This is a genomic window from Pseudomonas sp. ACN8 (assembly GCF_002303925.1).
Lineage (GTDB): Bacteria > Pseudomonadota > Gammaproteobacteria > Pseudomonadales > Pseudomonadaceae > Aquipseudomonas.
Genome location: NZ_MRCS01000002.1, coordinates 57,672 through 114,302, shown reverse-complemented (window position 1 = coordinate 114,302; position 56,631 = coordinate 57,672). Strand labels below are relative to the sequence as shown.

The window sequence follows — 56,631 nt, the reverse complement described above, 5'->3', positions numbered from 1 at the left end:
CTGCGCAGTTGCTCCAGGCCATGGACGATGAATTGATCGACGTAGCGGTGATAGTTGGTCAGCAGGATCCACGGCTGCACGTGCCGCCAGTCGCTGCCGGTGTAATGCACCAGCCGGCGCAGGGAAAAATCCACCCGGGCGGCATCGAACAGGGCCAGCGGCAATGGATCGGTGTTTTCCCAATCGTACAGACCGTCGGCAATGCCATCGGTCGCCGCCGACAGGTCGGTACTCGGGAACACCCGCGCCAGCACGGCGGCGGTGACACCGGAACCGGCCAGCTCATCGCCCTGCTCGACCACATACGGATACGGGATGTTCTGCTGGCTGACACCGACTTCCACGGTCACGGTGAAGTCGTGCATCAACGGAACGAGCTGTTCCAGCAGGTATTTACGGAAAGCCGACGGATGGGTGACGGTGACGCTGTAGGTGCCCGGTAACTGAACCTTGGCGTATGCGCGAGTGGTCTGCGGGACTTCGCCCTGGCAGTGGTAGGTCAGGCGCAATTCGGGATAGCGGAACATCGAGCGCTGTTCGGCATCGGGCTCGACACGATCCTTGAGGTAACGCTTGAGCGCCTGGCTCAGCGCGGTGGTTGCACGATTGTGCAAGTGAGCAAGCCGGTCCACGGCTTGCTCGGCGGTTTGAACGACAATAAAAGCTTCGGTCACGATCAGCATCCTGTGTTCTGACTTGCAGACCTTCATCTTGCCTGCATCGACGCTTCACGGGAACAGTAGCGTGCTGGCAATGCATCATTGAGGTATACACAGAACAACTGTAGGAGCGAGCCTGCTCGCGATAGCGGTGTATCAGCCAACACAAATGTTGAATGTCACTCCGTCATCGCGAGCAGGCTCGCTCCTACAGGTTCTTTACAGTGCTTGCGGAGTCGAGCGGGCGACAATGGCTTCCACGTCCAGGCCGCGCGGCAATGCGCCGTACACCCGGCCGCCGCCATCCAGACGACTGGTAATAAACGCATCACTGACCACCGCATTCCCGGCTTCCAGCAACAGCTTGGCCTGCAACCCCAGCGCAATGTCCTCGGTCAACTGCCGGGCACGGTACTGAATGTCGCTGGTGTCCTTGAAGGCCGCCTGCAACTGATTGATGTGCGCAGCCAGACGCTTGTCGCCATGGCCATCGCCCAACTCGCTGAACAGTGCATCGAGCACACCCGGTTCTTTCGACAGGGCACGCAGCACATCCAGGCATTGCACGTTGCCGGAGCCTTCCCAGGTCGAATTCACCGGCGCTTCACGGTAGAGGCGCGGCAGGATGCTGTCTTCGACATAACCGGCACCGCCCATGCATTCGGCCGCTTCGTTGATCATGGCCGGCGCCCGCTTGCAGATCCAGTATTTGCCCACCGCCGTCACCAGCCGAGCGAATTTGGCTTCCTGCGAATCGTCCAGATGATCAAGCGCCCAGCCCATGCGCAGGCTCAAGGCCAAGGCGGCTTCGCTTTCCAGCGCCAGATCCGCCAGCACGTTCTGCATCAACGGCTGTTCGCTGAGCAGTTTGCCGCCCACCGAACGGTGAGCGCAGTGATGGCTGGCCTGGGTCAGCGCCTGACGCATCAGCGAACTGGAGCCGACCATGCAATCGAAGCGGGTCATGGCGACCATCTCGATGATCGTCGGAACGCCACGGCCCTCTTCACCGACCATCCATGCCAGTGCGCCACGGAACTCCACTTCACTGGAGGCGTTGGAGCAATTGCCGAGCTTGTTCTTCAGGCGCTGGATGTAGAACTGATTGCGCGTATCGTCCGGACGATGGCGCGGCAGCAGGAAACAGGTCAGGCCCTTGTCGGTCTGCGCCAGGGTCAGGAAGGCGTCGCACATCGGCGCCGAGCAAAACCATTTGTGCCCCACCAGTTCATAAGCCTGGCCCGGACCGCTGGCACCGACCGGATACGCCTTGGTGGTATTGGCCCGCACATCGGTACCGCCCTGCTTCTCGGTCATGGCCATGCCGATGGTGACCCCGGCCTTGTGGGCCATGCCGACATTGCGCGGGTCGTATTCGGTGGCGAGGATTTTCGGCAGCCACTTTTCCGCCAGGTCTGGTTGCAGGCGCATGGCCGGAACGCTGGCGAAGGTCATGGTCAGCGGGCAGCCGCTGCCGGCTTCGGCCTGGCTGTGCAAGTACGTCATGGAAGCGCGGGCCACGTGGGCGCCGGACTGCGGATGAGCCCAGGGCAATGAGGTCAAGCCGTGCTCAACCGCCGTGCGCATCAGCTCGTGATAGGCCGGATGAAATTCCACCAGGTCGATGCGATGACCAAACCGGTCATGGCTGTTGAACACCGGCTTGTTCTGATTGGCCAGGAACCCGGCCTCCATCAACGGGCCACCGGCCAGCGCGCCATAGGCGTCGATCCGCGATTCGGCCCAACCGGCCCCGAACCGCCGCGACCACTCCTGCAACGGCAAGTCGATGCGGTACAGGTTGGCGCCGTCCAGTGACGGAGGCTGGTTGGTGACTTCGTGGGTTTCGGCGAACTGATGCAGGTTCATGACAGGGCTCCTTTGGTCGGCCAAGGGACTTCAGTTAAGCACCGCCCCTCGGCCGATCAAAGTGTCATATCCGCCTAACTGTCGGCGCTTTCGCCCTGTTGTGAGCAGAGCACGCGGCGGTAGAGGGCGGCCTGCAAGTCTTCGAATTTCACCGGTTTGTTCAAGTGATCTATCACCGCGCCGGTCGGGCAGCGCTCACGGTCACCGCCCAGGGCGATCAGGAACAACGGCAGTTCGGCATAACCGGGTAACGCGCGGATCCGGCAGCACACCGACTCACCGTCCTGCTGTGGCAACTGACAATCGACCAGCACCGCGTCAAACACTTCGCGCCGCAAGAGACCGAGCGCGGCATCGACGCTGTCGGCCGTACGTACGCGAAAGCCCAGCTTGAGCAACATGCCGCGCATCACCAACTGGCTGATGCCGTTGTCATCCACCAACAGCACGGCACAATCCTGAGGCAAGCGCAGGCGCGGAAAATCCCTGGTCATCAACGGCGTCACCGGACGCTCGGCCAGCGACAGCCCGACTTCCACATCCAGCTGAAACCGGCTGCCGCGTCCTGGCTCGGAGCGATGAGTCAGGCGTCCACCGAGCAATTCGACCAACTGTCGGCAGATCGCCAGGCCAACCCCCAGGCCACCGTATTCACGGGTCATCGAGCCGTCGAGCTGGAAGAAGCGTTGATACATCGTGGCCTCCCCCAAATCGGTGAAGCCAATGCCCGTGTCGATCACTGCAAAGGTCAAGGCCAGACGGTCGGGCTCAATGGCCTTGCCGCTCACCCGCAGGGCCAGGCCGCCGACCCTGGTGAACTTGATGGCGTTATCCAGCAGGCATTCCAGGCACTGCGCAATCTTGACGTTATCGCCGTGCAAGCGATCCGGCACACCTGGCGCGACATCGACCTTGAAGTCCAGCGACTTGCTCGACGCGTTGCCCTCGAACTGCGTGCGCAGAGCCTCGACCACGCCACGCAAGCTGAAGGTGTCGGCCGAGGCCTTGAGTTTGCCGGCCTGCAATTCGGTGAGGGTGAGGATGCCGTTGACCATGCGCATCATGTCCCGGGCCGATCCAGACGCCGTCTGCTGATACTGCTCAAGCTCCGGGTCCATCTCGACCGTCTGCATCAGTTCCAGCGAACCGATCACACCGTTCATGGGCGTGCGCAATTCGTGGGTCAGGGTGGCAAGGAACTCGTCCTTGAGCTTGTTACTGCGGGCCAGTTGCTGGTTGAGGACTTCAAGCTTCTGGCTGGCGTCGAACAGGGTTTGAGCCTGCTGCTCGCGCATGGCGTTGATGCGGTCGGCCAGCGCCAGGGACAGCAGCGCCACTTCGATGGCCGAGCCGATCTGGCTGGAATACATGGTCAGGAACACGTTCGGCAAGTACCCCAGCACCATCAGCGTATTGATGATGCCGCCGAGCAAAAACGCCGACCAGGCAATGATGAAATACCGCGCCACCCGCAGCCCTCGCAGCCAGGCAAAGATCCCGGCGGCAAAAATCACCACGGTGAACGTCAGCGCCAGGGCCGTGGCCAGGCGCAGGGCCAGGGCGTAGCTGGTCATCAATGACAGGCCGACCACCAGCGCACTGAAGGCAACCAGCGCCAGCAACAGGCGGTCAAGCCAGCGACTGTGGGTAGCCATTTGCAGGAAACTGCGGGCGAACTGACTGCCGAACAGCCCCGCACAGCCGATGAAAAACGGCGTAGCGGCGTTGGCCCACCATGGATTGTCCGGCCAGAAATACTGCACCGCCGCACCGTTTACCGACAGCTGATACAAGCCGAACGAGGCGATATAGAAGATGTAGTAGAGGTAACTGGTGTCGCGCACGCTGAGGTAGATGAACAGGTTGTAGACCAGCATTCCCAACAGCACCCCGTAGATCAGCCCCAGTACGTAGAGGCGCACGGGCTGCTCTTCGAGGTAGGCGGTGCTCGACCACAAGGTGACGGGCGCCTGGATCGAGCCTTCGCTTTGCAAGCGCATGAAAACGGTTTCGGCCTGGTCCGGCTTGAACGTCAGGTCGAACAGATAGTTATTCTGACGAATCTCGCGGCTGGCGAAGGGCAAGGCATCGCCGGTCTGACTGACCAACTGATAGTTGCCCGCCGCATCCGGCAAATAGAGATCGAGACGATCGAGGGGCGGATAGGCCAGTTCCAGCAGCCAGGTCCTTTGCGCCGCCGGATTGGCCGGACGGTAATGCAGGTCGATTTTCAGCCAGAACACCGAACGTGAGTACCCGGCGTTGAGCGTGTCCTTGTGGTGCGGTTTGAAGTTGCCGGCCGCCGCATGCGCACGGATATCCGCGATGGTCGCCTGACCACCTGCATCCTCATAGACCTGCAGGGTTCGGCCCAAGGGGAGGCTTTGAGTGAACTCGTCGAACTCGACGGCGTTTGCCAGGAGGGGCAAACACAACAGCAACATCAGCAAATAGCGCATTGAAGCCCCAGCGTGGCCTGTCCGGTTCTGTCAGGAAGCCCCCCATTCCTTTTGAGCAGACGTAAAACCGGCATCACCTGTTATTGGTTTGGATCCACTCTAGCATAGCCGCTGATGGCCATTGAATACCATTGAAATTTTTCATGAAAAGGCTCTAGGACGGGCATTTCAGCGACACCACTGAACGATTATCAATGGCAAAAAAATCACCATGGCGAGGGGGCAAGTCCCCCCACCACAATGTATCGACCAAACACACCGCCACAACACCCGAAAAACAGGTTTGGTGGTAAGCTCGCGCACCATGAATATCTACAGTTCTCGCCCCGTTGTCCTCTGTCTCTCCGGCCACGACCCAAGTGGTGGCGCCGGCTTGCAGGCAGATATCGAAGCCCTGCTCGCTCAGGGTTGCCATGCGGCTCCGGCCGTCACCGCCCTGACCGTGCAAGACACCGTCAATGTCACGGACTTCCGCGTCCTGGACCGTGAGTGGGTACTGGCCCAGGCCAATGCCGTGCTCAACGATTCCGAAGTCGCGGCGGTCAAGCTGGGCATGCTCGGTTCTCTGGAAATGGTCGACACCGTGGTCGAACTGCTTTCGGCGCACCCGCACTTGCCGGTGGTCTGCGACCCGGTGCTGCGCGCCGGCGGCGGCGGACGCCTGGGCAAGGATGAAGTCGGCTACGCCATGCGCGAACGCCTGCTGCCCCTGTCGATCATAGCGACCCCCAACCTTCCCGAAGCCCGTATCCTCGCCGAACTGCCCGACGGCACCGCGGACGAGTGCGCTGAAAAACTCCTGCCGTTCGTCAAACACCTGCTGATCACCGGCGGCCATGGCGACGAAACTGAAATCCACAATCGCCTGTACAGCCGCGATGGCCTGCGCGAAACCTATACCTGCCAGCGTTTGCCGGGCAGTTATCACGGTTCCGGATGCACCCTGGCCAGTGCCCTGGCCGGTCGTCTGGCCCAGGGCGAAAACCTCGCCAGTGCCGTGCAGACCGCGCTTAACTACACATGGCGCACCCTGCGTGATGCCGAGCAACTGGGCAAAGGCCAGTTCGTGCCGCGCCGCTTGCCACTGGATTTCTGTTCGTAACTTCTCTTTGTAATGCGGTGAGGCTTGTCCGATGAAACTACGTGGCCTGTACGCCATTACCGACAGCCATTTGCTGGACGGTAAGTTGCTCAAGTACGTGGAGGCGGCGCTCGAAGGCGGCGTCACCTTGCTGCAATACCGCGACAAGAGCAGCGACGACGCCCGTCGCCTGCGTGAGGCCGAAGCCTTGCGCGGGTTGTGCGAACGCTACAAGACGCAGTTGATCATCAACGACGACGCCGAGTTGGCGGCACGCCTGAACGTGGGCGTGCACCTGGGCCAGACCGACGGCCCGCTGACTCCGGCCCGCGCACTGCTCGGGCGCCAGGCGATCATCGGTTCAACCTGTCATGCGCAGCTCGAACTGGCCGAGCAGGCCGCCAAGGAAGGTGCCAGCTATGTCGCCTTTGGCCGCTTCTTCAACTCCAACACCAAGCCCGGCGCCCCGACCTGCAGCCTCGACCTGCTCGACCAGGCCCGCAAGCAGTTGCACTTGCCGATCTGCGCGATCGGCGGCATCACCCTGGATAACGCCGCCCCGCTGGTGGCCCATGGCGTCGATCTGTTGGCGGTGGTGCATGGCCTGTTTGGCGCCGAGAGCACGGCTGAGGTCACCCGCCGCGCCCGCGCCTTCAACGAATTGTTTTCTATTTAAGCTTTAAATCTGATTTGAGAGCCCGATCATGTCTCGTTCCGAAACCCTGTTTGCCAATGCCCAGAAACACATTCCCGGTGGCGTGAACTCGCCGGTTCGCGCGTTCAAAAGTGTCGGCGGCACTCCGCTGTTCTTCAAACACGCCGAAGGCGCCTACGTCACCGACGAAGACGACAAGCGCTATGTGGATTACGTCGGTTCCTGGGGTCCGATGATTCTCGGCCACAGCCACCCGGACGTACTGGACGCCGTGCGCAAGCAGCTTGAGCACGGCCTGTCCTACGGCGCCCCGACCGAGATGGAAACCCAGATGGCCGACCTGGTCTGCTCTCTGGTGCCGTCGATGGAAATGGTGCGCATGGTCAGCTCCGGCACTGAAGCGACCATGAGCGCCATTCGCCTGGCCCGTGGCTTCACAGGCCGCGACAGCATCATCAAATTCGAAGGCTGCTACCACGGTCACTCCGACAGCCTGCTGGTCAAGGCCGGTTCCGGCGCACTGACCCAGGGCGTACCGAGCTCGGCCGGTGTACCGGCGGCATTCGCCAAACACACCCTGACCCTGCCGTTCAACGACATCGACGCGGTAGAAACCATGCTCGCCGAAGTCGGCCAGGACGTGGCCTGCATCATCGTCGAGCCAGTAGCCGGCAACATGAACTGCGTGCCGCCGGCACCGGGTTTCCTCGAAGGCCTGCGGACCCTGTGCGACAAGCACGGCGTGGTGCTGATTTTCGACGAAGTGATGACCGGTTTCCGTGTCGCCCTCGGCGGCGCCCAGGCGTACTACGGCGTGACGCCGGACCTGACCACCTTCGGCAAGATCATCGGTGGCGGCATGCCGGTCGGCTGCTTCGGCGGCAAGCGTGAAATCATGCAGCGCATCGCCCCACTGGGCCCGGTCTACCAGGCAGGCACGCTGTCCGGCAACCCGCTGGCGATGGCCGCCGGCCTGACCACACTGCGCCTGATCAGCCGCCCGGGCTTCCACGCCGAGCTGACCGACTACACCACTCGCCTGCTCGACGGCCTGCAACAGCGCGCCGATGCGGCCGGCATTCCGTTCGTGACCACCCAGGCCGGCGGCATGTTCGGCCTGTACTTCAGCGGTGCCGACGATATCGTCACCTTCGATGACGTCATGGCCAGCGACGCAGCCCTGTTCGGTCGTTTCTTCCACCTGATGCTCGAAGGTGGCGTGTACCTGGCACCGAGTGCATTCGAAGCCGGTTTCACTTCGATCGCCCACGGCGAAGCTGAACTGAAGCTGACCCTGGACGCCGCCGAGCGCGCCTTCGCGGCCTTGAAGTAACGCTCAAATGCTGACGTTGGCCCTTGCCAGCGTCAGCTTTCGCCTGCATTCCCACGTTTTTTCCTGCTCCTCTGCTGATAATCCCCCGCAAAGTGGGTGATAAATTTCCCGCGCAGCAGAAAAACGAGTAAAGACTTTGTAAGGTTGGCCCTGCTTATTTCATAATGCGCGCTTATTGGATCCCCTCGATGGGTCCGCGCGCCCTTCAGAGGTAAGTCGATTCCCATGAACCGCACCGGCCGCACCCTTGCACTGGGCTGCCTGTTGCTTCTTCAGCCCCTGCTCGCGCACGCACAAGCAGGCGGCAACTCGTTGTTAATCCCAGCGATGGGTCGCTGCACCCTCAATACCCAGCCGCAAGACCTGGAACAGGCGCTCACCGCCTGCCAGAAAGCGTCGGAAGAAGGGGATGCGCAAGCGCAATACGAGTTGGGTGAGTTCTACTACGAAGGCAAAAACACGCCGCGCGACCTCAATCAAGCCCTGAGCTATTTCGAAAAAGCCTCGCTGCAAGGCCACGCCCAGGCACAATTCAAACTCGGCACCATGTTCTTCCACGGCGAAGGCGTGCCGGCCAATAACGTTCAGGCGTACATCCTGCTGAAGATGGCGGCGGTCAATGGCGCCGAAGAGGCCCTGGACACCGCCGACGAAGTCACCGAAAAGATGCCCCGCGAAGAGCTGGAGCTTGCTACCCAGGTGCTCGGGCAAATCTTCCGTAAATACTTGATGGAACTGCAGAGCGCTGACGGGCGTACGCCGTTCGCGCCACTGCCCTGATTCTTGGCTTGATCTGACTGGCCCCCAATCGCGAGCAGGCTCGCTCCTACACTGGAACCTCCAAACACTGAAGACCAACTGTAGGAGCGAGCCTGAACTGGTCAAGTAATCCCGGACACCGGTTACGGTGTTTATGCCGCTTTCTGCTCCATGGCTATTGGCGACAGATAGTTGTTGTAGCTGTGGAGCCTGGTGCGGTTGTAGTACAGGAAGAAGCGCACCATATCGGTTTTTGCTTCCTCGATCTTGCTGTAGCCACTGCGAGGCACCCATTCTGATTTCAGCGTGCCGAAAAATCGCTCTGTTGGAGCGTTGTCCCAGCACTGCCCGCGATGACTCATGCTTTGCAAAATGCCATGACGCTTCAGTTCCTCTTGAAACTTGCGACTGGTGTACTGACAGCCCTGATCCGAATGGAACATCAGTCCAGGAGGACACGTTCGAACCTCTGTTGCCATGCGTAGCGCCTTGCTGACCAAGTTGGCGTCATTGACCAGCGAAAACGCCCAACCAATGACCCGACGAGCAAACAAGTCGATCACGATGGCCAAATGAACCCAGCGTTTGCCCACCATCAAACTGGTAACGTCGCCGCACCAGACCTGATCGACTGCGGTCGGTTTGAAATCGCGCTTGAGCCGATTGGGCGCGACAAATGCTTCAACGCCTTTGGATCTGAATGGGTGAGGCTGACGTTGTTTACTGACAATGTTGGCCTCCCTCATCAGCACTCTGACAAGGCCTCTTCCGATCGCGATGTTTTGGGACTTCAGGTTCTTGCTGATCATTCTGGAACCCATAGCTTCCCGGCTTTCGCTGTGCAGTTCAACCACTTTCAGCTTGAGTTCTTCACGTCTGATCCGCGGTTTGGCTCGCCGTTGAATCCATTCATAAAAGCTGCTGCGCTTCACATCGAAAACACGGCACACAATGGCAGTCGGGAATGACTCTCTTAGTTCCGCAATCATCGAAAACGATCGGGATCCGACATCAAGAGAGCGGTAGCCTTTTTTAAGATCTCGGCTTCCATCTCCATGCGCTTGATCTTGGCCTTTAGTTCCTGGATCTGCCGTTGATCTTCGGTAATCGCCTTGGTGCCCTTGACTGGCTGTCCCTCGCGTTCCTTGCGAACCTGATCGACCCAGCGCCGTAAAGCGGTAGGCCCGATGTCCAGCGATGCACACACGTCTGGAACCGGACAGTTATCATCAAGCACCATGCTGGCAGCATGCAGCTTGAATTCACGGGTATAGACCTTTCTTTCGTTCATGGAACCTCCAAGTTGGCGAAATCATATCGCCCTTAAGAGGTGTCCGGAATTATTAGGCCAGTTCAGCCTGCTCGCGATTGGGGGTGACTAGGTCTCGCGACTTACTTCTCAGGCATCGGCATCGGAAACGGCATGACATTGCCGACCGCGCCACGGGCTTCGCTGATTTTCGGTGTTCCCATACGCTCGACTTCGTCGATACGCACGATCGAATGCATCGGCACAAAACTGCGCACCACGCCTTCGAACTGAGCCTTGAGTTTTTCTTCGCTCGGATCGACGACCACTTGCGTGCGCTCGCCAAAGACGAACTCTTCCACTTCCAGAAAGCCCCACAGATCACTTTGATAGATCTGCTTGGCGTACATTTCGAACACCTGGCCCTGGTTGAGGAAAATCACCTTGTAGATTGGAGCTTCACGTTTGGTCATGGCGGGCGAGCAACACATCGGGGGATAAAAATGAGGGCGCGAACTATAGCATAGCCATTGGACGCGCAGCGGTAGGAACCTGGGTACATGTTCCCTATAATGCGCGGTTCTTTGAATCACGTGATGACTCTATTCCATGGCCAAGAAGCTTTACATCGAAACCCACGGTTGCCAGATGAACGAGTACGACAGCTCGCGCATGGTCGATCTGCTGGGCGAACATCAGGCCCTGGAAGTCACCGCCCGCGCTGAAGACGCCGATGTGATCCTGCTCAACACCTGCTCGATCCGCGAACGTGCACAGGACCGTGTCTATTCCCAGCTCGGCCGCTGGCGCGAACTGAAGCTGGCCAACCCTGACATGGTGATCGCCGTCGGCGGTTGCGTGGCCAGCCAGGAAGGCGCCGCCATCCGCGATCGCGCGCCGTACGTCGACGTGGTCTTCGGCCCGCAGACTCTGCACCGCCTGCCGGAAATGATCGACGCCGCGCGCATCACCAAGCTGCCGCAAGTCGACGTCTCGTTCCCGGAAATCGAAAAATTCGACCATTTGCCCGAACCCCGCATCGACGGCCCGAGCGCTTACGTGTCGGTGATGGAAGGCTGCAGCAAATACTGCACCTTCTGCGTGGTGCCCTACACCCGTGGCGAGGAGGTCAGCCGGCCGTTCGACGATGTGCTTGCCGAGATCATTCACCTGGCCGAAAACGGCGTGCGGGAAGTGACGCTACTGGGGCAAAACGTCAACGGCTATCGCGGGACTACTCACGATGGGCGCCTGGCCGACCTGGCCGAGCTGATCCGCGTGGTCGCTGCGGTCGAGGGCATCGACCGCATCCGTTACACCACGTCGCACCCGCTGGAATTCTCCGACAGCCTGATCCAGGCCCACGCCGACGTGCCGGAACTGGTCAAGCACCTGCACTTGCCGGTGCAATCGGGCTCGGACCGCATCCTCGCCGCGATGAAGCGCAACCACACCGCGCTGGAATACAAATCCAAGCTGCGCAAGCTGCGCGCCGCCGTGCCGGGAATCTGTATCAGCTCGGACTTCATCGTCGGCTTCCCCGGCGAGACCGAGAAAGATTTCGAACAAACCATGAAGCTGATTGCCGACGTCGGCTTCGACTTCTCCTACTCGTTCGTCTACAGCCAGCGCCCGGGCACTCCGGCCGCCGACCTGGCGGACGACACCCCGGAAGAGCTGAAGAAAGAACGCCTGAACGCACTGCAACATCGCTTGAACCAGCAAGGTTTCGAGATCAGCCGACAAATGGTCGGTTCGATCCAGCGGATCCTGGTGACCGATTACTCGAAAAAAGACCCGGGCGAGCTGCAAGGCCGGACCGAGAATAATCGTATCGTCAATTTCCGCTGCGACAATCCGACCCTGATCGGCCAGTTCGCGGATGTGCACATCGATGCCGCGCAGCCGCACTCGTTACGGGGTTCGCTGATCCAATAACACCGAAGATCCCTGTGGGAGCGAGCTTGCTCGCGATAGCGTCAGGCCAGACAACTCATTTATTGAATGTCAGGCCGTCATCGCGAGCAAGCTCGCTCCCACAGGGGCCGCGCCAGACGCAAGGATCGGATTGCAATATTTAAGAGCTTTCGCACCCACGCCACTGGCGCTATCCTTGATTCATCACTATTGCCCCAGGGCGGCTAAATACGACCTTGAACGCACCCATAGAACCACATCGTTTCATCCTCGAGCCTTTTGAAGCTCGTCGCTTCGCCAATCTGTGCGGGCAATTCGACGAGCACCTGCGCTTGATCGAACAGCGCCTGACCATTGAGATCCGCAATCGCGGAAACCAGTTCGAGCTGATCGGCGAACCCAAACACACCACCTCCGCGGAAAACCTCCTGCGCCGCCTGTACCGGGAAACCAAGGGTACCGAGCTGTCGCCGGACATGGTGCACCTGTTCCTGCAGGAATCGGCCGTCGAGCAGCTGGACAACCACTCCCCCGCCGAACCGTCCGTGGCCTTGCGCACCAAGAAAGGCATGATTCGCCCACGCGGCTTGAATCAAGTGCGCTACGTGAAGGAAATCCTCGGTAACGATATCAACTTCGGCATCGGCCCGGCCGGTACCGGCAAGACCTACCTGGCCGTGGCCTGCGCGGTGGATGCACTGGAGCGCGAGCAGATTCGCCGCATCCTGCTGGTTCGTCCGGCGGTCGAAGCGGGTGAAAAACTCGGCTTCCTGCCCGGCGACCTGTCGCAAAAAATCGACCCGTACCTGCGCCCGCTCTACGACGCGCTTTACGAAATGCTCGGCTTCGAATACGTCGCCAAGCTGATCGAGCGCCAGGTGATCGAAGTCGCGCCGCTGGCCTACATGCGCGGCCGTACGCTGAACAACAGCTTCATCATTCTCGACGAAAGCCAGAACACCACGGTCGAACAAATGAAGATGTTCCTGACCCGGATCGGCTTCGGTTCCACGGCCGTCATCACCGGGGACATCACCCAGGTCGACCTGCCACGCGGCACCAAGTCCGGCCTGCATCACGTGATTGAAGTGCTCAAGGATGTACCGGGGATCAGCTTCACCCATTTCCAGCCCAAGGACGTCGTGCGCCATCCACTGGTGCAGCGCATCGTCGAAGCCTATGAGCGCTTCGAAACCAAAGCGGCCGAAGATGCCGCCGCCAAGGATAGCCGCCGCGATGCTTGAGCTTGACCTGCAAATCGCTACCGAAGCCTGCGCCCCCGGCGAAGCGGAGTTCCGCCAGTGGTGCGAACTGGCCCTGCGCCAGCGCACCGCCGACTCGGAGATGACCATTCGTCTGGTCGACGAAGCCGAAGGGCGCGAGCTGAATCACACCTGGCGGCAAAAGGACTACGCAACCAACGTCTTGTCATTCCCGGCCGACGTGCCGGATGAGTTCCTCGACATCCCGCTGCTGGGCGATCTGGTGATCTGCGTAGCCGTGGTCGAGCGCGAAGCCGCTGAACAGGGCAAGGCACTCAAGGCCCATTGGGCGCATCTGGTGATTCACGGCTGCTTGCATCTGCTTGGTTACGACCATATTGATGACGAGGAAGCCGAAGAAATGGAAGCACTGGAACGAACGTTGCTTGCAGAACTGGGCTTTCCCGATCCGTACGCGGACGACGAAACCGACGCACTCCCTACCGAAACAACAAAGGATTCAGAGTAATCGCTATGAGCGAAGATCGATCGAGCAACGGGCAGAAGTCATGGCTGGGTAAGCTCACCCAGGCTTTTGCCCACGAGCCGAAAAACCGCCAGGAGCTGCTGGAGCTGCTGCGCGATGCACACCAGAACAAACTGCTGGACAGCGAAGCGCTGGCCATTGTCGAAGGCGCCATCCAGGTGGCTGACTTGCAGGTCCGGGACATCATGGTCCCGCGCTCGCAAATGGTCAGCATCAAGGCGACCCAGACACCCCGCGAGTTCCTGCCTGCCGTGGTCGACTCGGCCCACTCCCGCTACCCGGTGATCGGCGAAAGCCACGATGACGTGATGGGCGTGTTGCTGGCCAAGGACTTGCTGCCGTTGATCCTCAAGGAGAACGGCGACAATTTCAACATCAAGGACCTGCTGCGCCCGGCCACCTTCGTGCCGGAATCCAAGCGCCTTAACGTGCTGCTGCGCGAATTTCGCGCCAACCACAACCACATGGCCATCGTCATCGACGAGTACGGTGGCGTGGCAGGCCTGGTGACCATCGAAGACGTGCTGGAACAGATCGTCGGCGATATCGAAGACGAACACGACGTCGAAGAAGACAGCTACATCAAGCCGCTGCCCAGCGGTGATTTCCTGATCAAGGCCCTGACACCGATCGAGAACTTCAACGAGTTTTTCGACAGCGAGTTCTCCGACGACGAATTCGACACCGTTGGCGGCCTGGTGATGAGCGCGTTCGGGCATTTGCCAAAACGTAACGAAATCACTGAAATCGGCCCGTACCGCTTCCGCATCCTGAACGCCGACAGCCGTCGGATTCACTTGCTTCGCCTGACGCCCATTGCTCGCTAAGGATTGAAATGCGCTGGACAACCCGCCCCGGCTGGCCCGGTAACCTGCTGGCCGTGGCGGCCGGTGCAATCACCACACTGGCCCTGGCGCCGTTCGATATCTGGCCACTGGCACTGCTCGCCGTCGGGCTGTTCTATGCGGGCCTGCGCGAGCTGAGCCCGCGTCAGGCACTGGGTCGAGGCTGGTGTTTCGGTTTCGGCCTGTTCGGTGCCGGCACCAGCTGGATCTACTACAGCATTCACCACTTCGGCGGCGCCTCGGTCTTGCTGGCCGGCTTCCTGATGCTGCTCTTCACCGCGGCGATTGCCTGGTTCTTTGCCCTGCCCGCCTGGATCTGGGCGCGCTGGCTGCGCCGAAATGAAGCGCCGCTGGCCGACGCCCTGGCCTTCGCGGCACTGTGGGTCGGCCAGGAAGCCTTCCGCGGCTGGTTCCTGACAGGGTTCCCGTGGCTGTATTCCGGTTACAGCCAGCTCGATGGCCCGCTGGCCGGGCTCGCGCCTATCGGCGGGATGTGGCTGATTTCCTTCACCCTGGCCCTGACGGCCGCGCTGATCTACAACGGCTTGCGCCTGGTTCGCACGGGGCGCAAAGGCTTCATCGCCGCCGGCGCATTGCTGCTGGTCGGGCCATGGCTGGTCGGCATGACCCTCAAACATCATGCCTGGACCAGCCCATCGGGCCCGCCACTGAGCGTCGCCGCCATTCAGGGCAACATCGAACAAAGCATGAAGTGGGACCCGACGCAGCTCAACGCGCAACTGGCGTTGTACCGCGACATGAGTTTCAGCTCCAGGCGAGTCGACCTTCTCATTTGGCCGGAAACGGCGATCCCGGTGCTCAAGGAGTCCGCCGAGGGCTACCTGAACATGATGGGCAGCTTCGCGGCCGAGCGTAAATCGGCGCTGATTACCGGCGTCCCGGTCCGCATGGAGGTCCACCACGAGAAGCGCTTCTTCAATGGCATCACCGTTGTCGGCGAAGGCGACGGCACTTACCTCAAGCAAAAACTGGTGCCGTTTGGCGAGTATGTTCCGCTGCAGGATGTGTTGCGCGGGCTGATCGCCTTCTTCGACCTGCCGATGTCGGACTTCGCTCGCGGCCCGGCTGACCAGCCGCTGCTGCAAGCCAAGGGTTATCAGATCGCGCCATACATCTGTTATGAGGTGGTTTACCCGGAATTCGCCGCCAGCCTTGCCGCCCGCAGCGACCTGTTGCTGACCATCAGCAACGACACCTGGTTCGGCACCTCCATCGGCCCGCTGCAACACCTGCAGATGGCGCAGATGCGTGCGCTGGAGGCTGGCCGCTGGATGATCCGCGCCACCAACAACGGCGTGTCCGGCCTGATCAACCCGTTTGGTCAGATTACCGATCAGATCCCGCAGTTCGAACGCGGCATCCTGTATGGCGAAGTGGTGCCGATGCACAACCTCACGCCGTACCTGGAATGGCGTTCGTGGCCATTGCTCATTCTCTGCGTGTTGTTGTTTGGCTGGGCGCTGATTGCGAGCCGGATGGCCAAGACCGTCTGAACTGACACCGCATAAAAACTGTAGGAGCGAGCTTGCTCGCGATGGTGTACCAGGCGCCGCTGTGTTGACTGACACACCATCGCGAGCAAGCTCGCTCCTACAGGACGTGGGTAACCGTTCGGTTATCGGTAGAACAACGAATAACCGATCTGCCCCACCGCCTCGTTCATCAACTGTCCGTTCTGCCAGATCGCCTTGTACTCCGGCATCCAGCCACCCAGTGGCCGCGCATTGTCGCCGCCCAGAAACCCTACCGGCGCCGGTACCACCTCGAACCCGGCCTTGCGGAAACTCCAGACCGCCCGTGGCATATGCCCGGCATGAGTCACGAGCACCACGCGCTTGATACCCTGTGGCAGCAACACCTGGGCGCTGAACCGGGCATTTTCCCAGGTCGTGCGGCTGCGTCCTTCCTGCCAGCGCACGGTCACGCCAAAATCGTCACGCAAGGAGTCAGCCATCATCTGCGCCTCGCTTGGCGGAGTGCCGTAATGCAAGCCGCCGCTGGTCAGTACCGGCAGGCCGGAAGCCTTGGCCAGCCGAGCGGCAAAGCGCTGGCGTTCCAGGCCGATACCCGTTGGCTGGTCGGCACCCCAGGCCACATCACCACGCTCGCGCCCGGAACCAAGAACAACGATGGCGTCCGCGCGCTGCCCCAGCACCGCCCATTCGTCGCGAGCCAGCGGTGGCTCACGTTCGAGCAGGCCGGCACTCCACTGCACCACCACCGGCAGGCTCATCAGCCAAAGACCACCCAGCCCCAGTGCAAAGCACACACCGGCAAGCCTTGGCCTTGAGCGGCGCAACCACCAGGCAAGCAAAAGCAGCAGCAATAGAATGCCGGGGGGCAATAGAAGTTGTTTTACAAAGTAACGAAAAGGCATCGAGCATCTCCTGGAGATGCCCGAAGCCTAAGTGGGTTAGCGCAATGCGACAATCAATACAGAAGGACTATGCTTCAAAAAACCATGGAGCACGGCTCTGCGTCTTATTTGAACTGCAAAGACCGGACCTTTACCGCGTCTCTGCCGGGAACCTTGTCCTTGAGCCAGATGATCTTGGCGGAGCGTGGTGCGTCGAGTTGCTTTACCGCCTCTGACAAGCATCCGTGCGTCTCACGCTCACTGCGATCCAGATACGCCTTGACCAGTGCAAACTCTGCGAGGCTGAGGCCACGCAGTTCCAGCTCCAGAGGGCGTACGTCACGCAACCGGCCAGCAGTTCTTGCCGCTTCCAGGGCCAGGGCCAAACGATCGATCAGTCTTTCGTACAGCTCCGGTTTCGTAGCTTTTTGCTGTGACTCAACCATCCCTCACCTCATTGGAAGATAAGACCTACTCCCCAGTTAGAGCTTAGCCTCCATGAACAAACCGGCTGAGCGCCGCGACCAACGGCCCTCGCGGCGGCTTTCGCGAGACGCGCGGCAGCAATCAGGGTTTCCCTCGGTGGAGCGCGGTCATGTATGCTACGGCGCTTCCTGTAACTCCACTTCCAGCTCGGCTGGACATCGAAAACGCCAATGTGGCGAGATCAGCGTCCAGCGTTGCATTGAAGAGGATTAGGCCACCCCTATTCAGTTCAAAAGTAGCCATGCACGAACAATATCAGCCCCGTGAAATCGAAGCCGCCGCCCAGTCGTTCTGGGACGAGCAAAAGTCCTTTGAAGTCAGTGAACAGCCAGGCAAGGAGACTTACTACTGCCTGTCGATGTTCCCTTACCCCAGCGGCAAGCTACACATGGGGCACGTGCGCAACTACACCATCGGCGACGTGATCTCCCGCTACCAGCGCATGCAAGGCAAGAACGTTCTGCAACCCATGGGTTGGGACGCCTTCGGCATGCCGGCGGAAAACGCCGCGATGAAGAACAACGTGGCGCCCGCCAAGTGGACCTACGAAAACATCGCCTACATGAAGTCCCAGCTGCGCAGCCTGGGCCTGGCGGTGGACTGGTCCCGCGAAGTGACCACCTGCAAGCCCGATTACTACCGCTGGGAACAATGGCTGTTCACTCGCCTGTTCGAAAAAGGCGTGATTTACAAAAAAAGCGGCACCGTGAACTGGGACCCGGTCGACCAGACCGTTCTGGCCAACGAGCAAGTGATCGACGGCCGTGGCTGGCGTTCCGGCGCGCTGATCGAAAAGCGCGAAATCCCGATGTACTACTTCAAGATCACCGCCTACGCGGATGAGCTGCTGGAGAGCCTCGACGAACTGACTGGCTGGCCTGAACAGGTCAAGACCATGCAGCGCAACTGGATCGGCAAATCCCGCGGCATGGAAGTGCAGTTCCCGTACAACGTCGACTCCATCGGCGAAGCCGGCGCGCTGAAAGTCTTCACCACCCGTCCGGACACTCTCATGGGAGCGACTTATGTCGCCGTGGCCGCCGAGCACCACCTGGCCGCCCTCGCCGCCAAGAACAATCCCGAGCTGCAGGCATTCATTGCTGAATGCAAGGGCGGCAGCGTGGCCGAAGCCGACGTTGCCACCCAGGAGAAAAAAGGCCTGCCGACCGGCCTGTTCGTCGAGCACCCGCTGACTGGCGAAAAACTGCCGGTCTGGGTCGCCAACTATGTGCTGATGCACTACGGCGACGGCGCGGTGATGGCGGTTCCGGCCCACGACGAGCGTGATTTCGAGTTCGCCCACAAGTACAACCTGCCGGTCAAATCGGTCGTGCGCACCAGTTCCGGTGACAGCAACCCGGCGCCATGGCAAGACGCCTACGGCGAGCACGGCACGCTGATCAATTCCGGCGAGTTCGACGGCCTCGACTTCGCAGGCGCCTTCGACGCCATCGAAGTCGCGCTGATCAAGAAAGAGCTGGGCGCCTCGCGTACCCAGTTCCGCCTGCGCGACTGGGGCATCAGCCGCCAGCGCTACTGGGGCTGCCCGATCCCGATCATCCACTGCAACACTTGCGGTGACGTGCCGGTACCGGAAGATCAACTGCCTGTCGTGCTGCCGGAAGACGTCGTACCCGACGGCGCCGGTTCGCCACTGGCGCGCATGCCCGAGTTCTACGAGTGCAGCTGCCCTAAATGCGGCCAGCCAGCCAAGCGTGAAACCGACACCATGGACACCTTCGTCGAGTCCTCGTGGTACTACGCCCGCTACGCCTCGCCGCACTTTGAAGGCGGCCTGGTGGAAAAATCGGCGGCCGACCACTGGCTGCCGGTGGATCAGTACATCGGCGGTATCGAACACGCGATCCTTCACCTGCTCTACGCGCGCTTCTTCCACAAGCTGATGCGCGACGAAGGCCTGGTGAGTTCCAACGAGCCGTTCAAGAACCTGCTGACCCAGGGCATGGTGATCGCCGAGACTTACTATCGCCGCGAAGCCAATGGCGCTTACACCTGGTTCAACCCGGCGGACGTCGAGCTTGAGCGTGACAGCAAGGCCAAGGTCATCAGCGCCAAGTTGAAATCTGACGGCCTGCCGGTGGAAATCGGCGGCACCGAGAAGATGGCCAAGTCGAAGAACAACGGCGTCGACCCTCAGTCGATGATCGACCAGTTCGGCGCAGATACCTGCCGCCTGTTCATGATGTTCGCCTCGCCACCCGACATGAGTGCGGAATGGTCCGACTCCGGCGTCGAAGGCTCGCACCGTTTCCTCAAGCGCGTCTGGCGCCTGGCTCAAGCCCACGTCACCCAGGGTCTGCCGGGCAAACTGGACGTCGCTGGCCTGAATGACGAGCAAAAAGCCGTTCGTCGCTCGATCCACCTGGCCATCAAGCAGGCCAGCCAGGACGTCGGCCAGAACCACAAATTCAACACCGCCATCGCCCAGGTGATGACGCTGATGAACGTACTGGAAAAAGCCGCGCAAGGCACCGAACAGGATCGCGCTCTGGTTCAGGAAGGCCTGGAAGCCGTGACCCTGCTGCTGGCTCCGATCACGCCGCACATCAGCCACGAGCTGTGGAATCAACTGGGTCACGCTGAACCCGTGATCGACGCCGGTTGGCCGGTGGTGGATGACAGCGCTTTGGTACAGGACAGCCTGCAACTGGTGATTCAGGTCAACGGCAAGCTGCGTGGCCACATCGAAATGCCGGCCAGCGCCAGCCGTGAAGAAGTCGAAGCCGCCGCCCGTGCCAACGAGAACGTGCTGCGCTTCGTCGACGGTCTGACCATTCGTAAAGTGATCGTAGTGCCCGGGAAACTGGTCAATATCGTCGCCAGCTAATTGGATCAGGCGCCAGGTGAGCCTGGCGCCGAGTAAAACCTTTCGGGCCGCTTGATCGGCCCACATGGTTTCAAGGGGAGCAACAAGATGATCAAACGCAATCTGCTGGTGATGGGCCTCGCGGTTCTGCTGAGCGCCTGCGGTTTCCAGCTGCGCGGCACCGGCACCAATGAACTGGCGATCAAGGAACTCGACCTGAGCGCACGTAACGCTTATGGCCCAACCGTTACCCAGTTGCGTCAGGTACTGACTGGCAGCGGCGTCAAGGTCTATAACGGCGCTCCTTACAAGCTGGTGCTGACCAATGAACAGGAAACCCAGCGCATCCTCAGTTACGCAGGGGCCGGTCATGCCGGCGAGTACCAGATCACCACCGTGCTGAACTACGACATCCTTGGTCGCGGTGATCTGGCACTGCTGAGCGACAAAATCGAAGTGCAGAAAATCTACATGCACGACGGCAACAACCTGGTGGGCTCTGACCAGGAAGCTGAAACAGCCCGGACAGAAGGTCGCCGGGAGATGGTCCAGCGCATGATGCTGCGCCTGGAACAACTGAGCCCGACCCAACTGAACAAGTTGCAGCAGACCGCCGAAGCCAGAGCCAAGGCTGATGCCGCGGCACTGGAAGCGGCAAAGAAGGCTGAAGCGGATACCCCGCGTCAGTCGCCTGTCGAACTGCCGCAGCAGTAAGACTTACGGGGCGCCCGGGCGCCCCGTTCGCCCCCTCTTATGAAGCTCGCCCCCGCCCAACTCGCCAAACACCTGCAAGGCGCCCTTGCGCCGGTCTATATCATCAGCGGCGATGACCCGTTGTTGTGCCAGGAGGCGGCCGACGCTGTTCGCGCTGCCGCCCGTCAGCAGGGATTCGATGAACGCCAGGTGTTTGCCGCCGACGCCAGTTTCGACTGGGGGACGCTGCTGCAAGCCGGTGCCAGCATGTCGCTGTTCGCCGAAAAGCGCCTGCTGGAACTGCGCCTGCCTTCCGGAAAACCCGGCGACAAGGGCGCCGCCGCGCTGATCGAGTACTGCTCGCGTCCGGCCGACGACACCATACTGCTGATCAACTTGCCGAAACTCGATGGCAGCGCGCAGAAAACCAAGTGGGGCAAAGCGCTGGTCGAAGGACAGCAGACCCAGTTCGTGCAGATCTGGCCGGTCGATGTTGCCCAGTTGCCAAGCTGGATCCGCCAACGTTTGTCCCAGGCCGGGCTTTCCGCCAGCCAGGACGCCGTTGAGCTGATCGCGGCGCGGGTAGAGGGCAATTTGCTGGCCGCCGCCCAGGAAATCGAAAAGCTCAAACTGATGGCCGAAGGCGGCCAGATCACTGTTGAAACCGTGCAGGCCGCGGTGGCTGACAGTGCGCGCTTCGACGTCTTTGGCCTGACCGATGCGGTGCTCAATGGTGAAGCGGCCCACGCGTTGCGCATGCTCGAAGGGTTGCGCGGTGAAGGCGTCGAGCCGCCGGTGATTCTCTGGGCCCTGGCCCGGGAGTTGCGCCTGCTGGCCAATATTTCCCTGCAATACAGCCAGGGTACGCCATTGGACAAGGCCTTCAGTCAGGCCAAACCGCCGGTCTGGGACAAACGTAAACCGTTGGTGAGCAAAGCCCTGCAGCGCTACTCGGCACAACGCTGGGCACAACTGCTGCTCGAAGCGCAACGCATTGATGCGCAGATCAAGGGCCAGGCGGCCGGTTCGCCGTGGATGAGTTTGAGCCGGTTGACGTTGCTGATGGCTGGGCAGCGCCTGACCCTGCCCGCTGAGTAACCCCGCTCCTTGTAGGAGCGAGCTTGCTCGCGAAGGTCGTTAACGATAACGCAGACGTTCTGATTTAACGCGGCGCCCTCAAGTGCTTCGCGAGCAAGCTCGCTCCTACAAAGAGCGGCGCTTTTTCAGACAGACATCGGGACTGGACAGCCTTTCAACTTCGGCCGATGATTCGCCTCGCAAAATCCATTCACTTGCGAGAAGTCACCATGAGCAAAAAGCCGTCGAAACACGGCCCAAACAAGGCCAAATCCATCATCGCCCAGCCATTGTTCCGCAGCCGCCTGGAACGCCCGGCCAAGGGCAAAGGCAGTTACCGCCGCGAAGCCTTCCAGTCTGACAGCTGGGAGGCTTCTTACTTTCTGGCTGCATAAAGCAGAACACCCCTTCGACATGTTAAGGTCTGTACCTGATTCGTATTCCCTGGACCCGTGCATGCCCTTTTGTCTTTCCCGTCGTTGGCACTTACGCCAATTGATCGCTGCCTCCAGCCTTGTTTTGCTTGTCGCCTGTGCGGAAAAACCGACCGCAGCCGACGCTCAGCCGCTTCAGACGCTTCCTGTCGCTACCGCCCCGGCGGTTGTTCCGCCAGTGGTTCCGACCGGTGAGAACCTCGACATCCAGCCGACCCAGACCTTCGCCGAATGGCAGGCGGGTTTCCGCAAGGATGCCCTGGCCGCCGGTATCCGCGCCGATCTGTTTGATCGCGCTTTCGCCAATGTCAGCTTCGACCCCAGCGTGATTCGCGCCGACCGCAGCCAACCGGAATTCGCAAAACCGGTGTGGGAATACCTGGACGGTGCCTTGTCGCCGCTGCGGGTACGCAAAGGCCAGTCGCTGGTCGACCAGTACGCTGACGTCCTGCAAAGTATCGAGCAGCGCTATGGCGTCGATCGCCAGGCACTGGTGGCGGTCTGGGGAATGGAAAGTAACTTCGGGCAATTCCAGGGCAGCAAGTCGGTGATCAACTCGCTGGCGACCCTGGCCTACGAAGGCCGCCGTCCCGGCTTCGCCCACGCGCAATTGATCGCGGCCCTGCAAATCCTGCAACAAGGCGACATCGAACCCGAGAAGATGCTGGGTTCCTGGGCCGGCGCCATGGGCCAGACCCAGTTCATCCCGACCACCTACAACACCCACGCCGTCGACTTCGATGGCGACGGCCGTCGCGATATCTGGGGCAGTTCGGCTGACGCCCTGGCCTCGACCGCGCATTACCTGCAAAGCTCCGGCTGGCAGAGAGGACAGCCGTGGGGCTTTGAAGTCCAGCTGCCGAGCGGTTTCAATTACCTGCTGGCCGATGGCACGATTCGCAAGAGTGTCGCCGAATGGCGCCAACTGGGCGTTACGCTGCCCGACGGCGGCCAGGTCCCGGCAGGCTCGGAGCAGTTGTCCGCCGCACTGTTGCTGCCGGCCGGTTACCGCGGCCCGGCCTTCCTGGTGCTCGACAACTTCCGTGCGATTCTCAAGTACAACAACTCGTCGTCCTACGCCCTGGGGGTGAGCCTGTTATCGGAACGCTTCAACGGCACGGGCCTGATCAGCGGTACGTGGCCAAAGGATGACCTGCCTCTGAGCCGTACCGAGCGGATCGAGCTGCAGAACCTGCTGAGCGCGCAAAACTATGACGCCGGCACCGCCGACGGGATCATCGGCGCCAACACCCGCAAGGCGATCCGCAGCGCCCAGCAGTCGTTTGGCTGGCCGGCGGACGGGTATCCGACGCACAAGTTGCTGGAAGGCTTGCGTAACCGCTAAAAGCTTCGCGGGCAAGCCCGCTCCCATATTAACGACACAAATCAATGTGGGAGCGAGCCTGCTCGCGATGACTGACTAACAGGCGATAAAAATCTAGCGCCTGACCACCACATCCTGCTCCAGCACCAATTCCTTGCTCCCCGCATCCAGCCTGACCAACGCCCCCATGGGCAGCGTCAGGTTCGGGTCGCAATGCCCGCTGCGCCACCCGGACAGCACCGGAATCTTCAATGGCTCGAAGGTCTGCTTGAGCAACCTGTCCAGCGCTGCCACCTCAACCCCCGCCACATCCCCGACCAACACACCGCGCAGCTTGTGCAACGTGCCTGCCAGACGCAGATGGGTGAGCAACCGATCGATGCGATACAGCGGCTCGTTGATGTCCTCGATCAACAGAATGACGCCCTCGGCGTCAATCTCGTAAGGCGTGCCCATGGTCGCGGCGATCATGGCCAGATTGCCTCCGAGCAAACGCCCATGAGCCACGCCCGGCTCGATCGTGGTCAGCGGGTAAGCCACCGGATGAGCCAGCACCGTGCCCGCCCTCACCTGCCCGCGCAGCATGTTGAAGAACGAAGACTCCGTAGGTATTTGCTTGTCACCCAACAGGTCGGCATTGAGCATCGGACCATGAAAGGTCACGAAGCCGGCATAACGACTGATCGCCAAATGCAGCGCAGTGATGTCGCTGTAGCCGACGAACGGCTTGGCGTTGTCACGCAGCAAATCAAAATCGATGCGGTCGAGCAGTCGCGGCGTGCCGTAACCCCCACGCAGGCAGATGATGGCATCCACCTCCCTATCGGCGAACGCTGCATGCAGATCGCCGAGTCGCACCTCGTCGCTACCGGCCAGGTAGCCGTTTTTTTCGTAGACCCCGGGATACACTTTCAGTGAATAACCCCGGGCGCGCATCCATTGCACCGCCTTGTCGGTGTCCAGCGGCGCGGGACCGGCAGGTGCGATGACGCCGATCATGCCTTCCGACGGCAATGCCGGGACGGGAGCATGAGGGCAAAGGGTGTGGGTCGGTCGAGCGGTCATCCGTGAATCTCCCTGCGTGAAATCTTCAGCACACAGTAGTCAGGAACGGGGACAAACAGAAGAGGAACCGTTGCCCCGCAGGTTGCAGGAAAAAACAGCCATTGCCACCGGCCAGGCAAAAAAACGCCCGCGAGGCTGGGTGCCGTGCGGGCGCTTTTCATTTCATTGCGTCGATCAGGACGACATCAGCTCGGCCTTGACCAGCTTGGCCTGCTCGTCGGCGTGATACGAGGAACGTACCAATGGACCGGAGGCAACGTTCTTGAAGCCCATCTTGTAGCCTTCCTCGGCGAACCAGGCGAAGGTATCCGGGTGCACGAAACGCTGCACCGGCAAGTGACTGCGGGACGGTTGCAGGTACTGGCCGAGGGTCAGCATGTCGATGTCGTGCTCGCGCATGCGCTTCATGACTTCGATGACTTCTTCGTCGGTCTCGCCCAGGCCCAGCATCAGACCGGACTTGGTCGGAATGTGCGGCATCATCTGCTTGAAGCGTTGCAGCAGGGTCAGCGACCACTGGTAGTCCGAACCCGGACGCGCAGCCTTGTACAGGCGCGGCACGGTTTCCAGGTTGTGGTTGAACACATCCGGTGGCTCGGCGGCAGTGATTTCCAGCGCGATATCCATGCGGCCACGGTAGTCCGGGACCAGGGTTTCGAGCTGCACATTCGGCGACAGCTTGCGGATTTCACGGATGCAATCGGCAAAGTGCTGAGCACCGCCGTCACGCAGGTCGTCGCGGTCCACCGAGGTGATCACCACGTACTTCAGGCGCAGGTCAGCGATGGCAATGGCCAGGCTTTCAGGCTCGTTGACGTCCAGTGGCTTCGGACGACCGTGGCCGACGTCGCAGAACGGGCAGCGACGGGTGCAGATGTCACCCATGATCATGAAAGTCGCGGTGCCACCGGAGAAACACTCGCCCAGGTTCGGGCAGGAGGCTTCTTCGCACACACTGTGCAGCTTGTGTTTGCGCAGCAGGGCCTTGATGCGGTCGACCTCCGGCGAAACCGGGATGCGTACGCGAATCCAGTCCGGCTTCTTCGGCAGTTCGGTGGTCGGAATGATCTTCACCGGGATGCGTGCAACCTTTTCGGCGCCGCGCAGCTTGACGCCGGCTTCAACCTTGGGACGCGGGGCCGGGCGCTCGGTGACATCGAGCGTCGGGATCATGGTTTGCACTGCATCAGTAGTCATATCAGTCGATTCCGCCCGTGAGGGTCGTCTGCTCAGCATAGTCGAGGTGTTTGACGAGCTGCGCACGCAGCCGGGCACTTACCTCGGCAAATTCAATCGATCCTGCGTGATCGCTCAGCTGGGTCATCGCCAGCCCGGCGTAGCCGCAGGGATTAATCCGTCGAAACGGTTCCAGGTTCATGTCCACATTCAAGGCCAGGCCGTGAAAGGAACAACCATGGCGGATCCGTAGACCCAGGGAGGCGATTTTCGCCCCGTCGACGTAGACACCCGGTGCATCGGGCTTGGCCACGGCGGTGACACCGTAACTGGCCAGCAGCTCGATCAGGCATTGCTCCATCCGGCTGACCAGATCGCGCACGCCAAACCCGAGCTTGCGCACGTCCAGCAGCAGATAAGCCACCAGCTGGCCTGGGCCGTGATAGGTCACCTGACCACCACGGTCGACCTGCACCACCGGAATATCACCTGGAAGCAGCAGATGCTCGGCCTTGCCGGCCTGGCCCTGGGTGAACACCGCAGGATGCTCAACCAGCCAGACCTCGTCGGCGGCATCGTTGCCGCGTTCGTTGGTGAAGCGTTGCATGGCATGCCAGACAGGCTCGTAAGCCATCTGGCCGAGCTCGCGAAAGCCCAGCACACCGGACATCACAGCACCATGTGCACGAAACCGGTTGCCCGCAGTTCGCTGTTGATGTTGTACAGCTGGTCCTGGTCGGTCGCGACGATGTGCAACTGAATGGTGGTGTATTTACCGTTGCTGCTCTGGCGCTCGTCAACACGCTCATCGTTGATCGTTGCATGTTTGCGAACGATGTCGATGATCCTGTCCTTGTTGCCCACGCCGGTGTCGCTGATCACCTTAACCGGGTAATCATTGGCAGGGAATTCGATCTTTGGCGCCTTTACTTCGGTATCGGTCATGGCGTAACGGCCTCGTAAGCGTAAGCCGTGGCGACGGCAAAGCCCCGCGCCGGATCAGCGCAGGGCCATGCAGGTGCACACTATCAGTTGAACAAGCCGTAGAAGAATAGACGGATGCTATCCCACATGCGGCGGAAGATACCACCCTCTTCGACAGCGTCCAGAGCGATCAGATCGGCGCTGTGCACCACCTTGTCGTCCAGTTTCACTTCGACTTTACCGATTACGTCGCCCTTGGCGATTGGCGCGATCAGCTGCGGGTTCATGGTCATGCTGGCAGCGAGCTTTTTCAACTGGCCTTTTGGCAGGGTCATGGTCAGGTCTTGCGCCAGGCCGGCCTTGACCTGGTTGGTCGAGCCTTTCCAGACCGGAGCCTGAGCCAGCTCGGTGCCCTTCTGGTAGAAGGTCTGGGTTTCGAAAAAGCGGAAACCGTAGGTCAGCAGCTTCTGGGTTTCGGCGGCACGGGCCACTTCGCTGTTGGTGCCGAAGACCACGGCGATCAGGCGCATGCCATCACGTACGGCCGAGGACACCATGCAGTAGCCGGCTTCGTCGGTGTGGCCGGTTTTCAGACCGTCGACAGTCTTGTCGCGCCACAGCAGCAGGTTACGGTTCGGTTGCTTGATGCCGTTCCAGAAGAACTCTTTCTGCGAGTAGATCGCGTAATGAGCCGGGTCTTCGTGGATGATCGCGCGAGCCAGCACAGCCATGTCGTGAGCCGACGAATAGTGCTCAGGGTTCGGCAGGCCGGTCGGGTTCATGAAGTGGGTGTTGGTCATGCCCAGGTCGGCGACGGTCTTGTTCATCAGGTCGGCAAAGGCGTCTTCGCTACCGGCAATGTGCTCGGAGAGCGCGACACTGGCGTCGTTGCCCGACTGGATGATGATGCCGTGCAGCAGGTCGCTGACAGTGACTTGCGAGCCGACCTTGATGAACATCCGCGAACCGCCGGTACGCCAGGCATTCTCGCTGACGGTCACCGGATCGTTTTCGCCGATCTGGCCACGACGGATTTCCAGGGTAGCGATGTACGCCGTCATCAGCTTGGTCAGGCTGGCCGGCGGCAGACGCTGGTCACCGTTGTTCTCGACCAGCACGTTGCCGCTGCTGGCATCCATGAGCACATAGGCCTTGGCAGCCAGTTGTGGTGGCGAAGGCATCATCTCGACCGCGAATGCGGCGGGTGAGAGGAGCAGCGGGACTAGCAGGAACAGGCGTTTGGCAAAGGTGGTGATGTTCATCCGTCTCTCGAAATCGCTAATGGAAACTGCCCAAGGGCAAAACTAATCAGATGACTTTCTAACGAGTCATCGCGTGTTCAGTTGCTCACTCCAATCACCCTTTGCCGGGCTTTTGTTCTTCGAAGAGCCAACAACCTGGTTCACCCCCCAAAACCGCAGATGAACCGTCAATCAAGTCCTACGTATTACTCAGTTACAACGCTTGGCGAACCGAGATTGGCCAGCCGCACACTATTCTGCACCTGCTGGATTTCACCCGGCGATCCGATCGGGCCCAGGCGAACCCGATGCAGGGTCTGCTGATTGCGCACGATCGAGCTGATGAACACCGGAGCGCTCACCATCCCGCTGAGCTTCGATCTCAGGAGTTCTGCAGCGTCCGGGTTGGCGAACGCGCCCACCTGCAGATACTGGCCAGACGCTTGTGCAGAAGCGTTTTTTTTTGCGTCGGCAAGTTGAACAGGAACGACGGCGGCGGCGTGTTGCTGCGGCGGTGGCGTCCATTGCTCGACAGTGCCGGCCGACGCCGTGATCACCGGGGCGCTATTCTGCGCGACTTTCGGTTCATTGAGCATTAATGGTGCCGGACGGCCCTTGGCAGCCCACCATTGCTGCGGGTCGATGCCTTCGACCTTGACCCGCGCGGTGCCAGTTTCGGCGTAACCGAGTTTCTTGGCGGCAGCGTAGGACAAGTCGATGATCCGGTCCGAATAGAACGGACCGCGGTCGTTAACTCGCAGGATCACGGTCTTGTTGTTGTCCAGGTTGGTCACCCGGACATAACTCGGCAGCGGTAAAGTCTTGTGTGCGGCACTCATGCCGTACAGGTCATACACTTCGCCGTTGGCGGTGTTCTGACCGTGAAATTTGGTGCCGTACCAGGACGCCGTACCCGACTGCACGTAAGTCTTGGACTCTTGCAGCGGAAAGTAGGTTTTACCTAGCACTGAGTATGGAGCGGCCTTGTACGGGCCGGTATGCAGGGTCGGCGTGGCGTCCGGGATACGCGAAACATCGACATCCCACCATGGCGCGCCATCCTTGTGGGCGCGGTTGATGTCCAGCCCCGGCGTCGTGCGCACGGCGGTGCTGCTGGCCTTCTGGGCCGGCGCGCGGCTGGTCGAACAACTGGCGACCAGCATTGCCAGCGCGGCGAATGCCATCAGCTTCAGGGGTTTATTGATAGGCAATGCCCGCATTACTTGACGCCCCGTGCTTGGACCAGCTGTTCAGACAGTTGATGTACGGCCATGGCGTACATCACGCTGCGGTTATATCGCGTGATCGCGTAAAAATTCTTCAGGCCCATCCAGTACTCGGAGCCATTGTCGCCTTCCAGGCGGAACGCAGTAACCGGCATATCATCGCGCAGCGCATCATGACTTGACCACCCCAGGGCTCGCAACTCCCCGACGGTTTTCGTCGGCTCGATTCCCGTGGTCAAGCCTTCGTCGACATGATCGCCACGGACATCGGCGCGGCTGACCACCGGTTCGCCGGCGACCCAGCCATGACGCTTGAAGTAACTGGCGACACTGCCGATGGCATCGTCCGGGTTGGTCCAGATGTTGATATGGCCATCACCGTCGAAATCCACCGCATAGGCGCGGAAACTGCTCGGCATGAATTGCGGCAATCCCATGGCGCCGGCGTAGGAGCCTTTGAGCGTCAACGGATCGACCTGCTCTTCACGGGCCAGCAGCAGGAACTCACGCAATTCCTTGCGGAAAAACTCGGCACGGGGAGGATAGTCGAAACCCAGGGTCGACAAGGCATCGATCACCCGGAAATTTCCGGTATTACGGCCGAAAAAGGTTTCAACGCCGATGATCGAGACAATCACCTGGGCCGGCACGCCGTATTCCTGCTCGGCACGGGCCAACACCGCTTCGTGCTGACGCCAGAAATCCACACCCCGGGCAATGCGCGCATCGGTGATGAACATCGGGCGATACTCGCTCCACTGCTTGACCCGTTCGGCGGGCTTCGAGATGGCGTCCAGAATCGACTGCTTGCGCTCGGCTTCGCGGAACACGCCCATCAATTGTTCACCGGCGAAACCGTAGTCGCGGGTCATTTCACCGACGAATTCAGCCACCTGGGGTGAGCCTTCGTAGTCGCCGGCCAACGCTTCCTGCATGGTGCCTAGGATGCTTACCAGGCCGACCCATGGCGCGTATCGAGTCGCCCAGCCACGCATTACCTGCATTGAAAATTTCACCTTATTCAAACCTGCGCGATCCACTTGCGATGGGTATGGATCGACATCAAAACCCCAAACGCTGACAGTAGCGTCACCAGCGAAGTTCCTCCGTAGCTAATGAACGGCAACGGCACCCCCACCACCGGCAACAGGCCACTGACCATACCGATGTTGACGAAAACATAAACAAAAAACGTCATGGTCAGGCTGCCCGCGAGCAACTTGCCGAACAATGTCTGCGCCTGGGCGGTAATCACCAGGCCGCGGCCGATCAACAGCAGGTAGATCAGCAACAGCGCGCAGATCCCCACCAGGCCGAACTCTTCGCCCAATACGGCAATGATGAAGTCGGTATGACTTTCCGGCAGGAAGTCCAGGTGTGACTGGGTGCCCAGCAACCAGCCCTTGCCGAACACACCACCGGAGCCGATGGCTGCCTTGGACTGGATGATGTTCCATCCCGTACCGAGCGGATCGCTCTCCGGGTCGAGGAACGTCAGGATCCGCTGTTTCTGGTAGTCGTGCATGATGAAGAACCACATGGCAATCGCCACGGGAACGGCGGCGGCCAGCACGCTGAGGATCCAGCGCCAGCGCAGGCCACCCATGAACAGCACGAAAGCGCCGCCGGCCAGGATCAGCAGCGAAGTGCCGAGGTCCGGTTGGCGCACGATCAGAATGAACGGCACGCCGATCAGCATCAGGCTGACGCCCACATGCTTGAGCTGGGGCGGCAAGGTGCGTTTGGACAAGTACCAGGCAATAGTCGCCGGCATCAGGATCTTCATGAATTCCGAGGGCTGGAAGCGGATCACCCCGGGAATGTTGATCCAGCGGGTAGCGCCCATGGCGTTGTGGCCCATGATGTCCACCACCAGCAACAGCATCACTCCGACCACGTAGCCCAGCGGCACCCAGCGCGCCATGAATCGCGGCTCGAACTGGGCAATGACGATCATCGACACCAGGCCGATGCCGAACGAAGTGGCTTGCTTGCCCAGCAGATCCCAGCTCTTGCCGCTGGCCGAATACAGCACGAACAGGCTGCCGGCGGCGAGGGTCAACAGCAGGATCAGCAGCGGGCCGTCAATGTGCAGGCGTTGCAGCAGCGTCGCACGGCGACGCATCACATCCTCACTGGAGAGCATGCGATCGAAGTTATTCATCACGGGCGGTAGCCTCTGCACTGATAGGGCTGGCGTATTCGGGCTTCAACCGACCGTCCTGGTCCAGGAGCCAGGCGTCCATGACCTGACGCACCACCGGCGCGGCCACGCCGGAGCCGGACTCGCCGTTCTCGACCATCACCGATACTACGATTTTCGGGTCGTCGGCCGGCGCGAAGCCGACGAACAAGGCGTGGTCGCGATGGCGTTCCTGAACCTTGGAACGGTCATACTTCTCACCCTGTTTGATCGCGACCACCTGGGCCGTACCCGACTTGCCGGCGATCCGGTATTGCGCGCCGATCGAGGCTTTGCGCGCCGTACCACGGGCACCGTGCATAACCTGCTGCATGCCGTGGTTGACCTTGGTCCAGTCCGACGGGTCGCGCAGGATGATGTCCGGCATCGGATTCTCATCCACCGGTTTCACGCCCTCGATGGTCTTGGCCAGGTGCGGACGATTCCAGATGCCTTTGTTGGCCACCAACGCAGTGGCCTGGGCCAACTGCAACGGAGTCGACTGCATGTAGCCCTGGCCGATCCCCAGAATCAGCGTCTCGCCCGGGAACCATGCCTGGCGACGGGTCGCACGCTTCCACTCGCGGGACGGCATCAGCCCCGGCGACTCTTCGAACATGTCCAGGGAGACCTTCTGGCCAATACCGAACTTGGTCATGTATGCCGACAGCCGATCGATCCCAAGCTTGTGGGCCAGGTCATAGAAGTAGGTGTCGTTGGAACGCATGATCGCCGTATCGAGGTCGACAAAACCGTCGCCGGTACGGTTCCAGTTACGGTATTTGTGATCGTAGTTGGGCAGCATGTAGTAACCGGGGTCGAACACTCGGGTCGACGCCGTCACCACGCCGGCATCCAGGCCGGCAATCGCTACCGCCGGCTTGATGGTCGAGCCTGGTGGATACAGACCGCGCAGCACGCGATTGAACAGCGGCCGGTCGATGGAGTCGCGCAGCTCGGAATAGGCCTTGAAGCTGATGCCGGTGACGAACAGGTTCGGGTCGAAACTCGGTTGGCTGACCATCGCCAGCACTTCGCCGGTTTTCGGGTCCAGCGCTACCACCGCGCCACGACGACCACCGAGCGCAGCTTCGGCGGCTTCCTGCAATTTGATGTCCAGGCTCAGGACGATGTCCTTGCCGGGAATCGGATCGGTACGCTTGAGCACCCGCAGTACGCGGCCCCGGGCGTTGGTCTCGACTTCCTCGTAACCCACCTGGCCGTGCAACTCCGGCTCGTAGAAACGCTCGATGCCGGTTTTGCCAATTTGATGGGTGCCGCTGTAACTCACCGGATCCAGAGTCTTCAGCTCTTTCTCGTTGATCCGCCCCATGTAACCCACCGAGTGCGCAAAATGCGCACCCTGCGGATAGTGACGGACCAGTTGCGCGACCACTTCCACACCTGGCAGGCGGAACTGGTTCACGGCAATTCGCGCGATCTGCTCTTCGGTCAACTCGAACAGGATCGGCACCGGCTCGAACGGCCGACGCCCCTGGCGCATGCGCTTCTCGAAAACCACCCGATCTTCAGGCGTCAGCTCCAGCACCTGGACGATTACATCGAGCACTTGCTGCCAATCGCCAGAGCGCTCGCGGGTCATGCTCAGGCTGAAGCTGGGCCGGTTATCGGCAATGACGACACCGTTGCGGTCGAAAATCAGCCCACGGGGCGGCGGAATCGGCTGCACATGGACGCGGTTGTTTTCCGAGAGTGTCGAGTGATACTCGTACTGAATCACCTGGAGGAAATACAGGCGCGCGATCAGCACCCCAATCAGCGCCACCACTGCAATGGCCCCGAACACGACGCGGCCACGCACCAGACGGGCGTCTTTTTCGTGGTCCTTGATGCGGATCGGCTGGGACATGAGGGCAGAGCTACTTGTGGTAAGGGTGACCGGACAGCACGGTCCAGGCACGGTACATCTGTTCGCCGATCAGGATACGCACCAGCGGGTGCGGCAAGGTCAGCGGCGACAACGACCAGCGCTGGTCAGCCCGGGCACAGACTTCCGGCGCCAGCCCTTCGGGGCCGCCGACCATGAAGTTGACCGTGCGCGAGTCCAGCCGCCAGCGATCGAGTTCGACCGCCAGTTGCTCGGTGCTCCAGGGCTTGCCATGGACTTCGAGAGTGACAATCCGCTCGTTCGGCCCGACCTTGGCCAGCATGGCTTCGCCTTCCTGACGGATGAAACGGGCCACGTCGGCGTTCTTGCCACGGGTATTGAGCGGAATTTCCACCAGTTCCAGCGCCAGTTCGGACGGAAGACGCTTGGCATATTCATGCCAGCCTTCTTCCACCCATTTGGGCATGCGTGAACCGACGGCGATCAGTCGCAGTCGCACAGCGGTCCCTTATTCCTGGTCTTTGTTGAGCTTGTTGAAGTGCTCGTGACCCACTTCAGGGCTGTGGTGCTTGCCATCGGCCGCACGGCTCTGCTCGGCACCTTTCCACAGGCGCTCCAGGTCGTAGAACTGACGGGCGTTGGAGGTCATCATGTGGACGATCACGTCGTCCATGTCCAACAGCACCCAGTCGCTGTCGCCCTTGCCTTCTTCACCCAGCGGCTTGATACCCAGGGCTTTGACGGCCTCGCGAACCTTGTCCAGCATCGCGCCGATCTGGCGGTTGGAGGTACCGGTGGCAATGATCATGTAGTCAGTGATGCTCTGCTTGTCGCGAACATCGATCACCAGCACGTCCTGGGCCTTGACGTCTTCCAGGGCGGCTACGGCGATCTTGACCAGCTCGTCGCCTTTAGGCGGCTCGGCAGCGAAGACCTTTTCCGGCAGCGGGGCACTCTTGAATGTGCCTTTGCGTTTTACTTTGCTTTCGTTGTTGCTCGTCATATAAAACTCGTTTTGCTCGTTTGTTCGGGCGCTTCAATACACGTTGTTGCCACGTGCCTTGAGGCACTCCTATTCAGTTCGACGCACGGTAGAGTCCGTGCGCATCGATGTAGGCCAGGACCGCGTCGGGCACCAGGAAACGTACCGACTTACCGCTGGCCAGCAGTTGACGGATCTGGGTGGCGGATACCGCGAGCGGTGTCTGCCAGACGAATGCAATCTGTCCGCTCGGCCCTTTGAGGGCCAGCGGGTCGCTCACCGAGCGCGCTGCCAGCAGGTTGCGCAAGGCATCCGGCGGTTCGCTGTCGGCATCCGGGCGTTGCAACACCAGGATATGGCAATGCTGGAGCAACTCTTCCCAGCGGTGCCAAGTGGGCAGGCCGCAAAAAGCGTCCCAGCCCAAAAGCAGAAAAACCTGGTCATCCGCGGCCAGTTCGGCGCGCATCAGTTCCAGGGTATCGATGGTGTAGGACGGTTTGTCCCGCTGCAATTCGCGGGCGTCCACCACCAACGGCGCCACACCGGCCACCGCGCACTCGACCATCGCCAGACGGTCTTTTGCCGACACCTGCGGTTTGTCTCGATGGGGTGGCCTGGCACTGGGTGTCAGGCGCAACTCATCGAGCGCCAGGGTTTCGGCGACTTCCAGTGCACCGCGCAAATGGCCGATGTGCACCGGGTCGAACGTTCCGCCCAGCACGCCAATGCGGCGAGGGACTGGCTCGCTGACGGTGACCGGGGCTGACGGGTCGAAGTCGCCCAAGTCAGGCCGGCTCCTGTCCGCGCAGCTGCCCGTCACCGACCACGATGTACTTCTCGCAGGTCAGTCCCTCGAGGCCCACCGGGCCACGGGCGTGCAGCTTATCAGTAGAAATGCCGATCTCGGCACCCAATCCGTATTCGAAACCATCGGCGAAGCAGGTCGGGGTATTGATCATCACCGACGAGGAGTCGACTTCAGCCACGAAACGCCGGGTGTCGCCCTGGTGTTCGCTGACAATCGAATCGGTGTGATGGGAGCCGTAATGATTGATGTGCTCGATGGCCTGGTCCAGTCCGTCCACCACGCGGATAGACAGAATTGCCGCCAGGTACTCGGTGCTCCAGTCTTCCTCGGTGGCCGGCACGGCATCGATGATCGCCCGGGTACGCTCGCAACCACGCAGCTCGACGCCTTTTTCGCGGAACTGTGCCGCCATCGCCGGCAGGAAATCCTTGGCAACGGCTTGATCCACCAGCAGCGTTTCCATGGCACCGCAGATGCCATAACGGTAAGTCTTGGCGTTGAACGCAATGCGCTGGGCCTTGGCCAGGTCGGCGTGCTCGCTCACGTAAACGTGGCAGATGCCGTCCAGGTGCTTGATCACCGGGACGCGGGCGTCACGGCTGACGCGTTCGATCAGGCCACGGCCGCCGCGCGGCACGATGACATCAACGTACTCAGGCATGGTGATCAGCGCGCCGACGGCGGCACGGTCGGTGGTTTCGACCACTTGCACCACCGCGGCCGGCAGATCGGCCTCGGCCAGGCCGCGCTGAATGCAGGCGGCGATGGCGCGATTGGAATGAATCGCCTCGGAACCGCCACGCAGGATAGTCGCGTTACCGGACTTCAGGCACAGGCTCGCGGCATCGATGGTCACATTCGGCCGCGACTCGTAAATGATTCCGATCACGCCCAATGGCACGCGCATCTTGCCGACCTGAATACCGGACGGACGGAAGCTCATGTCGCGGATCGCGCCGACCGGGTCCGGCAGCGCTGCTACCTGACGCAGGCCGACGATCATGCCGTCGATACGCGCCGGGGTCAGCGCCAGGCGTTCGAGCAGGGCCGGCTCAAGACCATTGGCGCGACCGGCAGCCAAATCCTGCTCATTAGCCGCCGTCAGCTCGGCGCGGGCAGCGTCCAGCGCGTTGGCAGCGGCCTGCAGGGCGCGGTTCTTCTGCGCGGTACTGGCACGGCCGATCACGCGGGAGGCTTCGCGGGCAGCGCGACCCAAGCGGGTCATGTAGTCAAGAACGGACTCAGTCATGGTCTGGCGTGGTCTTTGATTAGGTCTTGGTAAAGAGTAAAGCGACAGATTATAGCTGTCGCGCCCACCGACTAACAGCGGTGACGGGCGGATGGTCGAAATGAGGGCAATTTGCCGATGTTCAGCCGGGATTAAGCTGCAAATTGTTATCATCACGACTCATTCAGCCCTGACAAATGCCGGTCATCATGTCCAACCTGACTGTTCGAGCGTCCGCCGCGAGCCTGCCTACGGGCCTCCCGGACGCGTTTTTCGACCGTGACGCGCAAATTCTGGCCCGGGATTTACTGGGCAAAGTCATTCGCCATCGGGTTGGTGATCTGTGGCTCAGCGCCCGAATCATAGAAACCGAGGCCTATTACTGCGCAGAAAAGGGTAGCCACGCGTCCCTCGGCTACACAGAAAAGCGTAAGGCTTTGTTTCTGGATGGCGGCCACATCTATATGTATTACGCCCGGGGCGGCGATTCACTGAATTTCAGCGCCCAAGGGCCGGGTAACGCTGTGCTGATCAAATCCGCCTACCCGTGGGTCGATCAATTGAGCGGGCCGGGCAGCCTGGCACAGATGCGATTGAACAACCCCGATGCCCAGGGCCGCCCTCGCCCGTCACAAAAACTCTGCGCCGGGCAAACCCTGCTGTGCAAGGCACTGGGCCTGAAAGTACCGGTGTGGGACGCCAAACGCTTCGATCCTGAAGTGCTGCTGGTAGAACACGTCGGCCAGACGCCTGCCCACATCATCCAGACCACTCGGCTGGGCATTCCCCACGGGCGCGATGAGCACCTGATGTACCGCTTTGTCGACGCTGCCTATGTGGCTTATTGCACGCGCAACCCGCTACGACGGGGCCAGATCGAAGGTCGCGATTATTTTGTGCTGTCCTGAGATTGATCCGGATTTTGAAACTGAAGGAATCCCCTGTGGGAGCGAGCCTGCTCGCGATGAGGTCAGCACAATCAACATCACTGTTGACTCAAAGTGCGCTATCGCGAGCAGGCTCGCTCCCACAAGTAGAAAATTGAACATTTGATGGAGTGGTTTTTATGGGCCCATGGCTCGATAGCGTGACCGGATGGCTGGCGGTCAACCCGCAATGGCTGGCAGCAGCGGTATTCATCGTGGCCTTTGTGGAATGCCTGGCGATTGCCGGGCTGATCGTTCCTGGCACGGTGTTGCTGTTCGCCGTGGCGGTACTGGCAGGCAGTGGCGCGCTGACGCTCAGTGAGACACTCTTGCTGGGTTTCGTCGCCGGGGTGCTGGGCGACGTCATTTCGTATTTTCTGGGGCGGCACTTCCATCAGAACATCCGGCGCCTGCCGGGCTTGCGCCATCATCCGGAATGGATCGCCGGGGCCGAGTCATACTTCCAGCGCTACGGCATCGCCAGCCTGCTGGTCGGGCGCTTTATCGGGCCCCTGCGGCCAATGCTGCCGATGGTGGCCGGCATGTGCGACATGCCTTTCCCGCGCTTCTTCGCTGTCAGCCTGCTGGCCGGCGCGGGTTGGTCGGTGGCTTATCTGCTGCCTGGCTGGGCCACGGGCGCGGCCATTCGCTTGCCGCTGCCTGAAGGTTTCTGGCTCCAGGCCGGGGTTGTTGCCGGTAGCATCGCGGTGATGGTCGGCTTGAGTGCGACCAGCAGCCTGCGTCGGCATCGCCACGCGACGTTGTTCATTACCGGGATGAGTCTGCTGATTCTGGCGGGGCTGTTTATCGGTTACTCGCACCTGTCTGCACTCGATCAAGGGGTCATGACACTGGTGCAGGAACATCGTAACCCGATGCTGGATGAAGTGGCGGTGGTCTTCACGCTGATCGGCGAATTCCGCAACATGTTGCTGTTCAGTGCGCTGCTGACCGGTTTGCTGCTGCTGATGCGGCAATGGCGGCACGCGATTTTCGCGGGCGGCACGCTGCTCTTCACGGCACTGGCCAATACCGCGACCAAGTACTTTTTCGCCCGCGTGCGCCCCGAAGTGTTGAGCGACCCGCTGACCAGCTACAGCATGCCCAGCGGCCATGCTTCAGGATCTTTCGCGCTGTTCCTGACCCTCGCCGTCCTGGCCGGCCGTGGGCAACCACCCCGGATGCGCCTGACCTGGTTGTTGGTGGGCTGCCTGCCCGCAATGGCGATTTCGCTTTCGCGGGTTTACCTCGGAGCGCATTGGCCGACGGATGTATTGGCCGGCGCGATGCTGGCGGCGTGTGTCTGTGCGGCGAGCCTGTGGCTGATCCAGCGCAAGGAACCGCTCAACGCCTTGCCTCCCAAGGTCTGGTGGCTGGTATTGCCGGCGTTGCTGGCATTGTTCGGATTCTTCGTGCTGAGGCATTTACCGCATACGATGTTGCGGTATGCGTACTGACAGCAGTCAGGCAAACAGTTCGCCCTGCAACTCATCCAGCAACGCCTGAATCGCATCCAGTCGTTGCTGCGGGTCATCGAGTTGCAGCAGGTCGATCTTGTCCACTTCAGCGAAGGGCAACAGGTACGCCAACTGATTGGCCAGCGACTGCTGGCCGGTCGCTTCGGTGCCCATGTTCAAGGCTTCAACCATCGGGTGTTCCGCCAGGGCCTTGAGCAAGGCCACCAGGTCGGCGTCCTCATCCTGCAGTGGCTGCTCCGGTTCGTCTTCCAGCCACTCGACCTCGGCGACGGTCAACTGATCGCGCTGAACTTCCGTTCGCAATACATGGAAACGTCGTCCCCCCTGAACCCGAATTCCCAGCAGGCCGTTGTCCTGCTGCTTGAAATCGGTGATCAGCGCCTCGCACCCGACCAGGGCGTAACCCGCCGGGGCGATCCCGACTTCTTCGCCTTCGAGGATGCACACCACGCCGAACCCGCCGCCCTGCTTCATGCAGCGGCCGATCATGTCCAGATAGCGCGCCTCGAAAATCTGCAAATCGAGGATGCAGCCTGGAAACAGCACTGTATTGAGCGGAAAAAGCGGCAGACTCATAGACATTTCCTTACACCACCATCGACACCGCCAACGGCAGCAACACCGCCGTGGCCACACCCATCAGGCTCATCGCCAGCGCCGCAAAGGCGCCGCACTCTTCACTTTCCTGCATCGCCACCGCCGTGCCGACCGCGTGGGCGGTCATGCCCAGCGCCATGCCTCGGGCTTCCGGGCTGTGCACGCCGAGACGGCTCAACAGGGCCGGACCGAAAATCGCGCCGATCACACCCGTAATCAAGACGAACACCGCTGCCAGCGCCGCGACACCACCGATCTGCTCGGCCACCAACATGGCGATAGGCGAAGTCACCGATTTTGGCGCCATGGTCATCAGGATCATGTGCTCGGCACCGAACGACCAACCCAGCAACACGCCCATCCCCGTGGCCACCACCCCGCCTATCACCAGCGTAGTAAATATCGGCCAGAACAACTGCCGAATCCGTCGCAGATTGAGATAAAGCGGCACCGCCAGCGCAACAGTGGCCGGGCCGAGCAAAATGCTGAGAATCTCGGTGCTCTTGCGGTACTCGGCGTAGGTCAGGCCGCAGCCCACCAGTACGCCGATCACCAGCAACATGGAGACAAGCACCGGCTGCAAAAAGATCCATCGGGTTTTCTCGAATGCCGCCAGGACGAGTTGATAGGCGCCAAGGGTAATGCCGATACCAAACAAGGGATGATGAATTACCGACACCCAGGCGCCGTGCCAGTCGAAGATCATTGGCCGTCCTCGGAGTGAGCGTGACGCTTGACCATGCGCTGCATCAGCACCCCGGCGAAGGCCATGGAAAGCAGCAGCGACAACACCAGCGCGCCGACAATGGCCCAGAAGTCCGCCGCGATGTCAGCGGCGTAGACCATCACGCCCACGGCCGGCGGCACCAGCAACAGCGGCAGGTAGCGCAGCAGGCTGCTGGCCGCCAGGTTCAGCGGCTCGCCGACCTGTCCGCGACAGATGAGGTACACCAGCAACAGCAGCAACCCCACAATCGGTCCCGGCAGCACCGGCAAGAACAAATGATTGATCGCGGTGCCGAGCAATTGGAACAGCACCAGCCACGTCAGGCCCCGTAACAACATCAAAGATCTCCCGCAAAATCCGTCACCCGCATTGGCCAGACATTATAAGCATGCTCGCGCTATAGACCGGCATTCGCCAAAAACATGGTCAGTTGACCGGAGCGTTTGGCCATGTTGATCTAACGTGGTAAGTCGGGAGGTCAGATCCCCGCAAGCCAAAAACATAAAACCGATGAACCCAAGGAGAGTCTCAATGCCCTATGTTCCAGTTGCAGAGCTCAAAGATTATGTCGGCAAGGAACTCGGACGTTCCGAATGGCTCACCATCGATCAGGACCGCATCAACCTGTTCGCCGAAGCCACAGGGGATTTTCAGTTCATCCACGTCGACCCGGTCAAGGCCGCGCAAACGCCATTTGGCAGCACCATCGCTCACGGCTTTCTGACGCTGTCGCTGATCCCGAAACTGATGGAAGACATCCTCGTCATGCCCGAAGGCTTGAAGATGGTGGTCAACTACGGCCTCGACAGCGTGCGTTTCATCCAGCCGGTCAAGGTCAATTCGAGAGTGCGCCTGAAGGTCGACCTGACCGAAGTCATCGAGAAGAAACCCGGCCAATGGCTGCTCAAGGCCACCACCACCCTGGAAATCGAAGGTTCGGACAAACCGGCGTACATCGCCGAACCTCTGTCCCTGTGCTTCGTCTAAACCGTCCTGGATGCGAAGCAGCTCATGCTGTTTCGCGCCCTCACGCGGTACCTCACCCTATATATGGACACATAGCTGCGGCATACTCCCTCGCCTAATTGCCCGGAATCCGCTATGCGCCCACTTGCACTCCTTGCCTTGACCCTGATGCTCACCGCTTGCGGCGACGGCGAATCGCCTTTGCCTCCCGACGCCCGCCTGCCGGACGGCGGACGCTATCGCGGTGACCTGGTCAATGGCTTGCTGCAAGGCAAGGGGCGCATCGACTACCCGAACGGCAGCTGGTACGCCGGCGAATTCGACAAGGGCCAGTGGCAGGGCCAGGGCGAATGGCATGGCAGCAATGGCGAAGTCTATCGCGGGCAGTTCAATCAGGGACTGTTCGACGGCCAGGGGGCACTGACCACCAACGCCAGCAGCTACAGCGGCGGCTTCAAGGCCGGCCGGCGCAACGGCGAAGGCACCCTCAAAGAAAACGGCATGAGCTATCGCGGAGAGTTCAAGGCCGATCAATACGCCGGCCTGGGTCGCCTCGAACTCGAAGACGGCAGCTCCTACCAGGGTCAGTTCGCCCACGGCAAACCCAATGGCGAAGGCCAGCGCGGCGACGGCAACGGCAATCAGTTCACCGGGCACTTCGTCGACGGCCAGCTGGAAGGTAACGGGACTTTCAACAGCGCCGATGGCGACATCTATGTCGGCAGCTTCAAGAACAATCAACTGCACGGCAAGGGCCGCTACGAGAACGCCGACGGCGATGTCTGGCTGGGCCAGTTCAAGGAAGGCTCGCTTAACGGCAAGGGCGAGTTGATCGGCACAGACGGCAGCCACTACATCGGCCAGTTCAATGACTGGCGCTTTTCCGGCCAGGGCCGCCTGAACCTGTCCGACGGCAGCTTTTACACCGGCCAGTTCGACAACGACAGTTACCAGGGGCGTGGCACATTGGTGTTGACCGACGGCACCGTGCTCAGCGGCACCTGGATCAACGGCCAGCGCGTACGCGATTCCGAGGGCAAATTATTGCCCGACACCCTGGAGCTCGGCCTGCTGGCCCAGGGGCGCTTGCTCGACGCCGCGTTGGCCAATGTTCCACCCTCGACCCCGGCGGTGGAGCTGTATTCATTGACCCTGGGTGGCGATGGCAAGCAAAGCGTGTTTCTGCGCGAATCCGACTACGTCGCCAACATGCTCAGCACCCGTTTCGGCACCTTTGGCCAGATCCGCCTGGTGAACCATCGCGACCACCTCGCCGACCGCCCGATGGCTACCCGGGAAAACCTGCGCCGCGCCGCCCTGACGCTGGCCGAACGCAGCGGTCCGGAAGACCTGATTTTCATCTACCTGACCAGCCACGGCAGCAGCGAACACGAACTGGTGCTAGACCAGCCGCGCATGGAGCTGGCCGATCTGCCAGCCGACGAGTTGGCCGCTGTTCTCGCCCCCCTGAAAAACCGCGACAAGATCATCGTGATTTCGTCCTGCTACTCCGGCGGTTTCATTCCCGCCCTCAAGGATGAACGGACCCTGATCATGACGGCCTCGCGAGCCGACCGGGTATCCTTCGGCTGCTCGGAGGAAGCCAACTTCACTTACTTCGGCGATGCCCTGTTCGCTCAGGCCCTGAACCAGACCGATGACCTGGAACAAGCCTTCAAACTGACCAAGGCCAGCGTCGCCGAACGTGAGCTGGCGGACGGTTTCGAAGCGTCCGAACCACAGATCTGGGCACCGAAAACCGTCCTCTCGCATTGGCAACTACTACGTAAACAGCAGGCACGAAAAGCCCTGCAAAGTGCGTCCAACGAAAGCAAGGATGCAAACAGCAACTAAGCTGAATAGTATCAAGGGAGAAACACTATGTACTTGACGCCTCAGCACGTATTGCTTGCCGGAGCCACCGGGCTGACCGGTGAACATCTGCTTGATCGCTTGCTCAACGAGCCAACGATTAGCCGGGTATTGGCCCCCTCACGCAGGCCATTGGCCGAGCACCCGCACCTTGAAAACCCCGTCGGCGACCCGGTGGAGTTTCTGCCGCAGCTGAACGGCCGTGTCGATATCGCCTACTGCTGCCTGGGCACCACCATCAAACAGGCGGGCTCGGAACAGGCGTTCCGTGCGGTAGACCTGGACATGGTCGTGGCCTTTGCCAAACGCGCACGGGAAATGGGCGCACGGCACCTGATCGTGATCAGCGCTCTGGGAGCCGATCGCAGATCCTCGATTTTCTACAACCGGGTCAAAGGCGAGATGGAGTACGCATTGCGCGCGCAGGACTGGCCGCAGCTGACCATCTGCCGCCCTTCGCTGTTGCTGGGTGATCGCACCGAACCGCGACTGGGCGAGAAAGTCGCTGGTCCGTTGTCTCGGCTGATCCCTGGCAAATACCATGGTATCGAAGCCTGCCAACTGGCACGCGCGATGTGGCGTCTGGCGCTGGAAGAGCAGGACGGGATCAGGATTGTCGAGTCGGATGAACTGAGGAAGTTGGGCAAGTAATTTTATGGTGCCTGAGCGGGCCTCATCGCGAGCAAGCTCGCTCCCACAGGATTTTCAGCGATTACAAAATTTGTGTACGACACACAATCCTGTGGGAGCGAGCTTGCTCGCGATAGAGCGCGAAGCGCTCTCTTACAATCCACCCGTCGCCTGAAAACTCACCCCTATCACTGTCAGCAACGACAATGGCAACAGCAGCGTGTCGAGCAATGCACTGGCCGGCAGATCAACGCCCGGATAGCTCGGCGCTTCGGCGCCGAATCGGTCCATCGCACAGCACCCACCGTTCAACGCGTACACATCCAGGCGAGTCCCCGAGTACACCACCGGTGCCCCCGGCTTGGCCGCATCGAGGGTGCGCACAGTGGCACACCCGGCCAATTGCAGCGCCAGCACTATCACCAGCAGCTTATTCATCGCTGGTCAGATGATGCTCGCCCCAGCGCGGCAACATATCCTGAGGAATATTGAGCAGGTTAAGGATCCGCGCCACGACGAAATCGATCAGGTCGTCGATGGTTTGTGGCTGATGATAGAAGCCCGGTGATGCCGGCAGGATTGTCACGCCCATGTTCGACAACTTGAGCATGTTCTCCAGGTGAATGCTCGAATATGGCGCTTCACGGGGCACCAGAATCAACTGCCGACGCTCTTTCAGCGTCACGTCGGCGGCCCGTTCGATCAGGTTGTTGCAGGCGCCCGTGGCGATGGCCGACAACGTACCCGTGGAACACGGCACTACCACCATTGCCGCAGGGGAGCCGGAGCCCGAAGCCACCGGCGACATCCAGTCCTCCTTGCCGTACACCCGAATCTGCCCGGCGGCAGCCCCCGTGTATTCGGTGAGGAACGCCTGCATCATCTGCGGCTTGGCCGGCAGCGTGACGTCGGTTTCGGTAGCCATCACCAACTGCGCGGCCTTGGAAATCAGGAAATGCACTTCACGATCTTCCCGCACCAGGCAGTCGAGCAGACGCAAACCGTACTGGGCGCCTGAAGCGCCGGTCATTGCCAGGGTGATGCGGTCCGGGCCGTTGTTCATTTGAGTGCCTCGGCCAGTTTTCCATGCAGGCCGCCGAAGCCGCCGTTGCTCATGATCACTACGTGGGTACCGGGCTGGGCCTGGCTCTTCACGCGCTCGATGATGCCTTCCAGGGAATCGCTGACAATCGACGGCACGGTGCACAGCGCCGCGGTGCCCGCCAGATCCCAGCCGAGGTTGGCCGGCGCGTACCAGATCACCTGATCGGCATCGACCACGCTTTCCGGCAATCCGTCACGGTGCGCGCCAAGCTTCATGGAGTTGGAACGCGGCTCGATGATCGCAATCAACGGAGCATCGCCGATGCGCTTGCGCAGCCCGTCGAGGGTGGTGGCGATGGCGGTCGGGTGGTGAGCGAAGTCGTCATAAATGGTGATACCACCCACTTCCGCGACTTTTTCCATCCGGCGCTTCACGCTTTTGAAAGCGCTCAACGCAGCGATGCCCATGGACGGCACCACACCGACGTGGCGTGCGGCAGCCAGGGTCGCCAGTGCGTTCGCGACGTTGTGCTGGCCAGTCATGTCCCACTCGACCTCGCCCTGGGCGACGCCTTCGAACATCACTTCGAACTTCGAGCCGTCTTCACTGAGCAGCTTGACCTGCCACTGACCGCCGGCACCGGTGGTTTGCACCGGCGTCCAGCAGCCCATCTCGATAACACGCTGCAAGGCCGGCTCAGTGGTCGGATGAATCACCAGGCCTTCACTCGGGATGGTCCGCACCAAGTGATGGAACTGCCGCTCGATGGCCGGCAGGTCCGGGAAAATGTCCGCGTGATCGAATTCCAGGTTGTTCAGGATGGCCGTGCGCGGACGGTAGTGAACGAACTTGGAGCGTTTGTCGAAGAACGCGCTGTCGTACTCGTCGGCTTCGATGACGAAGAACGGCGTATCGCCCAGGCGCGCCGACACCGAGAAGTTTTGCGGCACGCCGCCGATCAGGAAACCCGGGGCCATGCCCGCGTGCTCCAGCACCCAGGCCAGCATGCTGCTGGTGGTGGTCTTGCCGTGCGTACCAGCAACCGCCAGTACCCAGCGACCTTGCAGCACATGATCGGCCAGCCATTGCGGGCCGGAGACGTAGGGCAGGCCTTTGTTCAGCACGTACTCCACAGCCGGGTTGCCCCGGGACATGGCGTTGCCGATCACTACCAGATCAGGGGCCGGATCGAGTTGCGCCGGATCGTAGCCTTGGGTCAATTCAATGCCCTGGGCTTGCAGCTGAGTGCTCATCGGCGGATAGACGTTGGCATCGGAGCCCGTCACGTGATGGCCCAGCTCCTTGGCCAGAACCGCCATTGACCCCATGAAAGTGCCGCAGATACCAAGAATATGAATGTGCATAGTCGACCTCGTAAAACATGGCCGCAGGTTAGCTTAGGGAGGGGAAAATCGCACCTTGTGTTTCAGATCTGAAGGCGTCTTCGCGAGCAGGCTCGCCCTCACAAGGACTGCGCAGCCCCTGTGGGAGCGAGCCTGCTCGCGAAGGACGCGACGCGGTCTACCGGGCAATACCGTGTTTACGCAGCTTCCTGTAAAGCGTATTGCGGCTGACCCCCAACTGCTCCGCCGTGTTGGTCATGTGCCAGCGTGTCTGCTCCAGCGCCGTGAGCAACGCCAGCCGCTCGGCATCTTCCAGCGGATGCTCCGATACCTCTTCAATCGTCGACACCACCGGCCGCGCCTGACGAATCATCGCTGGCAAATCCTCCAGGCCAATCCGCCCGTCCTCACACAGGGCGGTCAACGTACGCAGCACATTTCGCAACTGCCGCACGTTGCCCGGCCAGGCGAACCCCAATAAAGCTTCCCGCGCCGGCCCGTCGATCAATACGGTTTCTCCGCCCGCCTCCTCGGCCAGCAGAAAATCGAGCAACCGGGACTTGTCGCTACGATCACGCAAGGCCGGCAGCGCGACTTCCAGCCCGTTGAGCCGGTAATACAAATCCTCACGGAAGCTGCCGTCCTGCACACGGTCGAGCAAGTTACGGTGAGTGGCACTGATGATCCGCACATTCACCGATTCCGGCTCGCCGCCGATCGGCACCACTTGCCGGTCTTCGAGCACCCTCAGCAAGCGCGTCTGCATGGCCAGTGGCATGTCACCGATTTCATCGAGGAACAAGGTGCCGCCGTCGGCCTGTTGCAACTTGCCGCGCATGCCTTCCTTGCGCGCACCGGTAAAGCTGCCGCCGCGATATCCGAACAGCTCGCTTTCGATCAGGCTTTCGGGGATGGCCGCACAGTTGAGGGCAACAAAGGCTTTCTCTGCCCGCTGGCTGGCGTGGTGCACCGCTTTGGCAAAGGCCTCCTTGCCAGACCCGGTTTCGCCGTTGATCAGCAGCGGCACGTCGCGCTCATAGACGCGCAAGGCTTTGCGGAAATCCGCCTGCAACGTCGCGTCATCCAGGCAAATGCCCGACAGGCGTGGTGCTTGTGCAACCTTGGGCGCTGGCACCATCGGAGTCGGCAGCGGTCGCCGTGCCTCACCACGCAATACCGCGAACAGCTTGCGACCATCACGGGTGCGCAACGGCCAACTGGCGGCGGCATTGGTGCTCGCGCGACCGAGCAACTCATCGAGCGAGCAATCGAAAAACGCCTCCACCGGTTTACCCAGCAAGCCGCCGCGAATATGTCCCAGCAGGTTCAGCGCACTCTGATTGACCGCACAAATGCGCCCTTCCCCGTCGAACGCCAGCAACCCTTCGCTGAACAAACCGACGGACTCGGCCTGCAAGTGAAAACGCAGCAACCATTGATTGTCGAAGCAGCGCAGGAAGTAGCAGCTCTCGATCATCTTCGCCGACAGATTGACCAGGGCCATGGTGTGGAACTGACTTTGCCGCGACACATCGCGCCGCGCCGACGACACGTCGAGTACCGCCAGCAATTCGCCATGGGGATCGAAGACCGGGCTCGCCGAGCAGGTCAGGCCGGTGTGGCGGCCGCGAAAGTGTTCGTCCTGATGGATGGTCAGCGACTGACGCTCCACCAGGCAGGTGCCGATGCCGTTGGTGCCTTCACAGGCTTCGCTCCAGTCGGCACCGAGCCAGAGGCCGGCGCGCTCGAAAATCTGCCGTTCGGCGGGCGCGGTAACGCAGTTGAGGATCACGCCGCGGGCGTCGGTCAGCAGCACCGCATGGCCGGCGCCGGAGAGTTGTTGATGCAGGCTGGTCATTTCATTGCCGGCGATGTGCAGAACCTGCTGCAAGCGTTCGCGGCTTTCCAGGACACGGCCATGTTCCAGCACCGTCGGCGCGATGCTCAGGGCCGGATCGAGATGATAGTCCTCAAGGCAGCGCAGCCAGGAACGGGCGATGGACGGATCGCTGCCAGGACCGTGCAGGTGGGTCTTGCCCTGGGTCACCGTCAATACTTGCTGGGCATGGCGACTCAAATGGTTGTCGTGCATTTCTTATTATTCTCCCCGGGGCTCGGCGTCCCGTGCATGAGGTGATGCCGAGCATCCTCCAGCCCGGCCCGCATTGCAATGCCTGCAAGACCGGTTGGTCACAAGCTGTGCCAAAAAGGGTACAAAGTGTCACCAGAGCTGTACCGAAAGCGTCACAGGCGCTGCCCGCCCGTCCGACAAAAAACTCGCAAGGCCTTGATTTACCTGACATGCAAGGCACTGGCCCGGCCCTTGCTCTACGCTTAAAGCAAGCGCACATGCGCGACTCCCTATAAGCACAAAAGCAAGGAGAGACCACCATGCGTTACGCTCACCCCGGTACTGAAGGCGCTATCGTTTCGTTCAAAGCCAAATACGGTAACTACATCGGCGGCGAGTTCGTCGCGCCTGTCAAAGGTCAGTACTTCACCAATACCTCGCCAGTGAATGGCCAACCCATTGCCGAATTCCCCCGTTCCACGGCCGAAGACATCGACAAGGCCCTGGACGCTGCCCACGCGGCCGCCGATGCCTGGGGCGCCACGTCCGCCCAGGCGCGCTCACTGGTGCTGCTGAAAATCGCCGACCGCATCGAACAGAACCTCGAACTGCTGGCAATCACCGAATCCTGGGACAACGGCAAAGCCGTGCGTGAAACCCTCAACGCCGACATCCCGCTGGCCGCCGACCACTTCCGCTACTTCGCCGGTTGCATCCGTGCCCAGGAAGGCAGCGCCGCCGAGATTGATGGCAACACCGTGGCCTATCACATCCATGAACCGCTGGGCGTGGTCGGGCAGATCATTCCTTGGAACTTCCCGATCCTGATGGCCGCCTGGAAACTCGCCCCAGCCCTGGCCGCCGGCAACTGCGTGGTGCTCAAGCCTGCCGAGCAAACCCCGCTGGGCATTACCGTGCTGATGGAGCTGATCGGCGACCTCCTGCCGCCGGGCGTGCTGAACATCGTCCAGGGTTTCGGTCGCGAAGCGGGCGAAGCCCTGGCCACCAGCAAGCGCATCGCCAAGATCGCCTTCACCGGCTCGACCCCGGTCGGCTCGCACATCATGAAATGCGCGGCGGAAAACATCATCCCGTCCACCGTGGAGCTGGGCGGCAAGTCGCCGAACATCTTCTTCGAAGACATCATGAAGGCCGAACCGTCGTTCATCGAGAAGGCCGCCGAAGGCCTGGTGCTGGCGTTCTTCAACCAGGGCGAAGTCTGCACCTGCCCTTCCCGCGCGCTGGTGCAAGAGTCGATCTACGACGAATTCATGCAAGTGGTGATGAAGAAGGTCCTGCAAATCAAACGTGGCGACCCGCTGGACACCGACACCATGGTCGGCGCCCAGGCGTCCGAACAGCAATTCGACAAAATCCTTTCGTACCTGGAAATCGCCAAGGGCGAAGGCGCCGAATTGCTGACCGGCGGCAAGGTGGAAAAACTCGAGGGCAACCTGGCGAGCGGGTATTACATCCAGCCGACGCTGCTCAAGGGCACCAACAAAATGCGCGTGTTCCAGGAAGAAATCTTTGGCCCGGTGGTGAGCATCACCACCTTCAAGGACGAAGCCGAAGCCCTGGCCATCGCCAACGACACCGAGTTCGGCCTGGGTGCCGGCCTCTGGACCCGCGACATCAACCGCGCCTACCGCATGGGCCGGGCGATCAAGGCCGGTCGTGTGTGGACCAACTGCTACCACCTGTACCCGGCGCATGCCGCGTTCGGTGGCTACAAGAAGTCCGGCGTCGGCCGTGAAACCCACAAGATGATGCTCGACCACTATCAGCAGACCAAAAACCTGCTGGTGAGTTACGACATCAATCCGCTGGGCTTCTTCTAAAAACCGGGGGCGACACAGGTAACTCTGTGTCGCCCTTCAAGCAGCCATCGCGAGCAAGTTCGCTCCCACAGTGGATTTGCAACCCACCAGAGATCCCTGTGGGAGCGAGCTTGCTCGCGATGGCGTCCTAAATGACTCAACACCCAACGCCTGGCCGCTCTGGCACGGGCCTTGCGTACCCGTCATTCAGGAATTTCACCCACCCGTCAGACCCGAAAGTCCAAAAAGATCGAACAATAAAAATTAGAGAGGACTTATGACTACTTCTTCCACACAGCTCAAACCCACACTCGGCACCCTGCATTTATGGGGCATTGCCGTCGGCCTGGTGATTTCCGGCGAGTACTTCGGCTGGAGTTACGGCTGGGGCACCGCAGGCACACTGGGTTTTCTCGTCACCGCGTTGATGGTGGCGACGATGTACACCTGCTTCATCTTCAGTTTTACCGAACTGACGACGGCGATTCCTCATGCTGGCGGGCCGTTTGCCTACAGCCGCCGGGCCTTTGGCGAGAAAGGCGGGTTGATCGCCGGCATCGCCACCCTGATCGAATTCGTCTTTGCGCCACCAGCCATTGCCATGGCCATCGGCGCCTACCTCAACGTGCAATACCCGGAACTGGACCCGAAGATCGCCGCCGTTGGCGCCTATTTCGTGTTCATGGGCCTGAACATCCTCGGCGTCAGCATCGCGGCCACCTTCGAACTGGTGGTCACCGTGCTGGCAGTCGCTGAATTGCTGGTGTTCATGGGCGTGGTCGCCCCGGGCTTCAGCTTCAGCAACTTCGTACTCAATGGCTGGTCGGGTTCGAACGAGTTCACGATGGACTCGATTCCCGGGATCTTTGCGGCGATCCCCTTTGCGATCTGGTTCTTCCTCGCCATCGAAGGCGCGGCCATGGCCGCCGAGGAAGCCAAGGACCCGAAACGCACGATCCCCAGGGCCTACGTCAGCGGCATTCTGACCCTGGTGTTCCTGGCCATCGGCGTGATGGTGATGGCTGGCGGCGTCGGCGACTGGCGTCAGCTGTCGAACATCAACGATCCACTGCCCCAGGCGATGAAAGCCGTGGTCGGCAATAACTCGACCTGGATGCACATGCTGGTATGGATCGGCCTGTTCGGCCTGGTGGCGAGTTTCCACGGGATCATTCTTGGCTATTCACGGCAGTTCTTCGCCCTGGCTCGCGCCGGATACCTGCCCAAGGGGCTGGCCAAACTCTCGCGCTTCCAGACCCCGCATCGGGCGATCCTGGCCGGCGGCGTGATCGGCATCGCGGCGATCTACAGCGACGGCCTGGTCAACCTGCAAGGCATGACCCTGACGGCGGCGATGATCACCATGTCGGTATTCGGTGCCATCGTGATGTACATCATCAGTATGCTGAGCCTGTTCAAGTTGCGTAAGACCGAACCGAACCTGGAGCGCACCTTCCGCGCGCCGGGCTATCCGATCGTGCCGGGGATCGCGCTGTTCCTGGCGGTGGTGTGCCTGGTGGCGATGGCCTGGTTCAACACCGTGATCGGCCTGGTTTTCCTCGGTTTCATGGTTGCCGGTTACCTGTACTTCCAGTTGACCGCCAAGCAACGCTCCGAGGCACCGGCAGACGCTATGCTCGAAGGTATCTAAATGCACCGGCGCCGGGCCACGAGCCTGGCGCCTGCATTATTGAAGTGCACACCGATTCCCTGTGGGAGCGAGCCTGCTCGCGATTGCATCACCGCAGTGTAAATACCAGACCGAGTCGCCCGTATCGCGAGCAGGCTCGCTCCCACAAGGGTCGGTCGTGAACTGAAGACTTGTACATAACAGGAGGCCCCGCCCCATGGCCGTATATGCCCATTCCGTCGGCGCCCAGACCTATCGCTTCGACAGCCTCAAGGATGTGATGGCCAAGGCCAGCCCGGCGCGCTCCGGGGATTTTCTGGCGGGCGTCGCGGCCCTCAATGACGGCGAGCGCGTCGCGGCCCAGATGACTTTGGCCGACATTCCGCTATCCCACTTCCTGCAAGAAGTGTTGATTCCCTATGAGTCCGATGAAGTCACCCGACTGATCATCGATACCCACGACAAACAAGCCTTCGCGGTCGTCAGCCACCTCACCGTTGGCGGCTTTCGCGACTGGTTGCTCAGTGATGCCGCCGACGAACAGGTCCTGCGCGCCCTCGCCCCCGGCCTGACCCCGGAAATGGCCGCCGCCGTGTCGAAGATCATGCGTGTGCAGGATCTGGTGCTGGTGGCGCAAAAAATCCGCGTGGTTACACAGTTTCGAGGCACCCTGGGTCTGCGCGGTCGACTGTCCACTCGCCTGCAACCGAATCACCCCACCGACGAACCGGCCGGCATCGCCGCGAGCATTCTCGACGGCCTGCTGCACGGCAACGGCGATGCCATGATCGGCATCAACCCGGCCACCGACAGCATCGCCTCGATCTGCGCGATGCTGGAAATGCTCGACGCGATCATCCAGCGCTACGAAATCCCGACCCAGGCGTGCGTGCTGACCCATGTCACCACGTCGATCGAAGCGGTCAATCGCGGCGTCCCGCTGGACCTGGTGTTCCAGTCGATCGCGGGCACCGAAGCAGCCAACGCCAGTTTCGGCATCAACCTCAATATATTGCAGGAAGGTTACGACGCAGGATTGAGCCTCAATCGCGGCACACTCGGGCAAAACCTGATGTATTTCGAAACCGGCCAGGGCAGTGCCCTGTCGGCCAACGCCCACCATGGCGTCGATCAACAAACCTGCGAAACCCGCGCCTATGCCGTTGCGCGGCATTTCAAACCGTTCCTGGTGAATACCGTCGTCGGCTTCATCGGCCCGGAATACCTGTACAACGGCAAACAGATCATCCGCGCCGGCCTGGAAGACCATTTCTGTGGCAAATTGCTCGGCGTGCCCATGGGTTGCGATATCTGCTACACCAACCACGCCGAAGCCGACCAGGATGACATGGACACTCTGCTGACCCTGCTGGGCGTCGCCGGAATCAACTTCATCATGGGCATCCCCGGCTCCGACGACATCATGCTCAACTACCAGACCACTTCGTTCCACGATGCGCTCTACGCCCGGCAGACCCTGGGCCTGAAACCCGCACCGGAATTCGAACAGTGGCTGGCGAGAATGGGCATCTTCACTCAAGCCGATGGCAGGGTTCTCTTCGGCGACAGCCTGCCGCCGGCCTTCCGGCAGGCCTTGGCGCAACTGGGATGAGCATTGACATGGACAAACTACCCTTCGACCCACACAACCCATGGCTGGAACTGCGACGCCTGACGCCGGCGCGAATCGCACTGGGTCGCACCGGCACCAGCATTCCCACCCACGCGCAACTGGACTTCCAGTACGCCCACGCTCAGGCGCGGGATGCGGTGCACTTGCCGTTTGAGCATGCCTCCCTCAGCGCGCAATTGGCCGAACGTGATCGCGAGAGTCTTTTGCTGCACAGTGCGGCGCCGGATCGCAACACCTACCTGCAACGCCCCGACCTGGGGCGAAAACTAAGTGATGCCTCGGCGCAGACCCTGCGTGATTACGCGACAGCCCATCCGGGAGGCGTGGATCTGGTGATCGTGGTTGCCGACGGCCTGTCGGCACTGGCCGTTCATCGCCATACCCTGCCGTTTCTGGCGCGTTTCGAAGAGCAAATGGCTGGCGACAGCTGGACTGTTGCGCCAGTCATACTCGTGGAACAGGGCCGGGTGGCCGTCGCCGATGAGATCGGTGAGTTGCTTGGCGCAAAAATGACCGTGATCCTCATCGGCGAACGCCCTGGCCTCAGCTCTCCGGACAGCCTGGGTTTATATTTCACCTACAATCCCAAGGTCGGCCTTACCGATGCCTACCGTAATTGCATCTCCAATGTCCGGCTCGAAGGCCTGAGCTACGGCATGGCGGCACACCGTTTGCTGTACTTGATGCGCGAAGCCTGCCGGCGGCAGTTGTCAGGGGTGAACCTGAAGGACGAAGCGCAGGTTCAGACACTGGAATCGGACACGGGAGGCGACGTGAAAGGAAATTTCCTGCTCGGCCCGCCGAATGCTTGAACCGCTTGCGCATTGCACATTCGTACCAGTTTCAGGCAGGATCGTGGCGCGGCCGCCAAGGGTTTCCCATCGCCGTCAGAGACGTAAGACAGCCACTTGAAGACGAGACCTACCATGCGGATTATTCAAGCGACCCTCGAACACCTGGACCTGCTGACCCCGTTGTTCGTCAAATATCGCGAGTTTTATGGTTCCCTGCCGTATCCGGACTCGTCCCGGGCGTTCCTTGAAAAACGCCTGCGTCGCAAGGAGTCGGTGATCTACCTGGCGCTGTCCGATGACGACAGCAACAAACTGATGGGTTTCTGTCAGCTTTACCCGAGTTTCTCTTCGCTTTCGCTCAAACGTGTGTGGATCCTCAACGATATTTATGTCGCCGAGGACGCCCGCCGCCAGTTAGTGGCCGACAACCTGATCCGCACCGCAAAAAAAATGGCCAAGGAAACCAATGCCGTGCGCATGCGTGTTTCCACCAGCAGCAACAACGAAGTCGCGCAGAAAACCTACGAGTCCATCGGATTCAGGGAAGACACCGAATTCAAGAACTATGTGCTGCCGATCAGCGACGAACTCTGAATCAGCTGCACCCTGCTCGCGATGGCATCGATCGGATTACACTGGTCCAACGAAGCGTCGGCATCGCGAGCAGGTTCGCTCCCACCTGTTCGTTATCAAACATCAGCCCCGTGATGACATTCCCCGCTACAATCTCGACGCGAATTTCACCACTCGCCTCGTATAATCCCGATATTCCCGGCTTGTAAGAAAAACTACCCCTATCCGTAGTCTTACGCGAAGTCATCCGCACAGGCCTGCTGAGTCGGGCCGTCACCACAGGTGCTATCCATGGATTTCAACCCGATCGACATTGTCCTGCATCTCGACGTCTACCTCGACATGCTTGTAACCAACTACGGGGCATGGATCTACGCCATTCTGTTCATGGTGATCTTCTGTGAAACCGGCCTTGTGGTCATGCCCTTCCTGCCGGGCGACTCCCTGCTGTTCATTGCCGGCGCCGTGGCGGCCGGTGGCGGCATGGACCCGGTACTGCTCGGCGGCCTGCTGATGCTGGCAGCGATCCTGGGCGACAGTACCAACTACATCATCGGACGAACGGCGGGTGAAAAGCTGTTCAGCAATCCGGACTCGAAGATCTTCCGTCGTGACTACCTGCAACAAACCCACGATTTCTACGACAAGCACGGCGGCAAAACCGTGACCCTGGCGCGCTTCCTGCCGATCATCCGTACCTTTGCACCGTTCGTCGCCGGCGTGGGGAAAATGCCCTATCCGCGTTTCTTTGCATTCAGCGTGCTGGGCACCATCCTGTGGGTCGGCGGCCTGGTGACACTCGGTTACTTCTTCGGCAACGTGCCTTTCATCAAGAAGAACCTGTCACTACTGGTAGTCGGCATCATCCTGATCTCGCTGGTGCCGATGATCATCGGCATGGTGCGTAACCGCCTTGCCGGTTCGAACTCCAAAGCCGAATCGCGCTGACACGATGTGGTCCCTGAGCGCCTGGCGTCGTCGGCGCACCCTGGCAAAACACCCGATTGCCGATGACCTGTGGCAACGGGTGCGCCACCACCTGAGTTTTCTCGACGGCATCAGCGCCGCCGAAGACCAATGGCTGCGCGAAGCCTGTGTGCTGTTCCTCGAAGACAAGCACCTGAGCGCCCTGCCCGGTGTCGAACTGCATCAGGAACAACGCTTGCTGCTTGCAGCCCAGGCGCAATTGCCGCTGCTGCACCTCGGCGACCTGAACTGGTATCAGGGCTTCCACGAAATCATCCTCTACCCCGACGACTTCCTCAGCCCCCAGCGCTACCGCGATGCCAGCGGTGTCGAGCACGAATGGGACGGTGAACACAGCGGTGAAGCCTGGGAGCAAGGCCCGATCATCCTCGCCTGGCCCGGTGTAATGGCCAGTGGTGGCTGGGAAGGCTACAACCTGGTGATCCACGAATTGGCGCACAAGCTCGACATGCTCAACGGTGTCGCCAACGGCCTGCCGCCGTTGCATGCCGACATGCGCATCAGCGACTGGGCCAACGTCATGCAAGAGGCCTACGACGACCTCGACCGGCAACTGGAACGCAATCCCGACGCCGAAACCGCCATCGACCCCTATGCCGCCGAGAACCCTGCCGAATTCTTCGCGGTCACCAGCGAATACTTCTTCAGCGCCCCGGATTTGCTGCACGAGGCTTATCCACAGGTGTACCAGCAGTTGAAGCTGTTCTATCGCCAGGATCCGCTCGCGAGATTAAAGCAACTTCAGGCGCATGACCCTGTCTATCAGGCACACCAGTAAGCGCCATACGACTTCTGGTCCATGGCGTCGACACAGGAATATGCCTATAATCGCCGCCACTTTTTGGTCAATCCGGCCAAGTGTTTTTGGTCAACTAACGGGGGCAACGCCCAATGAGCTACAGCAAGATTCCGGCTGGCAAAGACCTGCCGAACGACATCTACGTCGCGATCGAGATTCCGGCCAACCACGCGCCGATCAAATACGAAATCGACAAAGACAGCGATTGCCTGTTCGTTGACCGTTTCATGGCCACCCCAATGTTCTACCCGGCCAACTACGGTTAC

Annotated in this window: 55 protein-coding genes (2 of these 55 running past the window's edge); 27 read left to right on the top strand and 28 right to left on the bottom strand. The window is 60.8% G+C overall.

What is annotated here, in order from left to right; translation table 11 throughout:
• From amn to BSF44_RS01785, 3 genes are all read right to left on the bottom strand, one after another.
• Positions 1-710, bottom strand: the beginning of a protein-coding gene (gene amn / locus BSF44_RS01795) for an AMP nucleosidase (RefSeq protein ID WP_172435290.1). 790 nt of this gene lie to the left of the window's left edge; the window shows 710 of its 1,500 coding nt (coding positions 1-710); its start codon is at positions 708-710; its stop codon lies beyond the left edge, outside the window.
• A gap of 168 nt (positions 711-878) precedes the next feature.
• A complete protein-coding gene (locus BSF44_RS01790; RefSeq protein WP_095942001.1) occupies positions 879-2,528 on the bottom strand; it encodes an acyl-CoA dehydrogenase family protein in 1,650 nt (549 codons plus the stop codon).
• A 74-nt stretch (positions 2,529-2,602) separates the two neighbouring features.
• Positions 2,603-4,987, bottom strand: a complete 2,385-nt coding sequence (locus BSF44_RS01785) for a hybrid sensor histidine kinase/response regulator (protein WP_095942000.1) — start codon at positions 4,985-4,987, stop codon at positions 2,603-2,605.
• A gap of 304 nt (positions 4,988-5,291) precedes the next feature.
• On the opposite strand from BSF44_RS01785, the gene BSF44_RS01780 reads away from it, so the two are divergent.
• From BSF44_RS01780 to BSF44_RS01765, 4 genes are all read left to right on the top strand, one after another.
• On the top strand, positions 5,292-6,089 hold the full coding sequence (locus BSF44_RS01780; protein ID WP_095941999.1) for a hydroxymethylpyrimidine/phosphomethylpyrimidine kinase: 798 nt from the start codon (positions 5,292-5,294) through the stop codon (positions 6,087-6,089).
• A gap of 31 nt (positions 6,090-6,120) precedes the next feature.
• Entirely contained in the window at positions 6,121-6,744 is a 624-nt protein-coding gene (gene thiE, locus BSF44_RS01775; RefSeq protein WP_095941998.1) for a thiamine phosphate synthase, read from the top strand.
• Positions 6,745-6,772: 28 nt separating this feature from the next.
• The gene (gene hemL, locus BSF44_RS01770; protein WP_056728829.1) at positions 6,773-8,056 is read left to right on the top strand and encodes a glutamate-1-semialdehyde 2,1-aminomutase; all 1,284 of its coding nucleotides are present in this window, start codon (positions 6,773-6,775) and stop codon (positions 8,054-8,056) included.
• A gap of 225 nt (positions 8,057-8,281) precedes the next feature.
• Positions 8,282-8,836, top strand: coding sequence for a tetratricopeptide repeat protein (locus tag BSF44_RS01765; RefSeq protein ID WP_095941997.1), 555 nt, complete (start codon positions 8,282-8,284; stop codon positions 8,834-8,836).
• Positions 8,837-8,967: 131 nt separating this feature from the next.
• Here BSF44_RS01765 and BSF44_RS01760 read toward each other — a convergent pair whose 3' ends face one another.
• The 3 genes from BSF44_RS01760 to BSF44_RS01755 form a co-directional block, all read right to left on the bottom strand.
• Positions 8,968-9,804 (bottom strand): IS3 family transposase, encoded by an 837-nt coding sequence (locus BSF44_RS01760; RefSeq protein WP_256588931.1) that lies wholly within the window; start codon positions 9,802-9,804, stop codon positions 8,968-8,970.
• On the bottom strand, positions 9,801-10,106 hold the full coding sequence (locus BSF44_RS30585) for an IS3 family transposase (protein ID WP_008047186.1): 306 nt from the start codon (positions 10,104-10,106) through the stop codon (positions 9,801-9,803). The genes BSF44_RS01760 and BSF44_RS30585 overlap by 4 nt, the downstream gene beginning before the upstream one ends.
• Before the next feature lie 101 nt (positions 10,107-10,207).
• Positions 10,208-10,537: a DUF1820 family protein gene (locus tag BSF44_RS01755; protein WP_008052403.1), complete on the bottom strand. Its 330-nt coding sequence runs from the start codon at positions 10,535-10,537 to the stop codon at positions 10,208-10,210.
• Positions 10,538-10,673: 136 nt separating this feature from the next.
• Between BSF44_RS01755 and miaB the strand changes: the two genes are divergently transcribed.
• The 5 genes from miaB to lnt all read left to right on the top strand — a co-directional run bounded on the left by miaB (position 10,674) and on the right by lnt (position 16,089).
• Complete coding sequence (gene miaB, locus BSF44_RS01750) at positions 10,674-12,002, top strand: tRNA (N6-isopentenyl adenosine(37)-C2)-methylthiotransferase MiaB (protein ID WP_095941996.1); 1,329 nt, start codon at positions 10,674-10,676, stop codon at positions 12,000-12,002.
• 215 nt (positions 12,003-12,217) lie between these two features.
• Positions 12,218-13,225: a PhoH family protein gene (locus BSF44_RS01745; RefSeq protein ID WP_095941995.1), complete on the top strand. Its 1,008-nt coding sequence runs from the start codon at positions 12,218-12,220 to the stop codon at positions 13,223-13,225.
• On the top strand, positions 13,218-13,712 hold the full coding sequence (ybeY, locus tag BSF44_RS01740) for an rRNA maturation RNase YbeY (protein WP_095941994.1): 495 nt from the start codon (positions 13,218-13,220) through the stop codon (positions 13,710-13,712). Before BSF44_RS01745 ends, ybeY begins: the two co-directional genes overlap by 8 nt.
• 5 nt (positions 13,713-13,717) lie before the next feature.
• Entirely contained in the window at positions 13,718-14,557 is an 840-nt protein-coding gene (locus BSF44_RS01735; protein WP_008022962.1) for an HlyC/CorC family transporter, read from the top strand.
• Positions 14,558-14,565: 8 nt separating this feature from the next.
• Complete coding sequence (gene lnt, locus BSF44_RS01730; RefSeq protein ID WP_095941993.1) at positions 14,566-16,089, top strand: apolipoprotein N-acyltransferase; 1,524 nt, start codon at positions 14,566-14,568, stop codon at positions 16,087-16,089.
• Between the two features lie 122 nt (positions 16,090-16,211).
• Here lnt and BSF44_RS01725 read toward each other — a convergent pair whose 3' ends face one another.
• Positions 16,212-16,973: a YdcF family protein gene (locus tag BSF44_RS01725; protein WP_095941992.1), complete on the bottom strand. Its 762-nt coding sequence runs from the start codon at positions 16,971-16,973 to the stop codon at positions 16,212-16,214.
• Between the two features lie 104 nt (positions 16,974-17,077).
• Complete coding sequence (locus BSF44_RS01720) at positions 17,078-17,398, bottom strand: hypothetical protein (protein ID WP_095941991.1); 321 nt, start codon at positions 17,396-17,398, stop codon at positions 17,078-17,080.
• Positions 17,399-17,679: 281 nt separating this feature from the next.
• On the opposite strand from BSF44_RS01720, the gene leuS reads away from it, so the two are divergent.
• From leuS to BSF44_RS01695, 5 genes are all read left to right on the top strand, one after another.
• Positions 17,680-20,286, top strand: a complete 2,607-nt coding sequence (leuS, locus tag BSF44_RS01715; RefSeq protein ID WP_095941990.1) for a leucine--tRNA ligase — start codon at positions 17,680-17,682, stop codon at positions 20,284-20,286.
• Positions 20,287-20,373: 87 nt separating this feature from the next.
• Complete coding sequence (gene lptE / locus BSF44_RS01710; protein ID WP_095941989.1) at positions 20,374-20,979, top strand: LPS assembly lipoprotein LptE; 606 nt, start codon at positions 20,374-20,376, stop codon at positions 20,977-20,979.
• 39 nt (positions 20,980-21,018) lie between these two features.
• Positions 21,019-22,056 carry a DNA polymerase III subunit delta gene (holA, locus tag BSF44_RS01705; protein ID WP_095941988.1) on the top strand — a complete coding sequence of 346 codons (1,038 nt, stop codon included), beginning with the start codon at positions 21,019-21,021 and terminating at the stop codon, positions 22,054-22,056.
• 209 nt (positions 22,057-22,265) lie between these two features.
• The gene (arfA, locus tag BSF44_RS01700) at positions 22,266-22,430 is read left to right on the top strand and encodes an alternative ribosome rescue factor ArfA (RefSeq protein WP_095942068.1); all 165 of its coding nucleotides are present in this window, start codon (positions 22,266-22,268) and stop codon (positions 22,428-22,430) included.
• 61 nt (positions 22,431-22,491) lie between these two features.
• The gene (locus BSF44_RS01695; RefSeq protein ID WP_095941987.1) at positions 22,492-23,814 is read left to right on the top strand and encodes a lytic murein transglycosylase; all 1,323 of its coding nucleotides are present in this window, start codon (positions 22,492-22,494) and stop codon (positions 23,812-23,814) included.
• Between the two features lie 93 nt (positions 23,815-23,907).
• Here BSF44_RS01695 and BSF44_RS01690 read toward each other — a convergent pair whose 3' ends face one another.
• From BSF44_RS01690 to BSF44_RS01630, 13 genes are all read right to left on the bottom strand, one after another.
• The gene (locus BSF44_RS01690; protein WP_095941986.1) at positions 23,908-24,858 is read right to left on the bottom strand and encodes an LD-carboxypeptidase; all 951 of its coding nucleotides are present in this window, start codon (positions 24,856-24,858) and stop codon (positions 23,908-23,910) included.
• Between the two features lie 174 nt (positions 24,859-25,032).
• On the bottom strand, positions 25,033-26,031 hold the full coding sequence (gene lipA / locus BSF44_RS01685; RefSeq protein ID WP_162130289.1) for a lipoyl synthase: 999 nt from the start codon (positions 26,029-26,031) through the stop codon (positions 25,033-25,035).
• Between the two features lie 25 nt (positions 26,032-26,056).
• On the bottom strand, positions 26,057-26,704 hold the full coding sequence (gene lipB / locus BSF44_RS01680; protein ID WP_095941985.1) for a lipoyl(octanoyl) transferase LipB: 648 nt from the start codon (positions 26,702-26,704) through the stop codon (positions 26,057-26,059).
• On the bottom strand, positions 26,704-26,979 hold the full coding sequence (locus BSF44_RS01675; protein ID WP_095941984.1) for a DUF493 domain-containing protein: 276 nt from the start codon (positions 26,977-26,979) through the stop codon (positions 26,704-26,706). Before BSF44_RS01675 ends, lipB begins: the two co-directional genes overlap by 1 nt.
• Before the next feature lie 83 nt (positions 26,980-27,062).
• Positions 27,063-28,220 carry a D-alanyl-D-alanine carboxypeptidase family protein gene (locus tag BSF44_RS01670; RefSeq protein ID WP_095941983.1) on the bottom strand — a complete coding sequence of 386 codons (1,158 nt, stop codon included), beginning with the start codon at positions 28,218-28,220 and terminating at the stop codon, positions 27,063-27,065.
• Between the two features lie 185 nt (positions 28,221-28,405).
• Positions 28,406-29,419: a septal ring lytic transglycosylase RlpA family protein gene (locus tag BSF44_RS01665; protein WP_095941982.1), complete on the bottom strand. Its 1,014-nt coding sequence runs from the start codon at positions 29,417-29,419 to the stop codon at positions 28,406-28,408.
• The gene (mltB, locus tag BSF44_RS01660) at positions 29,419-30,429 is read right to left on the bottom strand and encodes a lytic murein transglycosylase B (protein WP_095941981.1); all 1,011 of its coding nucleotides are present in this window, start codon (positions 30,427-30,429) and stop codon (positions 29,419-29,421) included. The genes BSF44_RS01665 and mltB overlap by 1 nt, the downstream gene beginning before the upstream one ends.
• A gap of 17 nt (positions 30,430-30,446) precedes the next feature.
• Complete coding sequence (gene rodA, locus BSF44_RS01655) at positions 30,447-31,550, bottom strand: rod shape-determining protein RodA (protein WP_056728863.1); 1,104 nt, start codon at positions 31,548-31,550, stop codon at positions 30,447-30,449.
• Positions 31,551-31,581: 31 nt separating this feature from the next.
• On the bottom strand, positions 31,582-33,477 hold the full coding sequence (gene mrdA, locus BSF44_RS01650; protein WP_095941980.1) for a penicillin-binding protein 2: 1,896 nt from the start codon (positions 33,475-33,477) through the stop codon (positions 31,582-31,584).
• A gap of 10 nt (positions 33,478-33,487) precedes the next feature.
• On the bottom strand, positions 33,488-33,955 hold the full coding sequence (gene rlmH, locus BSF44_RS01645) for a 23S rRNA (pseudouridine(1915)-N(3))-methyltransferase RlmH (RefSeq protein ID WP_008052376.1): 468 nt from the start codon (positions 33,953-33,955) through the stop codon (positions 33,488-33,490).
• Positions 33,956-33,964: 9 nt separating this feature from the next.
• On the bottom strand, positions 33,965-34,459 hold the full coding sequence (gene rsfS / locus BSF44_RS01640; RefSeq protein ID WP_095941979.1) for a ribosome silencing factor: 495 nt from the start codon (positions 34,457-34,459) through the stop codon (positions 33,965-33,967).
• 73 nt (positions 34,460-34,532) lie between these two features.
• A complete protein-coding gene (nadD, locus tag BSF44_RS01635; protein WP_095941978.1) occupies positions 34,533-35,222 on the bottom strand; it encodes a nicotinate-nucleotide adenylyltransferase in 690 nt (229 codons plus the stop codon).
• 1 nt (position 35,223) lies between these two features.
• On the bottom strand, positions 35,224-36,495 hold the full coding sequence (locus tag BSF44_RS01630; protein WP_095941977.1) for a glutamate-5-semialdehyde dehydrogenase: 1,272 nt from the start codon (positions 36,493-36,495) through the stop codon (positions 35,224-35,226).
• A 188-nt stretch (positions 36,496-36,683) separates the two neighbouring features.
• Here BSF44_RS01630 and BSF44_RS01625 point away from each other — a divergent pair, with 188 nt between their 5' ends.
• On the top strand, positions 36,684-37,382 hold the full coding sequence (locus tag BSF44_RS01625) for a DNA-3-methyladenine glycosylase (RefSeq protein WP_256588930.1): 699 nt from the start codon (positions 36,684-36,686) through the stop codon (positions 37,380-37,382).
• A gap of 158 nt (positions 37,383-37,540) precedes the next feature.
• Complete coding sequence (locus BSF44_RS01620; RefSeq protein WP_095941975.1) at positions 37,541-38,857, top strand: bifunctional DedA family/phosphatase PAP2 family protein; 1,317 nt, start codon at positions 37,541-37,543, stop codon at positions 38,855-38,857.
• Between the two features lie 6 nt (positions 38,858-38,863).
• Here BSF44_RS01620 and BSF44_RS01615 read toward each other — a convergent pair whose 3' ends face one another.
• Genes BSF44_RS01615 through BSF44_RS01605 form a run of 3 tightly spaced genes read right to left on the bottom strand, consistent with a single transcriptional unit; the run spans position 38,864 to position 40,540 of the window.
• Complete coding sequence (locus tag BSF44_RS01615; RefSeq protein ID WP_053162726.1) at positions 38,864-39,454, bottom strand: LON peptidase substrate-binding domain-containing protein; 591 nt, start codon at positions 39,452-39,454, stop codon at positions 38,864-38,866.
• Between the two features lie 10 nt (positions 39,455-39,464).
• Positions 39,465-40,181, bottom strand: a complete 717-nt coding sequence (locus BSF44_RS01610) for an LrgB family protein (protein ID WP_095941974.1) — start codon at positions 40,179-40,181, stop codon at positions 39,465-39,467.
• Positions 40,178-40,540, bottom strand: coding sequence for a CidA/LrgA family protein (locus BSF44_RS01605; protein WP_095941973.1), 363 nt, complete (start codon positions 40,538-40,540; stop codon positions 40,178-40,180). The genes BSF44_RS01610 and BSF44_RS01605 overlap by 4 nt, the downstream gene beginning before the upstream one ends.
• 193 nt (positions 40,541-40,733) lie before the next feature.
• On the opposite strand from BSF44_RS01605, the gene BSF44_RS01600 reads away from it, so the two are divergent.
• The 3 genes from BSF44_RS01600 to BSF44_RS01590 all read left to right on the top strand — a co-directional run bounded on the left by BSF44_RS01600 (position 40,734) and on the right by BSF44_RS01590 (position 43,691).
• Positions 40,734-41,189 carry a MaoC family dehydratase gene (locus BSF44_RS01600; RefSeq protein ID WP_095941972.1) on the top strand — a complete coding sequence of 152 codons (456 nt, stop codon included), beginning with the start codon at positions 40,734-40,736 and terminating at the stop codon, positions 41,187-41,189.
• A gap of 114 nt (positions 41,190-41,303) precedes the next feature.
• Positions 41,304-43,022, top strand: coding sequence for a C13 family peptidase (locus BSF44_RS01595; RefSeq protein ID WP_095941971.1), 1,719 nt, complete (start codon positions 41,304-41,306; stop codon positions 43,020-43,022).
• Between the two features lie 27 nt (positions 43,023-43,049).
• The gene (locus tag BSF44_RS01590; protein WP_095941970.1) at positions 43,050-43,691 is read left to right on the top strand and encodes an oxidoreductase; all 642 of its coding nucleotides are present in this window, start codon (positions 43,050-43,052) and stop codon (positions 43,689-43,691) included.
• Positions 43,692-43,823: 132 nt separating this feature from the next.
• Here BSF44_RS01590 and BSF44_RS01585 read toward each other — a convergent pair whose 3' ends face one another.
• The 4 genes from BSF44_RS01585 to BSF44_RS01570 form a co-directional block, all read right to left on the bottom strand.
• Positions 43,824-44,108 carry a YceK/YidQ family lipoprotein gene (locus BSF44_RS01585; protein ID WP_095941969.1) on the bottom strand — a complete coding sequence of 95 codons (285 nt, stop codon included), beginning with the start codon at positions 44,106-44,108 and terminating at the stop codon, positions 43,824-43,826.
• The gene (gene ubiX / locus BSF44_RS01580) at positions 44,101-44,733 is read right to left on the bottom strand and encodes a flavin prenyltransferase UbiX (protein WP_095941968.1); all 633 of its coding nucleotides are present in this window, start codon (positions 44,731-44,733) and stop codon (positions 44,101-44,103) included. Before ubiX ends, BSF44_RS01585 begins: the two co-directional genes overlap by 8 nt.
• Complete coding sequence (mpl, locus tag BSF44_RS01575) at positions 44,730-46,079, bottom strand: UDP-N-acetylmuramate:L-alanyl-gamma-D-glutamyl-meso-diaminopimelate ligase (protein ID WP_095941967.1); 1,350 nt, start codon at positions 46,077-46,079, stop codon at positions 44,730-44,732. Before mpl ends, ubiX begins: the two co-directional genes overlap by 4 nt.
• Before the next feature lie 157 nt (positions 46,080-46,236).
• A complete protein-coding gene (locus BSF44_RS01570; RefSeq protein ID WP_095941966.1) occupies positions 46,237-48,150 on the bottom strand; it encodes a sigma-54-dependent Fis family transcriptional regulator in 1,914 nt (637 codons plus the stop codon).
• A gap of 299 nt (positions 48,151-48,449) precedes the next feature.
• Between BSF44_RS01570 and BSF44_RS01565 the strand changes: the two genes are divergently transcribed.
• The 8 genes from BSF44_RS01565 to ppa all read left to right on the top strand — a co-directional run.
• Positions 48,450-49,970: an aldehyde dehydrogenase family protein gene (locus tag BSF44_RS01565; RefSeq protein WP_095941965.1), complete on the top strand. Its 1,521-nt coding sequence runs from the start codon at positions 48,450-48,452 to the stop codon at positions 49,968-49,970.
• Positions 49,971-50,226: 256 nt separating this feature from the next.
• Positions 50,227-51,600, top strand: coding sequence for an ethanolamine permease (gene eat, locus BSF44_RS01560; RefSeq protein ID WP_095941964.1), 1,374 nt, complete (start codon positions 50,227-50,229; stop codon positions 51,598-51,600).
• Between the two features lie 196 nt (positions 51,601-51,796).
• Complete coding sequence (locus tag BSF44_RS01555; RefSeq protein ID WP_095941963.1) at positions 51,797-53,191, top strand: ethanolamine ammonia-lyase subunit EutB; 1,395 nt, start codon at positions 51,797-51,799, stop codon at positions 53,189-53,191.
• 8 nt (positions 53,192-53,199) lie between these two features.
• Positions 53,200-54,024: an ethanolamine ammonia-lyase subunit EutC gene (eutC, locus tag BSF44_RS01550; RefSeq protein WP_095942067.1), complete on the top strand. Its 825-nt coding sequence runs from the start codon at positions 53,200-53,202 to the stop codon at positions 54,022-54,024.
• A gap of 114 nt (positions 54,025-54,138) precedes the next feature.
• Positions 54,139-54,600 carry an N-acetyltransferase gene (locus BSF44_RS01545; protein ID WP_095941962.1) on the top strand — a complete coding sequence of 154 codons (462 nt, stop codon included), beginning with the start codon at positions 54,139-54,141 and terminating at the stop codon, positions 54,598-54,600.
• A 270-nt stretch (positions 54,601-54,870) separates the two neighbouring features.
• A complete protein-coding gene (locus BSF44_RS01540; protein ID WP_008052342.1) occupies positions 54,871-55,527 on the top strand; it encodes a DedA family protein in 657 nt (218 codons plus the stop codon).
• Between the two features lie 4 nt (positions 55,528-55,531).
• Complete coding sequence (locus BSF44_RS01535) at positions 55,532-56,344, top strand: zinc-dependent peptidase (RefSeq protein WP_095941961.1); 813 nt, start codon at positions 55,532-55,534, stop codon at positions 56,342-56,344.
• A 113-nt stretch (positions 56,345-56,457) separates the two neighbouring features.
• On the top strand, positions 56,458-56,631 hold the start of the coding sequence (gene ppa, locus BSF44_RS01530) for an inorganic diphosphatase (RefSeq protein WP_003205933.1). The gene runs 354 nt beyond the window's last position; 174 of the gene's 528 nt are visible here — the first part of the coding sequence; the start codon lies at positions 56,458-56,460; its stop codon lies beyond the right edge, outside the window.

What these genes read in the sequence shown, in the direction of transcription:
- BSF44_RS01600 (WP_095941972.1), top strand. Translation starts at nt 40,734, where the DNA reads ATGCCCTATGTTCCAGTTGCAGAGCTCAAAGATTATGTCGGCAAGGAA.
- BSF44_RS01620 (WP_095941975.1), top strand. Translation starts at nt 37,541, where the DNA reads ATGGGCCCATGGCTCGATAGCGTGACCGGATGGCTGGCGGTCAACCCG.
- BSF44_RS01720 (WP_095941991.1), bottom strand. Translation starts at nt 17,398, where the DNA reads ATGGTTGAGTCACAGCAAAAAGCTACGAAACCGGAGCTGTACGAAAGA.
- BSF44_RS01675 (WP_095941984.1), bottom strand. Translation starts at nt 26,979, where the DNA reads ATGACCGATACCGAAGTAAAGGCGCCAAAGATCGAATTCCCTGCCAAT.
- BSF44_RS01555 (WP_095941963.1), top strand. Translation starts at nt 51,797, where the DNA reads ATGGCCGTATATGCCCATTCCGTCGGCGCCCAGACCTATCGCTTCGAC.
- lptE (WP_095941989.1), top strand. Translation starts at nt 20,374, where the DNA reads ATGATCAAACGCAATCTGCTGGTGATGGGCCTCGCGGTTCTGCTGAGC.
- BSF44_RS01630 (WP_095941977.1), bottom strand. Translation starts at nt 36,495, where the DNA reads ATGACTGAGTCCGTTCTTGACTACATGACCCGCTTGGGTCGCGCTGCC.
- BSF44_RS01760 (WP_256588931.1), bottom strand. Translation starts at nt 9,804, where the DNA reads ATGATTGCGGAACTAAGAGAGTCATTCCCGACTGCCATTGTGTGCCGT.
- BSF44_RS01610 (WP_095941974.1), bottom strand. Translation starts at nt 40,181, where the DNA reads ATGATCTTCGACTGGCACGGCGCCTGGGTGTCGGTAATTCATCATCCC.
- lnt (WP_095941993.1), top strand. Translation starts at nt 14,566, where the DNA reads ATGCGCTGGACAACCCGCCCCGGCTGGCCCGGTAACCTGCTGGCCGTG.
- thiE (WP_095941998.1), top strand. Translation starts at nt 6,121, where the DNA reads ATGAAACTACGTGGCCTGTACGCCATTACCGACAGCCATTTGCTGGAC.
- BSF44_RS01535 (WP_095941961.1), top strand. Translation starts at nt 55,532, where the DNA reads ATGTGGTCCCTGAGCGCCTGGCGTCGTCGGCGCACCCTGGCAAAACAC.
- BSF44_RS01790 (WP_095942001.1), bottom strand. Translation starts at nt 2,528, where the DNA reads ATGAACCTGCATCAGTTCGCCGAAACCCACGAAGTCACCAACCAGCCT.
- BSF44_RS01605 (WP_095941973.1), bottom strand. Translation starts at nt 40,540, where the DNA reads ATGTTGTTACGGGGCCTGACGTGGCTGGTGCTGTTCCAATTGCTCGGC.
- hemL (WP_056728829.1), top strand. Translation starts at nt 6,773, where the DNA reads ATGTCTCGTTCCGAAACCCTGTTTGCCAATGCCCAGAAACACATTCCC.
- BSF44_RS01595 (WP_095941971.1), top strand. Translation starts at nt 41,304, where the DNA reads ATGCGCCCACTTGCACTCCTTGCCTTGACCCTGATGCTCACCGCTTGC.
- eat (WP_095941964.1), top strand. Translation starts at nt 50,227, where the DNA reads ATGACTACTTCTTCCACACAGCTCAAACCCACACTCGGCACCCTGCAT.
- BSF44_RS01565 (WP_095941965.1), top strand. Translation starts at nt 48,450, where the DNA reads ATGCGTTACGCTCACCCCGGTACTGAAGGCGCTATCGTTTCGTTCAAA.
- holA (WP_095941988.1), top strand. Translation starts at nt 21,019, where the DNA reads ATGAAGCTCGCCCCCGCCCAACTCGCCAAACACCTGCAAGGCGCCCTT.
- BSF44_RS01545 (WP_095941962.1), top strand. Translation starts at nt 54,139, where the DNA reads ATGCGGATTATTCAAGCGACCCTCGAACACCTGGACCTGCTGACCCCG.
- leuS (WP_095941990.1), top strand. Translation starts at nt 17,680, where the DNA reads ATGCACGAACAATATCAGCCCCGTGAAATCGAAGCCGCCGCCCAGTCG.
- BSF44_RS30585 (WP_008047186.1), bottom strand. Translation starts at nt 10,106, where the DNA reads ATGAACGAAAGAAAGGTCTATACCCGTGAATTCAAGCTGCATGCTGCC.
- arfA (WP_095942068.1), top strand. Translation starts at nt 22,266, where the DNA reads ATGAGCAAAAAGCCGTCGAAACACGGCCCAAACAAGGCCAAATCCATC.
- BSF44_RS01570 (WP_095941966.1), bottom strand. Translation starts at nt 48,150, where the DNA reads ATGCACGACAACCATTTGAGTCGCCATGCCCAGCAAGTATTGACGGTG.
- BSF44_RS01665 (WP_095941982.1), bottom strand. Translation starts at nt 29,419, where the DNA reads ATGCGGGCATTGCCTATCAATAAACCCCTGAAGCTGATGGCATTCGCC.
- lipB (WP_095941985.1), bottom strand. Translation starts at nt 26,704, where the DNA reads ATGTCCGGTGTGCTGGGCTTTCGCGAGCTCGGCCAGATGGCTTACGAG.
- BSF44_RS01585 (WP_095941969.1), bottom strand. Translation starts at nt 44,108, where the DNA reads ATGAATAAGCTGCTGGTGATAGTGCTGGCGCTGCAATTGGCCGGGTGT.
- BSF44_RS01785 (WP_095942000.1), bottom strand. Translation starts at nt 4,987, where the DNA reads ATGCGCTATTTGCTGATGTTGCTGTTGTGTTTGCCCCTCCTGGCAAAC.
- ybeY (WP_095941994.1), top strand. Translation starts at nt 13,218, where the DNA reads ATGCTTGAGCTTGACCTGCAAATCGCTACCGAAGCCTGCGCCCCCGGC.
- BSF44_RS01625 (WP_256588930.1), top strand. Translation starts at nt 36,684, where the DNA reads ATGTCCAACCTGACTGTTCGAGCGTCCGCCGCGAGCCTGCCTACGGGC.
- BSF44_RS01735 (WP_008022962.1), top strand. Translation starts at nt 13,718, where the DNA reads ATGAGCGAAGATCGATCGAGCAACGGGCAGAAGTCATGGCTGGGTAAG.
- rodA (WP_056728863.1), bottom strand. Translation starts at nt 31,550, where the DNA reads ATGCGTCGCCGTGCGACGCTGCTGCAACGCCTGCACATTGACGGCCCG.
- BSF44_RS01615 (WP_053162726.1), bottom strand. Translation starts at nt 39,454, where the DNA reads ATGAGTCTGCCGCTTTTTCCGCTCAATACAGTGCTGTTTCCAGGCTGC.
- mltB (WP_095941981.1), bottom strand. Translation starts at nt 30,429, where the DNA reads ATGCAGGTAATGCGTGGCTGGGCGACTCGATACGCGCCATGGGTCGGC.
- BSF44_RS01765 (WP_095941997.1), top strand. Translation starts at nt 8,282, where the DNA reads ATGAACCGCACCGGCCGCACCCTTGCACTGGGCTGCCTGTTGCTTCTT.
- mpl (WP_095941967.1), bottom strand. Translation starts at nt 46,079, where the DNA reads ATGCACATTCATATTCTTGGTATCTGCGGCACTTTCATGGGGTCAATG.
- BSF44_RS01695 (WP_095941987.1), top strand. Translation starts at nt 22,492, where the DNA reads ATGCCCTTTTGTCTTTCCCGTCGTTGGCACTTACGCCAATTGATCGCT.
- mrdA (WP_095941980.1), bottom strand. Translation starts at nt 33,477, where the DNA reads ATGTCCCAGCCGATCCGCATCAAGGACCACGAAAAAGACGCCCGTCTG.
- BSF44_RS01540 (WP_008052342.1), top strand. Translation starts at nt 54,871, where the DNA reads ATGGATTTCAACCCGATCGACATTGTCCTGCATCTCGACGTCTACCTC.
- BSF44_RS01755 (WP_008052403.1), bottom strand. Translation starts at nt 10,537, where the DNA reads ATGACCAAACGTGAAGCTCCAATCTACAAGGTGATTTTCCTCAACCAG.
- ubiX (WP_095941968.1), bottom strand. Translation starts at nt 44,733, where the DNA reads ATGAACAACGGCCCGGACCGCATCACCCTGGCAATGACCGGCGCTTCA.
- lipA (WP_162130289.1), bottom strand. Translation starts at nt 26,031, where the DNA reads ATGATCCCGACGCTCGATGTCACCGAGCGCCCGGCCCCGCGTCCCAAG.
- eutC (WP_095942067.1), top strand. Translation starts at nt 53,200, where the DNA reads ATGGACAAACTACCCTTCGACCCACACAACCCATGGCTGGAACTGCGA.
- miaB (WP_095941996.1), top strand. Translation starts at nt 10,674, where the DNA reads ATGGCCAAGAAGCTTTACATCGAAACCCACGGTTGCCAGATGAACGAG.
- rsfS (WP_095941979.1), bottom strand. Translation starts at nt 34,459, where the DNA reads ATGACGAGCAACAACGAAAGCAAAGTAAAACGCAAAGGCACATTCAAG.
- BSF44_RS01725 (WP_095941992.1), bottom strand. Translation starts at nt 16,973, where the DNA reads ATGCCTTTTCGTTACTTTGTAAAACAACTTCTATTGCCCCCCGGCATT.
- BSF44_RS01780 (WP_095941999.1), top strand. Translation starts at nt 5,292, where the DNA reads ATGAATATCTACAGTTCTCGCCCCGTTGTCCTCTGTCTCTCCGGCCAC.
- BSF44_RS01670 (WP_095941983.1), bottom strand. Translation starts at nt 28,220, where the DNA reads ATGAACATCACCACCTTTGCCAAACGCCTGTTCCTGCTAGTCCCGCTG.
- BSF44_RS01690 (WP_095941986.1), bottom strand. Translation starts at nt 24,858, where the DNA reads ATGACCGCTCGACCGACCCACACCCTTTGCCCTCATGCTCCCGTCCCG.
- BSF44_RS01590 (WP_095941970.1), top strand. Translation starts at nt 43,050, where the DNA reads ATGTACTTGACGCCTCAGCACGTATTGCTTGCCGGAGCCACCGGGCTG.